Consider the following 55,721-nt stretch of genomic DNA (forward strand, 5'->3'; position numbering starts at 1 on the left):
GGCAGTAGGGCAGTAGGGCAGTAGGGCAGTAGGGCAGTAGGGCAGTAGGGCAGTAGGGCAGTAGGGCAGTAGGGCAGTAGGGCAGTAGGCTATCGCTTCGGGAGCGCGCTTCTCTACAATTCACCTACTGCCGTACTGCCTTACTCCCCTATTCCCCTAACTATCTGCTCCGCCGCCGCTCCGATGCCGGCTGGAACGCCACGCGGGCGTGGTACTTGCAGTAGGGGCCGGTTTCGGCGGCGTCGTTGCCGCAGAAATGGAAGTCTTCCGAAAGCGGATCGCCGTTCGGCCATTTGCAAGTGCGCTCGTTGAGTTCGACAAGTTGCAGATGCCGCGAGATCGGCACGACGACGTTCTCGACCGGGCGGATATAGTGGCGCGCCACCGGTTCGGCATCGAACTGCGCCTTGAGCGCGGTCGCACCGATCGACATCGAGGTGGTGGCATGGCGCGTGGCGCTTGCTGCCCGGGACACCGATTTCTGGATCGTCGATCCCTGCACCGTCTTCTTCTGGCGTGCCGGTGAGGCGGTCGTGCGTCCGCGACCGGACAGTTTCAGCCGGTGCACTTTGCCGATGACCGCATTGCGGCTGACCCCGCCAAGCTGTGCGGCGATCTGGCTGGCGCTGAGGCCCTCCGACCACAATTTTCTGAGAAGTTCGACTCGCTCGTCAGTCCAGTTCATGAGACCGCGCTCCTGCTGAAACGTGCGGCAATCGGAATCCATTCCCGACCCGGCTTCTGCCGGGCAGACACCACATATATCGGGTGATTAGGTCCGCCGCACGAAATCTAGTTATTTCTCTACTACAATTACCTTATGCGCTGACTCGGTGACAAGAGTCCCAAGGCCAACACGAATCGGTTTTTTCGGTTTTCCCCAACTTGCCCGGTCGCTTATGAGCCGGCGTTATGCTGGGGGCTTGCCGCGCGACCTTGCGCGACCTTTTCGTTGACTTCACGGCCGAAAAACACGATAAGCCACAAGGGCCGCCGCTTTGGCGGCTTTTTGATTTTTCCGGTTCCGGAGACGCATATAATGAGCGGTTCGGCGCTTTTCGAGACCTTTGTTCGCGCACCCCTGGCTTTCGACCACGGTGAAGGCACCTGGCTGGTCACCGACAAGGGCGAGCGATATCTCGATTTCGCCGGCGGCATCGCCGTGAATTCGTTGGGCTACAGCCATCCGCATCTGGTCGCGGCCCTCACCGAGCAGGCCGCCAAGCTCTGGCACGTCTCCAATCTGTACGAGATTCCGGGACAGAGCCGGCTCGGCGAGCGGCTGGCCGACGCAAGCTTCGCCGACAAGGTGTTCTTCACCAATTCCGGCGCAGAGGCGCTCGAATGCGCCATCAAGACGGCGCGGCGGTACCACTTCGTCAAGGGCCACCCCGAGCGCTACCGCACAATCACCTTCGAAGGCGCCTTCCACGGCCGCACCCTGGCGACCATCGCCGCCGGCGGCCAGTACAAGTATCTGGAAGGTTTCGGCCCCAAGGTCGACGGCTTCGACCAGGTCGGTTTCGACGATGTGGATGCCGCCGAGAAGGCGATCACGCCTGAAACCGCGGCGATCCTGATCGAGCCGGTGCAAGGCGAGGGCGGCATCAGGCAAGTGCCGACGCAATCGCTGAAGCGGCTCAGGCAGCTCTGCGATCAGCACGGACTGCTCCTGATTTTCGACGAGGTCCAATGCGGCGTCGGCCGCACCGGAAAGCTGTTCGCGCATGAATGGGCGGGTGTCACACCCGACCTCATGGCGGTGGCCAAAGGCATCGGCGGCGGCTTCCCGATGGGTGCCTGCCTCGCCACCGACGAGGCAGCGGTCGGCATGACCGCCGGCGTGCACGGCACCACCTTCGGTGGCAATCCGCTGGCAATGGCGGTCGGCAACGCCGTGCTCGACGTGGTGCTGGAAGACGGCTTTCTCGAAGACGTCCGGCGCAAGGCACTGCTGTTGAAGCAGGGGCTCGCTGGTGTCGCCGACGAATTTCCGGATGTTATCGAAAGCATCAGGGGCACCGGCCTGATGCTCGGGCTTAAATGCGCGATGCCCAACACCAAGGTCACGGTGGCACTGCGTGACCAGCATCTCTTGACGGTTCCGGCCGGCGACAACGTTATCCGCCTGCTGCCGCCTCTCACCGTCACCGACGCCGAGATCCACGAAGCGCTCGAGCGCATTCGTGCCGGCGCCAAGAGCCTGGCAGATGCCATCGTCGCTGCCGCTGCGAAGTAATCCTGGAATTCCTGATGTCCCTTCGCCATTTCACCGATCTTTCCGCCGTTTCCGAAGGCGATCTGCGCTTCATGCTCGACGACGCAGCGGTGCGAAAGGCAAGGCTCAAGGCCGGCGAACGCAGCAAGCCGCTCGAAGGCAAGGTGCTGGCGATGATCTTCGACAAGCCGTCGACGCGCACGCGCGTGTCGTTCGACGTCGGTATGCGGCAATTGGGTGGCGAGACGATCATGCTGACCGGCACCGAGATGCAGCTTGGCCGCTCGGAGACCATTGCCGACACGGCCAAGGTGCTGTCGCGCTACGTCGATGCCATCATGATCCGCACCACCTCGCATGACCGGCTGCTGGAACTGATGGAAAACGCTACGGTCCCCGTCATTAACGGGCTGACCGACGAGACCCATCCCTGCCAGCTGATGGCCGACATCATGACCTTCGAAGAGCACCGCGGTCCGGTGGCCGGTAAAACGATCGCTTGGACCGGCGACGGCAACAACGTGCTGCATTCGCTGCTGGAGGCATCCGCGCGGTTCCATTTCAAGCTGAATGTCGCCGTGCCCGAGGGCAGCGAACCGGCCCAGAAGCATGTCGACTGGTCGAAAGCCAATGGCGGCAAGCTGAAATTCACCCGTTCGCCCGAGGAGGCCGTTCACGAGGCCGACTGCATCGTCACCGACTGCTGGGTGTCGATGGGCCAGGAGCACCGTGCCCGCGGCCACAATGTCTTCCTGCCCTATCAGGTCAATGCGGCACTGATGGCGAAAGCCAAGCCGGACGCGCTGTTCATGCACTGTCTGCCGGCGCATCGCGGTGAGGAGGTTACCGACGAGGTCATCGACGGACCGCATTCGGTGGTGTTCGATGAGGCCGAGAACCGGCTCCATGCCCAGAAGGCGGTCTTGGCCTGGTGCCTGGGCGCTTGATACGAGCCGCGGTGATCCGGGCCGTCCTGATCTGCGCCGCCTTGATCTGGGCCGCCTTGATCCGGGAGTTGGTGGTGCCTATCTCAGGCGCATCACGCAAATCGAGCGCGTCTCGTCGCATGCGCCCCGGAGGGCGGCATCGCCGCGCCCCGGAGCTTTGTCATGTTGGAAACTCATCAATTGGCTGAACATAAACCCAAGCTCGGCGAATTCGGCTACGCCGGCGACGACCATGTCGTGCCGTTCGAGGTCGGCCCGCTCGACGTGCGCGGTCGCACCGTCCAGCTCGGGCCGATGCTCGATGCTATTCTCAGCCGTCACGACTATCCCGAGCCGGTCGCCCGGCTCCTGGCTGAAGCCTGTGTGTTGACGGTATTGCTCGGAACTTCGCTGAAGTTCGAGGGCAAGTTCATTCTGCAGACCCGCACCGACGGGCCGGTCGACATGCTGGTCGCGGATTTCTCCACGCCGCACGCGCTGCGCGCTTATGCCCGCTTCGATGCCGACCGGCTGCAGGCTTTGACTTCTGCCGGCGAGACGTCACCGCAGACGCTGCTCGGCAGCGGCGTCCTGGCGCTGACCATCGACCAGGGCGCCCACACACAACGCTACCAGGGCATCGTCCAGCTCGACGGCGTCACACTGGAAGATGCCGCACGCACTTATTTCCGCCAGTCTGAGCAGATTCCGACCGACCTCCGGCTTTCGGTTGCCAAGCTTCTGACGCCCGGCGTCGGCGGTGCCCGCGAGCAATGGCGGGCCGGTGGCCTGCTGGCACAATTCCTGCCGCAGTCGGCGGAGCGCATGCGCGTACCCGACCTTCCCGGTGGCGATGGCGATCCGCGTGAGGAAATCCACGACCCGACCGACAATTCCTGGCAGGAGCTGCTGGCGCTGCTTGGTACTATTGAACCGACCGAGCTGATCGATCCGACGATCGGCGCCGAACGGCTGCTTTACCGGCTTTTCCACGAGCATGGCGTCCGCGTGTTCGGCGGGGTGCCGGTCGCCGACCAGTGCTCATGCTCGAGGGAGAAGATCCACGGCATCCTCGAAGGCTTTTCCGCCGAGGAGATCAGGGACAGCACCGAGGATGGCAGCATTCACGTCGCCTGCGAATTCTGCTCGAAGCAATATGACTTCGACCCGGCGGAGTTTGCAGCGGCCGGATGACGGCCGTCAATTGACGGTGCGCCGCATTCCCGGCAAGTCGAGCGAGAAGGCGGGGATGGCGACGTCGAACGTCTCGCCCCGTTTGTTGCGCATGGTGTAGTGCCCGACCATGATGCCGGACGGCGTCGAGAGCGGGCATCCAGACGTATACTGATAGCTGTCGCCGGGGTTGAGTCCGGGTTGCTCGCCGACGACCCCGGGGCCGCGCACTTCCTCGACCTTGCCGGTGCCGTCGGTAATGTGCCAGTAGCGCGACAGAAGCTGCACGAACTCATCCGACTGATTGTCGATGGTCACCTGATATCCCCAGACATAGCGGTTTTGCGGCGGGTCGGAGTGATCCTCCAGATAGAACGGCCTGACCTGCACTTCGATGTTGCGGGTGACGGCGCTGTACATAAACTGCTCCAAAGCAATGTAGATGGAACTTTCGACGCTCAGCGCAGTTTGATCAACGATGCGCGTCATCTCCTTGCCCGACTCGAGCGCAGGTGCCGAAAAACAATGTCATTTAAGTGACACATGACGATGATGGTGTGCAGGCTTGTGCCGGGCGACTCAGCGTTCTGTCGAATTGTTGAAAACGGCCGTCATGCGGCCGGCACTTCTGGAGTGACCAGATCTCGATGGAACCGACATTCGCAGCCGCCCTCCTTTCCATAGCCCTCCTTCTTTCAAATCTCGCCAGCATCCTGTTAGCTTCGCTGAAGCTGAAGCGACCAGCCAGGATCGCACCGCCCGCCAACGCGCCGCCGGTATCGATCGTCATCCCGGCACGCGGCATCGAGCCGTTTGCCGAAGAGACGCTGGAGCGCGCCTTCTCACTCGACTGGCCGCGCTACGAACTCATCTTCTGCGTTGCCCATGCCGACGACCCGGTGGTCAAGCCGATCACCGCCGCAATGGCGCGCTTTCCAGCTATTCGCGCCCGCCTTCTAGTCGGTGACGACCGCATCAGCGGCAATCCAAAACTCAACAATTGCGTGAAGGGTTGGGAAGCGGCGCATTATCGCTGGGTCATCCTTGCCGATTCCAATGTGCTTATGCCGAGCGACTACGTCCAGCAGCTGATGGCGGCATGGCGGCATGGCACTGGCCTCGTCTGCTCGACGCCGATCGGCTCACGGCCGGACAGTTTCTGGGGGGAGGTCGAATGCGCCTTTCTCAACACGCTGCAGGCACGCTGGCAGTACGCTGGAGAGGCGCTCGGCCTCGGCTTCGCGCAGGGCAAGAGCATGTTGTGGAACAAGCCGATGCTCGACGCCAATGGCGGCATCCGCGCGCTTGCCGCCGAGATCGCCGAGGACGCCGCCGCGACCAAGCTGGTCAACGGGCTCGGACTGCGGGTCAATCTTGTCGCCTCGCCCTTCGAACAGCCGCTCGGCCGGCGCACGCTTGGCGAGATCTGGTCGCGGCAGGCGCGCTGGGCGCGGCTGCGCCGCGTCACCTTCGCGCTGTTCTTCGCCCCCGAGATCCTGATCGGCGCGGCGCCGCCGCTGGTGCTTGCGCTGATCGCGGCGGCTGACGCCGGCGTCAGCCTGCCGGCAACCGCCATCGCCGTGCTGGTTGCGGCCTACCTGCCGGAATGCGCCTTGGCCTCGGCCAAGGGATGGCAGCTGTCGCTGCGCACCATCCCGGCGATGATGGCGCGAGACCTGATGCTTCCCGCCATTTGGGCGCGCGGATGGCTGAGCGGCGCCGTCGACTGGCGCGGCAATGTGATGACTATCCAGACCAAGGCCGTCGCGGAGCTGGAAGAGACCCCGTCCGGCGCCTGATCGGCGCGTCCCCGCTCGCCTCTGTTCGGCCAGCCCTTATCCGGCAACTCTCAGTGCCTGCTCGATGTCTTCGAGCAGGTCGTCGGCGTCCTCAAGGCCAACTGACAGCCTGAGTGTTCCCGGTCCGATGCCGAGCTCGGCGCGGGCCTCATCGGTCAAGTTCTTGTGCGTCGTCGTCGCCGGATGGGTGATCAGGCTCTTGGCGTCGCCGAGATTGTTGGAAATGAGCACGACGTCGAGTGCGTTCTGGAAGGCAAAGGCCGCCTGCTTGCCGCCCTTCACATCGAGGCAGATCAGCGTCGAGCCACCCGACATCTGCTTCTTGACCACGGCCGCTTGCGGGTGGTCGGCACGGCCAGGATAGATGACACGGGCGATTTGCGGGCGCTCGGCCAGGAAATCCGCGATGCGGCCGGCACTTTCCGTCTGCTGGCGTACGCGTAGCGGCAGCGTCTCCAGGCCTTTCAGCAGCGTCCAGGCATTGAAGGGCGAGAGGCTTGGGCCGGTGTGGCGGAAATAGTCATGCAGGTTCTCGTCGATCCATTTCTTGTCCGACAGAACGATGCCGCCAAGACAGCGCCCCTGGCCGTCAATATGCTTCGTGGCCGAATAGACGACGATGTGGGCGCCGAGCTGCAGGGGTTTCTGCTGCAAGGGCGTGGCGAACACATTATCGACGATCAGCCTGGCGCCGATCGAATTGGCAAGTGCCGCGACGGCGGCAATGTCGATCACTTCCAGCGTAGGATTGGTCGGGCTTTCCAGGAAGAACAGTTTGGTGTTCGGCTTGACCGCCTTTTCCCAATTGGCGATGTCGGTGCCGTCGACCAGCGTTGCCTCAATGCCGTATTTCGGCGCCAGCGTCTCGACCACCCAGCGGCAGGAGCCGAACAGCGCGCGCGCCGCCACGATATGGTCGCCCGCCTTGGCGCTGCACAGCAGTGCTGCCGTCACCGCCGCCATGCCGGATGCCGTGGCGCGCGCGTCTTCGGCTCCTTCCAGCGCGCACATGCGTTTTTCAAACATGTCGACCGTCGGATTGGCATAGCGCGAATAGATGAAGCCCGGCTCCTCGCCCTTGAAGCGGGCCTCCGCCGCTTGCGCCGTCTCGTAGACATAGCCTTGGGTGAGATACATCGCCTCGGAGGTCTCGCCGAAGCGGGAACGCAGCGTTCCGGCATGCACGAGTGCGGTCTGAGGCTTCCAGTCGCGCTTCTTGGTCATCATTCCATCCAAACACCAAAATTGGTCCAAACAACAAAAAACCGGTCGCGAAAGTCGCAACCGGTCCATATGGCCTTGCGGCCCGACGGTCCTTTAGCGACTTGTTTAACGTGGCTGCAAGCCGACCGGCCAAATCACCACGGGATAACGAGCTTTAGACCCGCGCCACGCTTGCGTCAATTGCCGGCATGATTAAGAGGGTTGTACCAAGCAGGTGCCAAAGGCGTCTACGGTCGGACCTGCGACAGAACAAGACCTCGCCCGGCGTTCGAACGGAGCCAGACCCTTGCGGCAGACAGGCATTCTTCCCGATCAGGATATTTCCGCGCTGTTCCAGACGGGCGCGCTGAAATCGCCGCGCACGCTCGATGCCGATCAGATCCAGCCGGCCAGCCTTGACCTCAGGCTCGGCGACAAGGCCTGGCGGGTGCGTGCTTCCTTCTTGCCCGGCCCGGACCACAGGGTTGCCGACAAGCTCGACCGGCTGAAGCTGCACGAGATCAACCTCGCCGAAGGTGCTGTGCTGGAAACCGGCTGCGTCTACATCGTGCCGCTGCTCGAAAGCCTGGCGCTGCCCGCCCATATTTCCGCCTCCGCCAACCCGAAAAGCTCGACCGGACGGCTCGATATCTTCACTCGGGTAATGACCGACCGCGGCCACGAGTTCGACAAGATCGCCGCCGGCTATGAAGGCCCGCTCTACCTGGAGGTCAGCCCGCGCACTTTCCCGATCGTCGTGCGGACCGGCTCGCGGCTGTCGCAGATCAGGTTCCGCACCGGCAATGCGCTCTTGTCGGAAAACGAGTTGCACGAGTTGCACCGCGCCGAAATGTTGGTCGCCACCGAACCACCCAACATCTCAGGCGGGGGCATCGCGCTATCGATCGACCTCGACGGCGACAAGGACGGGCTGGTCGGCTATCGCGGCAAGCACCACACCGGCCTCGTCGACGTCGACAAGCGCGCCGCGCAGGATGTCGTCGATTTCTGGGAGCCGCTCTACAAGAGCGGTGCCGGCGAGCTGGTGCTCGATCCGGACGAATTCTATATTCTGGTGTCGCGCGAGGCGGTGCATGTGCCGCCGCTCTACGCCGCCGAAATGACGCCCTTCGATCCGCTGGTCGGCGAGTTCCGCGTCCATTATGCCGGTTTCTTCGACCCGGGTTTCGGCCATTCGGCGTCGGGCGGCACCGGCAGCCGGGCGGTGCTCGAGGTACGCAGCCACGAAGTGCCGTTCATCCTCGACCACGGCCAGATCGTCGGACGGTTGGTCTATGAGCACATGCTGAAACGGCCGCGGGCGCTCTACGGCACTGATCTCGGCTCGAACTATCAGGCACAGGGCCTGAAACTGTCCAAGCATTTCCGCGCCGCGCGCTGACCTTCCTCTCACTTCCGGGCTACGCCCGGCTCAAAGTGCCTTCACGGCGACCTTCACCGGCTGCTCGATTTCAAGCGGGTTGCGCAGTGGCAGGCCGAAATCCTGCGCCTCGATTTCGAATACGTCACCGGCCTCGGTCCTGACGCCGTCGGCAAAGGACAGCGTCGCCGTGCCGAACATGTGCACATGCACGTCGCCCGGCTGGCGGAAGGCTGAGTATTTGAAGTGGTGATGCTCGAGATTGCCAATGGTGTGCGACATGTTCGCCTCGCCCGACAGGAACGGCTTTTCCCAAAGCAGCTTGCCGTCGCGCAGGATGCGCGAAGTGCCGCGGATATCGGACGGCAGATCGCCGATCAGGATCTCCGGCCCGAACGAAGCATTGCGCAGCTTGGAATGGGCAAGGAAGAGATAGTTCACACGCTCGGTGACATGGTCGGAAAACTCGTTAGACAGCGTGAAGCCGACGCGGAACGGGGCGCCGTCGTCGCCGATCACATAGATACCGGCGATTTCCGGCTCCTCGCCGGCATCCTGGGCGAAGGCGGGCGACATAAGCGCCGCACCGGGCGCCACCGCCATGGTGCCGTTGCCCTTGTAGAACCATTCCGGCTGCACGCCGATCTGGCCCTTCGCCGGCTTGCCGCCCTCAAGCCCCATGCGGAACATCTTCATGGAATCGGTCAGCTGTTCCTCGCCGTCCGTGCTGAGCTTCTTGTGCATGGAATCGCGGGTCGCGGCGGAGCCGAGATGCGTCAGCCCAGTGCCGGTGAGATGGAGATGCGCCGGATCGGGATGGTTGATCGGCGACAGCAGCCGGCCCTTCTTATAGGCTGCGTCGAGATCGACGGTTTCGCCGAAGCCCTTGCGCTCGATCAGGGCGACAAGCCCGCTGCCGGTACGCGCGGCTTCCATCGCCAGCGAATAGACGCTGCGGGCGCCGTTGATGACGCGGGTCTTGCCGCCGTTGCGGGCAACGACGCGGATCGTCTCGGCGTCGTCGAGGATTTGTGAGATCAGCATGGTAACCCTCTCTGAATTGTGGGCTGGCCTGCCCTTTCTCGGCAAACCCTACCCTGCGCGGCCCGGACCCTGTCCGCGCCTCGGTTGAAATTCTTCGTCCGGATTGCGCTCGCGGATCAGGTCCCTCGGGGGGACTTCTTTGCGCCGCCCGGCAGCGTCGCGATGTGACCCGTATGCCTCCTGGTTGCCTCTCAAGCCTTGTTCTTGTTGTAGACGTCGAAGACGACGGCGCCGAGCAGCACCAGGCCTTTGACCACCTGCTGCCAATCGACATTGACGCCCATGATCGACATGCCGTTGTTCATGACGCCCATGATGAAGCCGCCGACCACCGCGCCGATCACCTGGCCGACGCCGCCCATCGCCGAAGCGCCACCGATGAACACCGCGGCGATGACGTCGAGCTCGCTGCCGAGGCCGGCCGCCGGCACAGCCTGCCCCAGGCGCGCTGCGATAATCAGGCCGCCGAGTGCCGACAGCACGCCCATATTGATGAACACCATCAACGTCAGCCGTTCGGTCTTGATGCCCGATAGCTGGGCTGCCTTGGCATTGCCGCCCATCGCATAGATGCGACGGCCGATCGTCATGCGTTTGGTAACGAAGACGAACAACGCGATCAGCACGCCCATCACCATGAGAACGATGGGGAGGCCCCTATAGGTGGCGAATTGGTAGACGAGAAACAGCGCCAGCGCGCTGATCACCAGGGTCTTGACGACGAACAGCGAGAAGGGCTCGGCTTCGTAGCCATGCTTCTCGCGGGTGCGCCGTGCCCTGAGGCCGAAATAGGCATAGGCGAGCACGGCGACGAGGCCGATCACGATCGTCGTCAGGTGCAGCGTCAGGCCGCTGCCGACAATGGTTTTGCCGGCGGCGTTCACGGTTGGCGGTATCAGCGTCAACGGGCCGATCAGGTCCGGAATGAAGCCGGAACTGAGCGCCTTGAAGCCGACGGGAAGCGGCCCTACGGAAGACCCGCCACCCAGCAGCGCCTGGCAGATGCCGCGGAAGATCAGCATGCCCGCCAGCGTGACGATAAAGCTCGGTATTCGGTGATAGGCAATCCAGTAGCCTTGTGCCGCGCCGATCGCACCACCGACGATCAGGCAGATGATCGACACCACCAGCGGATTGCTCAATGGGCCAAGCGGCCAGATGACCATCATCATCGCCGCCAGTGCGCCGATGAAGCCGGCGACGGAGCCGACGCTGAGATCGATGTGACCCGAAACGATCACCAGAAGCATGCCCAGCGCCATCACGATGATGAAGCTGTTCTGCTGTACGAGATTGCTGAGGTTCACCGGCTTGAACAGCGTTCCGGACGTGGTGAACTGGAAGAACACCATGATTGCGATCAACGCCAGCACCAACCCGTATTCGCGCAGGTTGGTGACCAGCGCCGAGACGGCAATGCGAGGTCCCTGTTGTAGATCCTGGGCAACGCCGGTCTGCGGCCCGGGAGCGCTTTCGGTGCTCATGATGCTTTTCCTTCTCCGCGGACGATGGCGCGCATTATCTTTTCCTGGCTGGCGTCGCTTGCCGCCATTTCGCCGACGATGCGTCCTTCGTTCATGACGTAGATGCGGTCGGTGATGCCGAGCAGTTCGGGCATTTCCGACGAGATGACGATGATTGCCTTACCCTCGGAGGCGAGACGCGCGATGATCGTATAGATTTCATACTTGGCGCCGACGTCGATACCGCGTGTCGGCTCGTCGAGGATCAGCACTTCCGGATTGGCGAACAGCCATTTCGAGAGCACCACCTTCTGCTGATTGCCGCCAGAAAGGTTGCCGGTCATCTGGTAGACGCTCGAGGCGCGGATATTGGTCCTGCCGCGATAATCGTTGGCGACCGAAAGCTCGCGCAAATCGTCGATCACGCCGTGGCGCGACACGCCGGGCAGGTTGGCCAGCGTGATGTTGTGTTTGATGTGGTCGATCAGGTTGAGACCGTAGGTCTTGCGGTCCTCGGTAACGTAGGCGATGCCGTGTTCCACCGCCTTGCTCACCGAAGAGACGTCGATCGGCTTGCCGTTGAGGAACACCTCGCCGGTGATGCGACGGCCATAGGACCGGCCGAACAGGCTCATGGCAAACTCGGTCCGGCCGGCACCCATGAGCCCGGCAATGCCGACCACTTCGCCCTTGCGGGCGTTGAGGTTGATACCCTTGATGACCTGCCGCTCGGCATGGATGGGGTGGTAGACCGACCAGTTTTTCACTTCGAGAACGGTCTCGCCGATCTTCGGCTCGCGCGGCGGATAGCGGTCGTCGAGCGAACGGCCGACCATCGAGGTAATGATGCGGTCCTCCGAGATGTCCTTCTTGGCCAGCGTCTCGATAGTCCGCCCGTCACGGATGATGGTGACCTTGTCGGCGACCCGGTTCACCTCGTTGAGCTTGTGCGAGATCAGGATCGAAGTGATGCCTTGCCGCTTGAATTCGAGCAGCAGATCGAGCAGCGCCTGGCTGTCCTTTTCGGACAGGCTCGCGGTCGGCTCATCGAGAATGAGCAACTTCACTTCCTTGCTGAGCGCCTTGGCGATCTCGACCAGCTGCTGCTTGCCGACGCCGATATTGGTGATCAGCGTGTTGGGGTCTTCCTTGAGGCCGACCTTCTTGAGCAGGGCGCTGGTGCGCGCCTCATTGGCATTCCAGTCGATGACGCCGTATCTGGCGTGCTCGTTGCCGAGAAAGATGTTTTCGGCGATCGACAGCATCGGCACCAGCGCAAGCTCCTGGTGGATGATGACGATGCCCTTGCGCTCGCTGTCATGGATGCCTTTGAAATGGCACTCATCGCCGCGATAGATGATCTGGCCGTCATAGGTGCCGGACGGATACACACCCGACAGCACCTTCATCAGCGTCGACTTGCCAGCGCCGTTCTCGCCGACCACGGCATGGATCTCGCCTTCCTCGACCATGAGCTTGACGTTCGACAGCGCCTTGACGCCGGGAAACGTCTTGGTGATGTCGCACATCTCCAAAATCGTCGATGCCATTGAGAATACCACTCCTGCGAGGTCCGCAAACAATACCGGGCTGGCTCGCCAACGAAAAGGGGCCCTGCCTGCGCAGGACCCCAGGCTTTGTAACCGCGATTACTTCAGCTCTTCGGCCTTGATGTAGCCGGAATCGACCACCAGGGCCTGATAGTTCGACTTGTCGACGTCGTGCGGTGTCAACAGGATCGAGGGAACGACCTTGACGTCGTTGTTGTAGGTCGTGGTGTCGAGGCCTTCCGGCTTGCCGCCCGAGAGCACCTTGTCGACGAGTTCGACCGTCGCCTTGGCGAGTTCGCGGGTGTCCTTGAACACGGTCGAATACTGTTCGCCGGCGATGATCGCCTTGACCGAAGCGGTCTCGGCGTCCTGTCCGGTGACGATCGGCCATGGCTGATCGGCGGTGCCGTAGCCTACGGCGCGCAGCGAAGCGATGATGCCGCGCGACAGGCCGTCATAGGGCGAGAGCACGCCATCGACGCGGCTGCCGTCCGAGTAGTTGGCGGAGAGCAGATTGTCCATGCGGGCCTGGGCGGTTGCCGCCAGCCAGCGCAGCGTGCCGACCTTGTCCATGCCCATCTGGCCGGACTTCACGACGAGGGTCTTGTCGTCGATCAGCGGCTGAAGAACCGACATGGCGCCGTTATAGAAGAAGAACGCATTGTTGTCGTCCGGCGAACCGCCGAACAGCTCGATGTTGAACGGGCCCTTCTTCTCGGGATAACCGAGACCCTTGAGCAGCGATTTGGCCTGGATGACGCCGACGCCGAAATTGTCGAAGGTGGTGTAGTAGTCGACATTTGGCGTCTTCTTGATCAGGCGGTCGTAAGCGACGACGACAACGCCGGCGTCATTCGCCTTCTGCAACGCATCGCCCATCGTGGTGCCGTCGATCGAAGCGATGATCAGCGCCTTCGGGCCCTTGGTGATTTCGTTTTCCAGCTGGCTGAGCTGGTTCGGAATGTCGTCCTGCGCGTACTGCAGGTCGACAGTGTAGCCCAGAGCCTCGAGCTGGGACTTGACGGCGTCGCCGTCGTTGATCCAGCGCTGCGAGGTCTTGGTGGGCATCAGCACGCCGATCAGGCCTTCGCCCGCCTGCGCCGGCAGCGTCATGGCCGCGATGCCTAGGGCCGCGACGGCGGCCAGTGTCTTGATAATCTTCACATTAACTCTCCCTGGTTGATGGACGCGTACCCTTGGGTTTCGTGGGCCGCGCAATCGTGCAGGAGCGCCAAACGCGCCGCTGCCGTCAATCGATCTCCGGTATCCTCCCAATCGGCCCCGAGACTCTGGTTTCAATCGATACGAGTTTTCCCTCGTCACCGACCGTCAAGCCTCAGGACGCGCGAAGGGTGTGTCGCTTTGCCATAACTGTCAAATGCGATCTTTGATGGTTGCTATATCGAGACTGATATGGCTTAGGCTAGTGACGACGCTGCCGGATCCTGCCAGGGCGCCGGGCGTAAGAGTAGGGAAGAATCATGGCAGCGCTGCGAAATCCTGGCGGAATATCAGCCAGTTACGATGAAATCCCGGGTGATGGCGGAACCTTGCTGCGCAGCGGCTTGAGCCTGCGTCACATGCGTATGATCGCAGCCCTCGACGAGCACAGCCGAGTGAGCGCCGCGGCCCAGGTCATGAACATCTCGCAGCCGGCGGCCTCGCGCATGATCGCCGAGATGGAGGCCGTGCTCGACGTCAAGCTCTGCGAAAGGCTGCCGCGCGGCATCACGCTGACACCCTATGGCAAGGCGTTGGCACGGCGCGCGCGATCGATCCTGCTCGAGATGCGTGAGGTCGACCGCGAGATTTTCGAGCTCAAGGCGGGCAAGGGCGGCTCGGTATTCCTGGGCGCGGTGACAGCACCGGCGATCGAGCTGGCGGTGCCGGCGATCCGCGAGATCCGGCGCCTTTATCCGCGCATCGAAATCACCATGCAGGTCGAGACCTCGAACGTCCTGGCACGCGAGCTGATCGCCTCGCGCCACGATTTCATCATCGCCCGCATCCCCGACGACCTCAATCCGCGGCTGTTCGAAGCGCGCGTCATCGGCGTCGAGAAAGCCTGCCTGATCGTGCGCCGCGGCCACCCGCTGACCAAGGGCAAGGCGGTGCGGCTGGAAGACACCGCCGCCTATGACTGGGTTTTCCAGTCGGGCGGCTCGCCGCTGCGCCAGGCGATGGAAAGCAACTTTTTGAACCGCAACATCGCGCTGCCGGACCGCATCCTCAACACCAGCTCGCTGCTATTGACTCTGGTCATGGTCGCGCAATCCGACGCCATTGCGCCGGTTTCGATCCAGGTCGCGAAGTTCATCCAGAACCCCGAAGGCCTGGCCGGCGCCATCGATGTTGTCCAGACTGAATTCGACATCGAGGTCAGGCCCTACAGCCTGATCACGGTGAAGAACCGCGCGCTGTCACCGGCAGCCAAGATGCTGCACGACTTTATTCTGCGGGAGGTGGGATAAGGGCTGGAGCGGCAAGCGGAGCGCATCCCGTGGCCGGCCAGACGACCAGACAGGCCCGCCAGCAGCGGCGCCGATGCACGTCGGCCACTACTGCCTGATGCTCAAAAAAGGCCCGCCAGCAGAAGCCAGCGGACCAAGGGTAGACTTTCCGGTTGGGGTCATTCGAGGCCCCGCCGACCCTCAATGTGAGATATTCCACGAACTGGCACATCGGCCAAACAGATGAAAGACGGCCAGCCCGGGCTGTAAAACTGCCTATAAATCCGCTGGTTTTCAGCTTGGCCAGAACAAGTGCAATGCACCGGGGGGCAAGAGCTGGAGCGGGTAGCGGGAATCGAACCCGCGCGTTCAGCTTGGGAAGCTGACAAGCTACCATTACATCATACCCGCGCTGGTTCCTCCGATATCATGGCCCGGCGCCGATGCGCAATCCGGTTTGAGGGCTCGGCTTGATGCAGGGCTATCAACTGCGTATTTCTAGGCATGTGCCCGAATCGCGGCACCCGACTGTGGAGACAGGCTTGTCCGCACTGAACCGCTTTCTCGGCGATACGCCGCTCCGGGTGATCCTGAAGCTGCTTGTGGTGTCGTTCCTCGTCGGGCTGGTCATGAATGCCTTCGGCTGGTCGCCGATGGATGTGCTTTATGGCATTCGCAAATTCTTCATCGACCTGTGGAATTTGGGCTTCCACGCCATCGACCGCTTTCTCGGCTACATCCTGCTCGGTGCCGCGATCGTCGTGCCGGCCTTCATCCTGCTCAGGATCGCTAACTACCGGAAGTGAATTTTCAGGCGTAGCCCGCCGCCACCTCGAACAGGATGGCATGCCGTGCAGCAAGTGCTGCGACATCCGTCGAATAGCCGCCGCCGATAACGCCGCATACCGGTATGCCAAGCGTGCGGAAATGGCGGATCACCATATCGTCGCGGGCGCGCAGCCCGTCATCCGTGAGCGACAACCTGCCGAGCCGGTCCTCGACATGGACATCGACGCCGGCATTGTAGAAGACGAGGTCCCAGCGCCTTCGCGCCGACAGCTCCGGCAGGATGGCGTCCAGCCGCTCCAGATAGGCTGCATCGCCGGCGTCGTCGGGCAGGGCGACATCGAGATCGGAGGCGATCTTGCGCGCGGGGTAGTTGCGGTCGCCATGCATGGAGAAGGTAAACACGCGCGGCTCGTCGTTCAGGATATCCGCCGTGCCGTCGCCCTGATGCACGTCGAGGTCGACGACCAGGATGTTTTGGACAGCAGCTTCGGCGAGGAGCACCAGCGCGGCAACGGCTACGTCGTTGAAGGTGCAGAAGCCGGCGCCTTGCGCGCGCCGTGCATGATGGCTGCCGCCGGCGGTGTTGCAGGCGATGCCGTTCAGCAACGCCAGCCGCGCCGCCAGCACCGTGCCGGCCGTTGCGAGCTGCGCCCTCAGCGAAACCCGCGGTCCGACGGGAAAGCCGATCTCGCGCTCGATCGCCACCGGCACTTTGCAGGCAAGCACCTGGTCGACATAGTCTGCCGCGTGGGCAAGCTTCAGCCATGATGGCCGCGCCGCCTCCGGCTTGTTGAGCGCTTCGGGACGTGCCAGGCCGCGTGCCCGCAACGCATCCATCAGCAGCGGATATTTGCTCATCGGGAAGCGGTGGTTGACGGCGAAGCCGGCGTCATAGTCGGGATGATGAACGATCTGCAAGGGCATGGGGCGGCCGGTGCGCCAGAGGCGGATTTCGGTTGACCATAACGGGGTGGATGGTTGCGCGAGGTCCGCAAACTGGGGCACATCGGCTGGCCGATCAAGCCGCAACAGGAAGCAACACGCGTTTGGAGCAGGCTTTACCCACCGAAGCCCACGCCACCGAAGCCGGGGCCTTCGTCGTCACCAACCGCTCGGTGCTCGCCATCGCCGTGCCGATGACGCTTGCCTATCTGACGACGCCGCTGCTCGGAATTGTCGACACGGCGGTGGTTGGGCAGTTCGGCGACGCCGCCCTTCTCGGCGGCCTGGCGGCCGGCGCCCTGATCTTCGATGTCGTCTTCACCACCTTCAATTTCCTGCGCTCCGGCACCACCGGCCTCGTCGCCCAGGCCTTCGGGCGCGGCGATGCGCTGGAGGAGCAGGCGGTGTTCTGGCGCGCCGTGCTGATCGCGGTCGTCGCCGGCGTCGTGCTTGCCGCGCTTGCGCCGCTGGTCTCCACCGCCGGGCAATGGTTCATAGGCGCCGAACCGCGCGTCAGCGCGGCGATGGACGTCTATATCCGCATCAGGATGCTCGCGGCACCGTTCTCGCTGATCAATTACGCCATCCTCGGTTACGTGCTTGGGCGCGGCGAGGGCGGGCTCGGGCTGATGCTGCAGTTGATGCTGAACGGCATCAACATCGTCCTCTGCTTCCTGCTTGGCCTGGAGCTCGGCTGGGGCGTTGCCGGCGTTGCCTGGGCAACGGTCACCGGCGAATTCGTCGCCATGCTGCTTGGTCTCGCCATTGTCGGCCGGCGCTTTTGGGCGGCGCCCAGGCTGCCGCGCCACCGCGTCCTCGATCTGCCGGCATTCCTGCGCATGATGTCGCTCAATCGCGATATCATGATCCGCTCCTTTTCGCTGCTCGCCGCCTTCGCGCTGTTCACGCGCCAGGGCGCACAATTCGGCACTCTGACGCTGGCCGCCAACGCCGTGCTGATGAACCTCTTCCTGGTTGCCGGCTATTTCCTCGATGGTTTCGCCACCGCTGCCGAACAGCTCGCCGGGCGCGCCATCGGCGCCCGTGCCGCCACGGCGTTTGATCAGGCGGTGCGTCTGACGCTGCTTTGGGGGCTCGGTCTGGCCGGCGCGGCGACGCTCTTCTTCCTGCTGGAGGGCACGGATCTGATCGCCCTGATCACGACCTCGACGGACGTCCGCGCCATTGCCGACATCTACCTGCCCTGGGCGGCGTTCACCGCGCTCAGCGGCGTGCTGGCTTTCCAGATGGACGGTGTCTTCATCGGCGCAACATGGTCGCGCGACATGCGCAACATGATGCTGTTGTCATTCCTGGCGTTCAGCGCCGCGCTGCTGATCCTGGCGCCGGCCTTCGGTAATCACGGCTTGTGGGCGGCGTTGCATGTCTTCCTGCTGGTACGCGGCTTCAGCCTGCTCGCCATATTGCGGCTGCGGGTGCGCACAGCCTTTAACTGATCGCTAAAGCGGTTTCGCCGCCCAGTGATCGAGGCGGCTGTCGCGAAGCTCGCACAGCGACTTCAGCCCTTGATTGTCCATGAAACGGGCCATGCCGGAAAGAATGCGCCCCGGCAGCGCGGGCCCGGCATAGATCATGCCGGTATAGAGCTGGACGAGATCGGCGCCGGCACGGATCTTTTCCAGCGCCGTCTCGGCGGAATCGACGCCGCCGACGCCGATGATAGTAGGATCCGGGCCAAGCAGTTTTCGCATCCTTGCCAGCACGATAGTCGAGCGCTCGAACAAGGGTTTCCCCGAAAGCCCGCCGGTCTCGCCGGCAAGGCCGGCGCTGCTCAGGCCGGCTCGCGCGATCGTTGTGTTGGAGACGATGACGCCGTCCATTTGCTTGTCGCTGATCTCGGCAGCGATGTCCTCAAGCTCGGCCTCGACCAGATCCGGCGCGATCTTGAGGAACACGGGCGGTTTTGCCGGTGCCGCCGCACGCGCGGCCATGACCCGCGACAGGAGCTCGCCAAGCTGTTCGCGCGCCTGCATATTGCGCAGGCCCGGCGTGTTCGGCGAGGAGATATTGATTGTCAGATAGCCGGCGTATCGCGCGAACCGGATCACGCCGCGCTCATAATCACTGACGCGGTCGGCGCTGTCCTTGTTGGCGCCGATGTTGATGCCGATGATGCCGGGGCGGCCTTTTCGGGCGGCAAGACGCTTCTCTGCGGCGGCGTGGCCTTCATTGTTGAAGCCCAGCCGGTTGATCACCGCCCCGTCCGAAGGCAGCCGGAAGATGCGCGGCTTCGGATTGCCCGTCTGCGGCAGCGGCGTGATCGTGCCGACCTCGGCGAAGCCGAAGCCGAGGCCGAGCAGCGCGTCCGGCACTTCAGCATTCTTGTCGTAACCCGCGGCCATGCCGAGCGGGTTCGGGAAATCCAGCCCGCAACGGCTGACCTTTAACCTGTTGTCCTGCGGCGGACGACCGGCGACCGGCAGCCCGCATCGCAGCGCGGCAATCGACAGCCCATGCGCGGTTTCCGGATCGAGCGTGAACAGCAGTTTCTGGCCGATCCGGTCGAACGCGCTCATTCGGCCTCCAGCGCCGGGAATTCATGCCGGCCGTCAGCGCCGAGCGGCAATGCCTGCACCGAAACGATCGCATCGAGGCCGAGCCCGCCATAGAGATGCGGGAACAGGGCGCCGCCGCGCGAGACCTCATATTTCAGCGCATCGCCGAGGCGCGCGCTGTCGACGGCAACCAGCAGCAACCCGGCCTGGCCGGCGAAATGTTTTACTGCCGTTTCCCGAACCTGCCCGGCGGTGGAAAAATGGATGAAGCCGTCGGCAACGTCGATAGGCGCGCCGGTGAAGCGGCCTTCTCTTTCAGCCTCGCGCCACAGCGCCTTGGGAACTATCTTGTAGATGATCTCGGACATGGTTGCGCTATAGTCCGAACCGACCACGCGGGGAAGGGCAGGCCCGTGTTCTTCCCCATTTCAGGTTCGTCCCCATTTCAGGCGCAAACTGTGATAGATTGCGCTGACTGGCTCATGGAGGAAAACATGCGTCTGAAACACGTCTTGATCCCCGCAGCAGTGGTGTCGCTTATCGCGGCGTCGGCCTTTTCCGAGGAAGCCGATCGCTACCGGTTGGAGAAATCGGCCAATGGCTATGTCCGCATGGATACGCAAACCGGCGCCATGTCGCTCTGCGAGGAACGCTCCGGCCAGCTCGTCTGCAAGACGGCGGCCGACGAACGTGCCGCCCTCCAGGATGAGGTCGACCGGCTGCAAAATTCGGTGAAGGCGCTCGACGAGCGCGTCGCCAAGCTCGAAAATTCGCTTGCCGCGCGTTTCGAATCGACTTTGCCCAGCGAGGAGGATTTCAACAAGACGATGGGCTACATGGAGCGCTTCCTGCGCAGCTTCATGGACATCGTCAAGGACATGGACAAGGACGAAGACGGCGCCAAGCCCAATTCGCAAAAGACCTAGGCAATTCGCAAAAAGACCTGGGGCGGGAATAGCAAGCCGGCCACGCCGAACAGCAGGCGTAGCGTTATGATCGTTCAGATCCTGCAAGGCGGAAAATCGCCAACGGGATTCGGGGAGGGATATCACCGTTGGGCTACACATTCGTCATTGCCGACGATCATCCGCTTTTTCGCGGTGCATTGAGGGAGGCACTCGCGGGCATCGGAGACGTTGCCGCCATTCACGAGGCCGGCGATTTCGAAAGCGCCAAGGCGCTGGTCCTGGCCAATGAGGACGTCGATCTGGTGCTGCTCGATCTCTCGATGCCGGGGGCAAGCGGCCTTTCCGGCCTGATTTCGTTGCGCGGCATCCATCCGGCGGTGCCGATGATGGTGGTCTCGGCGCATGACGATCCGGTGACGATCCGGCGCGCGCTCGATCTCGGCGCCTCCGGCTTCATCTCCAAATCGGCCAGCATGGAGGAGATCCGCAATGCGGTGCAGTCGGTGCTCGCAGGTGATATCGCGGCACCCGCCGGGGTCGATCTCGGCGTCGAGCGCGATCCCGAGATTTCCGACCTGATCAAGCGACTGCAGGCGCTGACCCCACAGCAGACGCGCGTGCTCGGCATGCTGGCTGAGGGACTGCTCAACAAGCAGATCGCCTATGAGCTCGGGGTCTCCGAAGCAACGATCAAAGCGCATGTCTCGGCTATCCTGCAGAAGCTCGGCGTCGACAGCCGCACCCAGGCGGTCATCCTTTTGTCCAAAATCGGCAGCGACCCGGTTCAGGCGGCCGGCTGATTCCTATTCGGCCGCCGGCGCCAGCGGCCTGACCCTGGCCATCATCGAGCGCAGCATCGCCGGTTTCAGTGGTTTGCTGATCACCGGCACGTCGAGCCTGTCGGCAGCGGCGCGAACCTCGCTGGAGCGGTCGGCGGTGACCAGCACGGCCGGCAGGTCCTCGCCATGGATCGCACGCAACTGGGCGATCAATTCGAGGCCGGTCCTGTTGTCGAGATGATAGTCGGCAAGCACGATGTCCGGCCGATGCACGCCGGACCTCTCGAGATCCTCCGCGCCGGAAAGCGTGTCGACGCTGCAGCCCCAGCCCTCGAGCAGCAGCCGCATGCCGTCGAGGATGCGGGCGTCGTTGTCGATGCAGAGCACATGGAGCCCGGCAAGCGAGGCCGCGGCACGGGCAGGCGGCTTCGCCTCGGCCTCGCGCCGCGGTGCCTGCACGGCCACCACCGGCAGCAACACGGAAAAGCGTGTGCCCTTGCCTGGGTTGGAGAAGATCCGGATTTCGAGGCGCAGGACGCGGGCGATGCGGTCGACAATGGAGAGCCCAAGGCCGAGGCCTTCCGCCTCGCGTGCGCCCTCGTCGAGCCGGGTGAATTCGCGAAACACGGTGTTCAGCTGGTCGCCGGCAATGCCGATGCCGGTGTCGATAACCTGGATCTCGGCCAGTTCGCCGCGCCGCCGCGCGCCGACCAGGATGCGGCCACGGCGCGTATACTTGATGGCGTTGGAAACCAGGTTCTGGATCAGGCGGCGCAGCAGATTGCGGTCCGTCATGACGCTGAGCGACGACGGCATGATCGAGAGTTCGAGCTTCTTTTCGGCGGCAAGCGGCCGGAAGTCGTTGCCGATCTGGCGCAGCAGTCCGTCGAGGCCGAAGCTCGTATCGTCCGGCTTCATCGCGCCGGCATCGAGGCGCGAAATGTCGAGCACCGCGCCGAGGATGGTCTCGACCGATTCCAGCGACGATTCGATGTTCATCGCCGCCTTGCCGGCAGGTCCCTTGCCGGTCTTCTCGATCAGCGACGAGCAATAGAGGCGGGCGGCGTTCAGCGGCTGCAGGATGTCGTGGCCGGCGGCAGCGAGGAAGCGGGTCTTGCCGAGATTGGCCTCCTCGGCCAGCATCTGCGCCTGCGCCAGCTCCTCGTTGACGCGGGTGAGCTCGGCGGTGCGGCTCTTCACCCGCTGTTCCAAGGATTCGTTGGCGCGCTTAAGCGCCAGATCCTGCTCGACACGTCCAGAAATGTCGGCGTAGGTGGCGACGATGCCGCCGTCCGGCATCGGATTGGAGCGCAATTCCAGGATGCGCCCGCTTGTCTTCAGCTCCATCTGCCATGGGCTGACGAAGCTGGTCAGGCGGTTGAGCATGGTGACGCGCTGGTCTGCCGGTATGTCACCGCGCTCGGCAAGGTGGCGCAGGATACGATCGAGTGAGACGCCGACCTGGCCCATCTCGTCGGGCAGGTCGAACAGCGCCCGGTACTGGCGGTTCCAGCAAATCAACCGGAAATCGCGGTCGAAGACAGTGATGCCCTGTTCCATCTGGTCGAGTGCGATCTGCAGCAGATCGCGATTGTGCTGCAGCGCCTCGGTGGCGTCGTCGAGCAGGCGGAAGGCGTCCTTGGATTCGCGGTCGTTGCGGCGCAGCAGCAGCGACAGGATCAGCCGCGCCGAGGATGAGCCGACGGCACTGGCCAGAAGCTGCTCGGAGAAGCGGATGACATCCATGCTGGCCTGTTCGTTGCCGAGCAGTGAAGTGCCGCTGCTCTTTTCGAACGACTGAAAGGACCGCTCGGTCCGTTCGACACCGAGATAGCGCGCGATCGTGTCCTTGAGGTCGTTGACGGTAATGGTGGTGCGGAAGCGGCGCAGGCTGGGCAGCGGACCCGCTTCGCGCGGCACGAAGATCGACGCCTGGATGCGTTCCAGCGGCACCGACGCCCGCGACAGCGAGCCGAACACAAAAAACAGCGTGTTGATCGAGAGGCTCCACAGCACGCCATGGTTCAGCGGCTCGGCGACGGTGCCGAAAAGCGCTTGCGGCCGCAACGCATCTAAGCCGAACAGGCCGTGGACGAGGATGCCGGTATCGGGCGCGACGAGCGAGGGAAGCAGCAGCGTGTAGCTCCAGACGACGATGCCGGCGACCATGCCAAGCGCCGCACCCCTTCCGTTGGCGCCGCGCCAGACCAGGCCGCCGATCAACGCCGGCGCGAACTGCGCGATCGCGGCGAACGACATCAGGCCGATCGAGGACAGCCGCGCGCTGTTGGTGCTCTCGCGGTAGTAGAGGAAGGCGATAAACAGCATGATGAAGATCGCCGCCCGCCGTACATTGAGGATGAGCGTCGACCAGTCCTCGTTCTCGGAGGTCGTGGTCCGCAGCAATCGCCTCACGAACAGCGGAATGACCAGGTCGTTGGAGATCATGATCGACAGCGCGACGCTTTCGACGATCACCATTGCGGTCGCCGCCGACAGCCCGCCGATGAAGGCGGCCATGGCCAGCACGTCGTGGCCGCTGAACAGCGGCAGCGACAGCACGTAAAGGTCGCTGCTGGTCTTGGGGCCGACCAGTTCCAGGCCGGCCAATGCGATCGGCAGCACGAACAGGTTGATTGCCACCAGATAGAGCGGAAACACCCATGTCGCGGTGCGCAGCTCGGCCTCGCTGCGGTTTTCGACGATGGTGACGTAGAACTGGCGCGGCAGCATGAGGATGGCAAAGCCGCTCAGGCATGTCAGCACCAGCCAGGTAGCGAGCGAGGTGTTGTAGCCCATCGCCTGGCGCACCTTCGTGTTTTCGGCGAGCTGGTCGAACATATCGCCTGGCCCGCCGAAGATCAGGAACGTGACCATCAGGCCGATCGCCAGGAAGGCGGCGAGCTTGACCACGGTCTCGACCGCCACAGCCAGCACCAGCCCGTCCTGGTGCTCGGTGGCATCGGCGTGGCGCGTGCCGAACAGCACCGCAAACAGCGCCAGCAGCATGGCAACGACCAGCGAGATGTCGCTGACGAACGGATCGAACGACGGCGGCGAGCCGGTATAGTGCTCGACCATCAGGCTGACCGAGCCCGAGATCGCCTTCAATTGCAGCGCCATATAGGGCACCGCGCCGATGGTCGCGATCAGTGTGGCGATCGCCGCGACAGCAAAACTCTTGCCGTAGCGGGCGCCGAGAAAGTCGGCGATCGAGGTGATCTTCTCGGTCTTGGCCAGCCTGACGATGCGCTGCAGCAGCGGAAAGCCGAACACGAACACCAGCACCGGTCCGATATAGATGCCGAGGAACTCCAGGCCGCGCTCGGAGGACAGCCCGACCGAGCCGAAGAAGGTCCAGGAGGTGCAGTAGATGGCGAGGCTGAGCGCATAGATGAAGGGCCGGGCGCGGCCAGGCCCCGATGACGTCGAGCGCCGGTCGCCCAGGCTGGCGATAGCAAACAGCAACGTCACATAGGCGATCGCGATGATGACGATGAACCAGCCCTGCACGCCTCGAACTTCCTCCCTGCGCCGGTTTTTTCATCCGGCCTTGCAGACGCAATCACAGCTTGGCGATCAAGTCCATCGCGGCTTTCGGCGTATTATATCGGCTGCGTCGGGCAATCGTGACCGGCTGAAACCAGCTTTTGATCCTGTTGCAACCGCAGGTTTTTGCTATTCTGCCCGCCGGTCGATGCCGGAGGAGCGGCAGAACGGCCGGTCAGGACAAGGAGGGTCGAATGCTGAAAGAATTTCAGGAATTCATTTCCAGGGGCAATGTGATGGACCTGGCCGTCGCCGTCATCATTGGCGCTGCCTTCGGCAAGATCGTCACCTCGCTGGTCGACGACATCATCATGCCTATTGTTGGCGCGATCTTCGGAGGACTGGACTTCAACAACTACTTCATACCCCTGTCTTCTGCGGTGAATGCAACTTCGCTGGCGGATGCGAAGAAACAGGGGGCGGTCTTCGCCTATGGCAGCTTCATCACCGTGGCGCTGAATTTTCTTATTCTCGCCTTCATCATCTTCCTGATGGTCAAGGCGGTGAACAATCTGCGCAAACGGCTGGAGCGCGAGAAACCGGCCGCCCCGGTTGCCCCGCCGCCGGCCGATGTCGCGCTGCTCACCGAAATTCGCGATCTCCTCGCCAGAAAGTAGCGCCTGCGGTAACTTTCTGGACCAAAACCCCGGTCGCCTGCGGCCGGGGTTTTCTGTTTTCGTCCGCCCTGAAACACGCTAGCAGTCGAGCAAACGAAAACGGACCCATCCATGACCCTGATCGATACTCTGCGCGCCGAAGCGCGGGCGGCGCCTGAAAGCGGCATTGTCGCCGTCATGAACCGTGGCCGCGGCCGCGACGGCATGATCCCGCTCTGGGCCGGCGAGGGCGACCTGCCGACGCCTGCCTTCATCACTGATGCCGCCGCCAAGGCACTCGCCGGCGGTGAAACCTTCTACACCTGGCAGAGGGGCATTCCCGAACTCAGGCAGGCACTCGCCCGCTACTACACCAGGCATTTCGGCAAGACTTTCGCCAACGAGGAATTCATCGTCACCGGCTCCGGCATGCATGCCATCCAGATGGCCATCGACGCGGTGGCCGGCAAGGGCGACGAACTCGTCTACCTGTCGCCGGCATGGCCGAACTTCGCCGCCGCCGCCGGCGTCGCCGGCGCCGTGCCGGTCGCGGTCACGCTCGACCAGTCTGGAAATGGCTGGTCTTGCGATGTCGACAAGATCGCAGCCGCGATCACGCCGCGGACCAAGGCGCTGTTCGTCAACACGCCGTCCAACCCGACCGGCTGGACCGCCGACAAGGAGACGCTGCAGGCGATCCTCGATCTTGCCCGCGAAAGGGGCCTGTGGATCATCGCCGACGAGATCTATTCGCTGTTTCATTACGGCCACGGCCGGGCGGCGTCCTTCATCGACATCATGGCCGATGAGGACCGCATCCTGTTCGTCAATTCCTTCTCCAAGAATTGGGCGATGACCGGCTGGCGCATCGGCTGGATCAAGATTCATCCCGCCTTGCAGCAGGTGTTCGAGAACCTGGTCCAGTATTCGACCTCCGGCGTTGCGCAGTTCATGCAGCGCGGCGCCGTCGTTGCCCTCGATGAGGGCGACGCCTTCATCGTCGAGCAGGTGGAGCGGGCGAGGGCGGCGCGCGACCTGGTCTGCGGCATTCTCGCCGAAACCGGAAGGGCGCGGTTCACCGTGCCGCAGGGCGCATTCTATCTGTTCTTCGCGGTCGACGGCATCACCGATTCCCGCGCCGCCGCCTTCGACATGGTCGACCGCGCCAATGTCGGCCTGGCTCCCGGCACCGCCTTCGGCCCCGGCGGCGAAGCCTTCCTCAGGCTATGCTTCCACCGCCGTCTCGACCAGCTCGAGGAAGCCGCGCACCGGCTGGCGAAATGGATGAAGAGTATGTGAGCTGCCTCGAAGCCCGAGTTGAAACTCGCTCCGGCGAGTCAGCTGGCGTGGGTTTCGAGAACCGGAGCGCAGCGGACATTTGGGTCCGTGAGCACCGGAAGCGCAGAAAGCCGCGTCAGATGGCCGCCGGAGTAGAGTTTCAAACGGGCTTCAGGTCCGTGAGCACCGGAAGCGCAGAAAGCCGCGTCAGATGGCCGCCGGAGTAGAGTTTCAAACGGGCTTCAGCCGCCCGACTTCGGCACCAGCAGTGGAATGACGCGATCGCTCTTGGCGACCGACGGTCGGCCCGCCGAACCGTAGGGAATCCCCAACGCATCCCATGTCTCGACCAGCGCGTCCTGCAGGGACGCAATCAACGCGTCCGAATGGAACGGTGTAGGCGTGATGCGCAGCCGCTCGGTGCCGCGCGGCACCGTCGGATAGTTGATCGGCTGGATGTAGATGCCGTGCACACCGAGCAGGCGGTCGCTGGCCATCTTGCAGAGCTCGGGATCGCCGACCAGAAGGGGCACGATGTGGGTAGGCGACTCCATCACCGGCAGGCCGGCCGCGGCCAGCACTTGCTTGGTCCGTGTCGCCTGACGCAGCTGCGCATCGCGCTCGGCCTGCGAGCGCTTGAGATGGCGGATCGAGGTGGTTGCCGCGGCGGCGATCGCCGGCGGCAACGCCGTGGTGAAGATGAAGCCCGGCGCATAGGAGCGCACCGCGTCGATCACCGCAGTGTTGCCGGCGATGTAGCCGCCAAGCGTACCGAACGCCTTGGCCAGCGTGCCCTCGATGATGTCGATGCGGTCGGCCAGCCCTTCGCGCTCGGTGATGCCGCCGCCGCGCGGCCCGTACATGCCGACGGCGTGGACCTCGTCGATGTAGGTCATGGCGTTGTAGCGCTCGGCGAGATCGACGATCTGCTTGATCGGCGCGATGTCGCCGTCCATCGAATAGACGCTCTCGAAGACAATCAGCTTGGCGCGCTCGCGGCCGGCCGTCTGCAGCAGGCTTTCGAGATGCGCGACGTCGTTATGGCGGAAGATCTTCTTCTCGGCGCCTGAGCGCCGCACGCCCTCGATCATCGAAGCGTGGTTGAGCTCGTCCGAGATGATCAGGCAATTGGGAAGCAGCTTTGCAATGGTCGAGATCGACGCCTCGTTGGAAACGAAGCCGGAGGTGAAAACCAGTGCGGCTTCCTTGTCGTGCAGGTCGGCCAGCTCCAGTTCGAGCTCGACCAGCGGGTTGCTGGTGCCGGAAATGTTGCGGGTGCCGCCGGCCCCCGACCCCATCTTGCCTGCCGCCTTCTGGAACGCGGCAATGACGTCGGGATGCTGGCCCATGCCGAGATAGTCGTTGGAGCACCAGACGGTGATTTCCTCGGCGCGGCCATTGGCGCGCCAGATGGCGCGCGGGAATTTCCCGACGATACGCTCAAGGTCGGCGAAGACGCGGTAGCGACGCTCCGCATGGAGCTGGTCGATCGCTTCCTCGAAAAACCGCTGGTAATTCATGTCGCCTTCCCAGTTTTGCGCGGGATCATAGTCATTGGCCCATTCATCGTCCACCTGGCCTTTTTGGTCAAAATGCCACGCCCCGAGCCTGTTCCTAACGACCACGGAACGTGGCCTATTCCCTTGATGTGGATCAATCTTGTTTCAGGACAATGCCACGCGCCGATGAGACTGGTTACCGCAGGTTTTAATGGCCTGGCGGCAGATTTTCCAGTACGGCGACGATTGAGACAGTTCCGACAAATCATGAATAGCGAGGATGCGGATGACGGTTTTGGTGACAGGCGGTGCCGGCTATATCGGTAGCCATATGGTCTGGGAATTGCTGGACACGGGCGACAGCGTCGTCGTCCTCGACCGGCTTTCCACCGGCTTTGAATGGGCGGTCGCCCCGGAAGCAAAGCTCGTCGTCGGCGACGTCGCCGACAGGGAACTGGTCGCTTCGATCATTCGCGACAATAAGGTCGACGCCATCATCCATTTCGCCGGCTCGATCGTGGTCCCCGAATCGGTCGCCGACCCGCTTGCCTATTACGAGAACAACACCTGCAAGACGCGCTCCCTGATCGAGACCGCGGTGCGCGAAGGCGTACCCAATTTCATCTTTTCCTCGACCGCCGCCGTCTATGGCGGCGCCGGCCTGGAGCCGGTGCGCGAGGATGCCCGGCTTGCGCCGGAATCGCCCTATGGCCTGTCCAAGCTGATGAGCGAATGGATGCTGCGCGACGCGGCAATTGCCCATGGGTTGCGCTATACGGCGCTGCGCTATTTCAACGTCGCCGGCGCCGATCCGAAGGGCCGCACCGGCCAGTCGACGCCCGGTGCCACGCATCTGATCAAGGTCGCTTGCGAGACGGCGCTCGGCAAGCGCCCCTTCATGCAGGTGTTCGGCACCGACTATCCGACGCCGGACGGCACCTGCATGCGCGACTATATCCACGTCAGCGACCTGGCGGCGGCGCATCGGCTGGCGCTTCAGCGGCTGCGTGCCGGCGGATCGAGCCTGGTCGCCAATTGTGGTTACAGCCACGGGTATTCGGTGCTCGAGGTCATCGACAGCGTCCGCCGCGTCTTCGGCCATGATTTCGACGTGCGGATGGGCGATCGCCGCGCCGGCGACGCCGCCGCGGTCGTCGCCAATTCGGAGCTGGCGCGCGGCGAGCTCGGCTGGACCCCGCAGCGCGACAACCTCGACCAGATCGTTGCCGATGCGCTTGCCTGGGAGCGCATCCTGACCAGCAAGAATTCGGCTCTGGGGTGAAGTGGGCTCTCCGCAAAGGTTGGTTCAGCGCGCTGGGGGCGGAATGAAAATCCTGGTGCTTGGGGCCGGCGTCGTCGGTACGGCGGCGGCCTATTATCTGGCCAGCGCCGGCCATGAGGTGATAGTGATCGAGCGCCATCCGGCGGCAGCACGCGGCACCAGCCGGTCGAACGCCGGCCTGGTGTCACCCGGAGACGCCACCGCCTGGGCCTCGCCAGCCGCGCTGAAGACGTTCCTGCGCGGCCTCTACAACCACGATCTAGGCATCAAGGTGCGGCTGCGCTTCGATCCGTATTTTTTCGCCTGGAGCCTGCGCTTCCTGCGCCAGTGCACGCATAAGCGCATGCGCGCCAACACCGACGTCAAGCTGCGTCTGGCGCTCTATTCGCGCGACTGCATCAACGCCGTCTCCGCCGAGACCGGCATCCACTATGACGAGCGCAAGAAAGGCATTCTCTATTTCTTCCGCTCGCAGCAGAGCTTTGATACCGGCACCGACAATTATCGTTATCTCGGCGAACACGGCCTGCCGATCGAGATCGTCGGCCGCGACCGGCTGGTCGAGCTCGAGCCCGGCCTTGCCGGCGCCAAGGACAAGATAGCCGGCGGCGTCTATTCGCCGATCGACCAGACCGGCGACTCCAGCCAATTCACGCAGAACCTCGCTGCCTATGCCGCCGAGAAACTCGGCGTCCAATTCCTCTACGGCACCACGGTCGAAGGCCTCGACATCGACGGCGACCGGGTGCGCGCCGTGATGACCTCGGCCGGCCCGGTGGCGGGTGACGCAGTGGTCATTTCCATGGGGCCGGAGAGCGGTCTGCTCGGCCGCCGCTACGGCATCGATCTGCCCGTCTATCCCGTGAAGGGCTATACCGTGACTGTTCCGCTGGAAGATGAAAGCAAGGGGCCGATCATGGGTGGCGCCGACGAGGACCGGCTGATCGGCTATTCCAGGCTGGGAAATCGGCTGCGGATGTCCTCGACGGCGGAGTTCACCGGGTTCGACCGCACGTTCAAGCCACGCGATTTCAACTCGATCCTGAACACCGCCAAGGACCTGTTCCCCGGCGCTTTCGACGAGAGCAAGGCCGAGCTCTGGGCTGGACTTCGCCCGATGATGCCGAACTCTGTGCCGGTCATCGGCCGGGCGCGGTACGACAATCTCTACCTCGACACCGGCCACGGTCATCTCGGCTGGACCATGGCCTGCGGTTCGGGAAAGTTCCTTGCCGACATAGTTGCCGGCCGCAAGCCGGAGATCGATCCGCAAGGATTGCTCTATGCGGGCTAGGCATCTCCGGACATCAGGGCGCCATGAGCTCGGCGGTCAGGCTCGTTCGTCGACCGCCGAACGCCAGGAGCGCACGTAACTTGTCCAGAATGGATCGGCCGACGGTTCGGTCCTTTCGCCTCTGCCTTGCGGTGTCCCCTGGTCCGATGCCAGCAAGGCGGCGCCGATGCTGGTACCAGTCGCAGCCTCGGAGGCAATGACGGCGCGCGCCGCCGCCACAGCCAGCATGCGGGTGAACAGCCGGTTGCGGGCGAAGGGTCCTTCGACGATGGTTGGACCGTCCGCGCCGATCAGGTCGAGGCAGGTCGCGGTCATCAGCGCCAGGTAGAACGAGATGGTGACAAAGCGCTGGCCGACGCTCATACCGTCCGCGTTAAGCCATGATGCGGTATGATGCGGAAACGGGCCCGAACCCTGTTGGGTCGAGGGCAACAGGGACGTCTTGCGCGCCAGCACCGTGGCAACATCGTCTTCCGTCCAGTTCTCCGATTGGCCCTCGGTCAGCACGGAAAACTCGCGGCCACCCATGAAGCGCGCCGACGGCACGGGATCGCCGAGCGCGTTGACATTGACCAGCGTATCGCAGGCCGGGTCGAGCGCGATCTTGTTGCCGCCAACCGCCATCGACACCACCCAGGTGCCGGTCGAGACCACGGAGAAAGGCGGTCGGTCGGACAGGAGATGTGGCAGCAGCGAGGCGTTGGAATCGTGCAGGCCGCAAAACACCGGCGTTTGCGGGTCGAGCCCGGTCCGTGTCGCAAGCGCGGGCAGGATCGGCCCGAGGCGGTCCCTGGCCTGCCGCACCGGCGCCATTAGCCGGCGCCATTGCAGCCGGTCGACCAGCGACGAAAAATCCGCTTTCCACGGGTTCCACAGATCGGTGTGGCAGCCGAGCGAAGTCACCTCGCTGGCGGCGACGCCGGTCAGGCGCAAGGCCCAGTATTGCGGATACATCAGGATCGCGGCGGTTCTGGCGAAATCCGCCGGAAAGCGCTTCTGCTGCCAGAACAGCTGCGCGCCGAGATTGAGGCCGGCCGGCAGGCGCGGCGTGCCGGTCTCGGAGAACGCCGGACGGATCGTGTCATAGTCCCCGGCAAAGGCATCCGGACCATCGAATTCGTAGTCGAGCACCGGCAGCGCCAGTTCGCCTGATGCGTCGACCAGCACGGACGTTGCGCCATGGGTGGTGATCGATATCGCATCGATGCGCTGCTCGCGGTCGATCTCGGCCAGGCTGCCAAGGATAAACGCCCATAACCGCTCGACGTCATGGTGCGGGTATGGGCCTTGCCGAACCGGCTCGTTCACCATCCTGCGCAGCGCGACTTCGCTTGCTGCGGCAAGATCGACCAGCGCCACCTTGGCGTTGGTCTTGCCGATATCGATGACGGCGACGTGGCGGGTCATTCCATATGGAACATTGTTTCCAGCGGCACCGCCACCGGCTCGTTGTTCGGCTTGGTCTCCATGATGTCCGCCATCTCGGCCCACCAACGCTGCATCACCGGATGCTTCGGCAATTCGTCCATGCCGTGGTCGTCACGGCGCCACAGCACGCCGAACAAGGTGTTGGTCTCTTCGTCGAGATGGATCGAGTAATCGGAGATGCCGGCCTGCTTGAGCAGCGCGACCAGCGACGGCCAGATGTCGTCGTGGCGCTTCTTGTATTCGGCCTTCATGCCCGGATTGAGCTTCATCTTGAACGCGTATTTCTCCGGCATCAGGCAAAGCGCTCCCGCCGTACTCGCCGCCACAGGATCGGCAGCGCGATGACGATGATCAGCAGCAGGCCGATGAAGATCGACATAACGATCCCTGGCACATTGAGCAGGCCGAGGCCGAAGGTCACCAGCCCCATGATGAAGGCCGCGAGCACCACGCCCACTATGCTGCCGGCCCCGCCCAGGATGCTGACGCCACCAAGCACCACCATGGTGATGACTTCCAGCTCGTAGCCCTGCGCGATCGACGGCCGGGTCGAGCCGAGCCGCGATGTGATCAGCACTGAGGCGATGCCCGCCATCAGGCCGGTCAGGCAAAACAGGATGAATTTGATACGGCCGACGCGTACGCCGGAAAACTGCGCCGCGACCGGGTTGTTACCGATGGCAAAGACCCGGCGGCCGAAGCTCGTCCGGTGCAGAAGGAACCAGTAGACGACTGCCGCGACCAGGAAAAGCGTCAGTTCGAACGACACCACCCACCAGACATAGCCCTGGCCGAAGAAGGCGAAGCTCGCGGGATAGCCTTTGTAGGCCTGGTCGCCGAGGATGATGAAGGCAATGCCGCGAAACAGGCTCATCGTGCCGATGGTGACGACGATCGACGGCAAGCCGAGCCTGGTGACGAGCAGTCCGTTGAAGGCGCCGCAGCCGAGCCCGACGACGAGGCCGATTGCCACCAGTTCAGGCATGCCGGCGCCGGCCTGCACCGCCATGCCCATCATTGTTGAAGCCAGCGCGATGATGGCGGCCACCGACAGGTCGATTTCGCCGGAGATGATCAGCAGCGCCATGGCCAGCGCGATCAGCGCCTTTTCCGTGAAGTTGAAGGTCAGGTCCGACAACGACCACGCGTCGAGGAAGTAGGGCGAGGCAAAGCTGTTGACGGCAAAGATGGCAACCGCCACGACGACCAGCAGCGCCTCCCATGAGAAGATCGCCGACGTCAACGGCTTGTCGAGCCGGTCGGGAATGTGGCGTGGGGCAGGGGTGTCGGTCATGCCGCTTCCGCTTTCTTGAGGATGATGCGGCCTTGCCGGCGTTCGCCGCGCGCGTTGAGCACCACGGCCAGGATGATGGCGCTGCCTGAAATCGCCATCTGCCAGAAGGGTGAGATGTTGATCACCGGCAGCGCGTTGGAGATGATGCCGAGGAACAGCGCGCCGAGCACCGCGCCGCCGACCGAACCGATGCCGCCGGCAATCGAAATGCCGCCGATGACGCAGGCGGCGATGATATTGAGCTCATAGCCGTTGGCGACCTCGACCGAGGCGATGACGTAGCGCGAAATCCACAGATAGCCGCAGAGGCCGCCGATCATCCCCGAGATGCAGAAGACGATGAATTTCGTCCGGCCGACATCGATGCCGGCATAGACCGATGCGGTCGGGTTGACGCCGATGGCATAGATCGAGCGGCCGAGCCCGGTGCGCGTCATCACGAGGAAAAACAGCGCAATAACCAGCAGGGCGATCCACGACAGTACCGGAATGCCGAGGAAAGCCGCGCGCTGCAACCCGATGAAATCAGCGCTCATCTGGTCGGCGTTGACCCAGGCGCCGCCTGAAATGACGAACGTGGCGCCGCGGTAGATGGTGAGGGAGCCGAGCGTTACCACGATCGAGGGAATGTTCAGCCGCCATACCAGCAGGCCGTTGATGGCGCCGAGCACCAGGCCGACCAGAAGTGCGATGACGATCAGCAGCGGGATCGGGATCGCCGGATGCGCGGCGTTCAGCATTGCCACCACCATGCCGGTGAAGCAGAGATTTGAAGCCATCGACAGGTCGATCGAGCGGGTCAGGATGACGACCATCTGGCCGAGCGCCAGGATCATCAGGATCGACGTGTCGTTGAACACCTGGCGCAGGTTGGCCGGATCGGCAAAACCTGGAAACCGCGTGGAGATCAGCCCGATCAGCACGACGATTGCCGCCAGCAGCCAGACCTCGCGGTATTTGAGAAGAGCCTTCATGCCGCGATCCCCGCTGCCGTCCTGACCAAGGTTTCGGCGTCGAGCCCTTTATTGTCGTAGACCGCGGCAATGCGGCCCTCGCGCATAACGACGACGCGGTCCGACATGCCGAGGATTTCCGGCAATTCGGACGACACCATGATCACCGACAGGCCTTGCGCGACGAGCTCGGCCATGAAGCCGTGCACGGCGGCCTTCGAGCCGATGTCGATGCCCTTGGTCGGCTCGTCCAGGATGATCACCTTGGGCGCGGTCGCCAGCCATTTGGCGATGACGATCTTCTGCTGGTTGCCGCCCGACAGCGTGCCGACGTCCTGGCTGAGCGAGGAGGCGCGCAGATCGAGCCGCTCGGTGTAGGAGCGGGCCAGCGCGAACTCTTCGGCCAGCCGCAATATGCCGGATTTGGATGTGCGTTTGAGCGAGGGCAGCGAGACATTCTGGAAGATCGGCAGGCCGATCACCACGCCTTGCTTGCCGCGTTCCTCCGGCACATAGACGATGCCGGCGTCGATCGAATCCGCCGCCGATTTCGGCGCGATTGCCTTACCCTCCAGCGTGATCGTGCCGCCGCTGGTGCGGGTGATGCCTGATATCGCCTGCATCACCTCGCTGCGCCCGGCGCCGACAAGGCCGTAGAAGCCGAGGATTTCGCCCCTGTGCAGCTCGAAGCCTATGTCGTCGAACTCGGTCGGGTGCGACAGGCCGGAGACGGCCAGCACCGGCGCGCCGATCTCGGCCTTGCGCTGCGGAAAGATGTGATCGACCGAGCGGCCGACCATCATGCGCACGATCTGGCTCTGGCCGGCGTCCTTGATCAGGCCTTCGCCGACCATCTCGCCGTCGCGGAACACGGTATAGCGGTCGGCGATGTGGTAGATCTCATCGAATTTGTGGCTGATGAACAGGATCGCCTTGCCGTCGCTCTTGAGGAATTCGATCAGCAGGAAAAGCTCTTCGATCTCCTTCATCGAAAGCGCTGCCGTCGGCTCGTCCATGATGACGATCCGCGCGTCGATGGACATGGCGCGGGCAACCGCGACTAGGTGCTTGTTGGCAATGCCGAGATCCTTCAGCCTGGCGTCGGCGTCGATATGGCCGGCGCCCATCGTGTCGAGCACCTCGCGGGCATTCTTGCGCATGGTGCGCCAGTCGATGGTTTTGAAACGCGTGCGCGGCGCATGGCCGAGGAAGATGTTTTCGGCCACCGTCAGGTCGTCGAACAGCACGGTTTCCTGGTGGATGGCGGTGATGCCATGCCCGAACGCGGCGTGGGCGCTGGGCAGTGTGACCGGCTGGCCGTCGATGCTGATCGTGCCAGCATCCGGCTGGTAGATGCCGGTCATGATCTTGACCAGCGTCGACTTGCCGGCGCCGTTTTCGCCGATCAGCGCGGTTACCTGGCCGGGATAGAGCGACAGGCCGACATTGTGCAGCGCCCGCACGCCGGGAAAGCTTTTCGAGATGCCGGACAGCGTCAGGCGCGGTCCGGATGACAAAGGCGCTTCATGTGCCACTTCGTGCTGGGCTGTCGTGTCCATAATCGTATCAAGCCCTGTAGCAAGGTTCGTTTGAAAGCGCGGCGGAACCTGAGCCCCGCCGCACCGTTTCGAAGGTCCCAGGATCAATAGATCTTGGAGAACTTTTCGATGTTCGACTTGTCGAACTGGAAGGGCGGAGCCATCGCAGCCGAGTTGGTGTCGTCGAGCGTGACCTTGCCGACGCGGCCGATCGACAGCGTAGCACCGGGCTTGGCCTCTTCCTTCTTCACCGCCAGGTCGTGGGCGAGGTAGACGGCGGAGTAGCCGAGATCGATCGGGTTCCACAGCGCAACCGCCTGGCTGGCGCCATTGTCGATGAACTTTTTGAACTCCGACGGCAGCGCCAGGCCGGTGACGTTGACCTTGCCGATCAGGCCTTCATCGGTCACCACCTGCGCGGCGGCAACGACGCCGACCGTGGTCGGTGCGATGATCGCCTTGAGGTTCGGATAGGACTTCAGCAGGCCCTTGGCTTCGTCCGTGCTCTTGGCCGAGTCGTCGTCGCCATAGACGGTGGCGACGAGCTTGATCTTGGGGAACTTCTCCGGCAGCACCTTCTTGGCCGCGTCGATCCAGGCATTCTGGTTGGTCGCGGTCGAAGAAGCCGACAGGATGGCGACATCGCCGCCTTCCGGCAGGTAGTCGGCGGCCAGCTTGATGATGGTCTCGCCGATCAGGTTGGTATCGGAGGGGTTGAGGTGAAGCTGGCGTCCTTCCGGCGCGACGCCTGAATCCCACGAGATGACGGTAATGCCGCGCTGCATCGCCTTCTTCAGCACTGGCACCAGCGCGTCGGCGTCGTTCGCCGAAATGGCGATGGCATTGACCTTCTGGGCGATCAGCGAATTGACCACTTCGATCTGCGCTTCGGCGGTCGCCTTGGTCGGGCCGGTGTAGATGATGTCGACATCGCCGAGCTCCTTGGCCGCCTCTTCGGCGCCCTTGTTGGCGGCGTCGAAGAAGCCGTTGCCGAGCGACTTCACCACCAGCGCGATCTTGACGTTTTCGGCGTAGGCGGCATTCACGAACATGGCGGCGGAGAACGCCGCCGTAACCATCAGTTTCTTCAGAAAGCTCATCGAATATCCTCCCTTGAGCGTTGCATTCCATCGCCGCTGCGGGCGCGAGTGGTTCTCAGGCCTGCAGCGAAGATTCTTCCTTGTTGGTTGCCGTTGTGCGGGCGATGATCAGCGTCACGCCGGCGGTCTCCAGCATCTTGGCTTCGCGATCCTCGATGGCGTCGTCGGTGATCACCGTGGCGATGCGCGACAGGCCGCACAGGATCAGGCTCGAGCGTTTGCGGAACTTCGAGGAATCGACCAGCACCACCAATTCGTCTGCCTGGTCGATCAGTTTCTGCTCGGCCTGGATCAGCAGCGGGTCGCCTTCCATAAGACCGAGCGGCCCCAGCCCTTGCGCGCCCATGAACATGCGGCGCGCGTAGAAATTGCGCGTCACGTCATTGTCGAACGGCGACAGGATGATGTTCTGCTCGCGGTAGATGGTGCCGCCCGACAGCATCACCGTGTTCTTGGAGTGCCTGAGCAAGTGCTCCGCGATCGGGAAGGAATTGGTGAAGATCGGCATGCGGCGGCCGGTCAGGAAATGCACCATCTGGAAGGTGGTGGTGCCGCCATTGATGATGATCGGCTCGCCGTCCTTGCACAGTTCGACGGCTTCCCGCGCGATTGCCCGCTTCTGCGAAGCGTTGATGGTCTCGTTGACGGAAAAGGGCCGGCCGGCCAGGCCGATGAACTGCGGCGGCGAAAGCGCCTCGGCGCCGCCGCGCACCCGGCGCAGCCGTTTTTGCACATGCAATGCCGCGATGTCGCGCCGGATCGTCGCCTCCGACGACTCCGTCAGGTCGACCATCTGCTGCACCGTCACCACAGGCTTTTCCTGGACGGCGGACAGAATGATCCTGTGGCGCTCTTTCTCGTGCATGGTTCCTCCCTGCCGGAGCATCTAGTCACCCAAAGCGCGCAGTGTCAATCATTTCCGATCAGATAATTTCATTGTGCAATGCAATATGACTGATATTGATCGTTTGTGATTGACAAGGCCGCCGCTTGCGTAGAAATTCGTACAAAAGGGACCCGCGCCGTTTGCGTGTCCCAAAGGGAGGATACCTATGCTCGACAAGCGCTCCGGCACGCGCCTCGCCAATCTTTGGGATGACGCAAAAGCGCAAGCAATGAGCGAGCCCGAACGTCTGGTCTATCGCTCGAATGTTCTTGGCTCCGACAAGCGCGTCACCAATTATGGCGGCGGCAACACCTCCTCCAAGATCTGGCAAAACGATCCGCTCACCGGCGAGAGCGTGGAAGTGCTGTGGGTCAAGGGCTCGGGCGGCGACAGCGCCTCGATCAAGCTCGACGGCTTCGCCACGCTCTACATGGACAAATTGCGGGCGCTGAAAGGTCTCTATCGCGGCCTCGAACATGAAGACGAGATGGTCGGCTATCTGCCCCATTGCACCTTCAACCTCAACCCGCGTGCGGCTTCCATCGACACGCCGCTGCATGCCTTCGTGCCGAAGCCTTTTGTCGACCATATGCATCCCGATGCCATCATCGCCATTGCCGCCGCCAAGGATTCGCAGGCGCTGACCAAGGAGATCTTCGGCGACACGATCGGCTGGCTGCCATGGAAACGTCCGGGCTTCGAGCTCGGCCTGTGGCTGGAGAAATTCTGCCGCGAAAACCCCGAAGCCAAGGGTGTCGTACTGGCCAGTCATGGCCTGTTCAGCTGGGGCGACACACCGAAGGAATGCTACGAGACGACGATCTCGGTGATCAACCAGGCGATCGACTGGTTCGAGCGCAAGAGCCAGGGCAAGCCGATTTTCGGCGGCGAAGTCGTCAAATCCCTCGATGCGCCTGCGCGTCGCGCCGCGGCCGCAAAACTGATGCCGAGGATCCGTGGCCTGATCTCGGAGAACAGCCACAAGCTCGGCCATTTCGACGATTCCCCTGCCGTGCTCGAATTCGTCAATTCCAGGGATTTGCGGCCGCTGGCGGCACTCGGCACGTCCTGCCCGGACCACTTCCTGCGAACCAAGATCCGGCCGCTGGTCATCGAGTTCGACCCCCAAAATCCCGACGTCGATGCCGTCATTGCCCGTCTTGCCGATGATGTGGCGGAGTATCGCGTCGGCTACCGGGCCTATTATGACCGCTGCAAGCACGCGGATTCGCCGCCGGTGCGCGATCCGAACGCCGTCGTCTATCTGATGCCCGGCGTTGGCATGTTCACCTTCGCCGGCGACAAGGCGACGGCGCGCATATCGGGCGAGTTCTACGTCAACGCCATCAACGTCATGCGCGGTGCCTCGACGGTCTCGACCTATGTCGGCCTGCCCGACCAGGAAGCCTTCGACATCGAATACTGGCTGCTCGAAGAGGCAAAGCTGCAGCGCCTGCCGAAACCAAAGGCTCTTGCCGGCCAGATTGCGCTGGTCACCGGCGGCGCCGGCGGCATTGGCCGGGCCACCGCCAGCCGGCTGCTGCGCGAGGGCGCGTGCGTCGTGCTGGCCGATATCGACGAAGCAGCCCTTGCCGGCGCCAATGACGAGCTTGCCAAGGCCTATGGCAAGGATTTGGTGCGGCCCGTAGTCATCAACGTCACGTCCGAGGATCAGGTGATCTCCGGCTTTGCCGAAACGGCGGTCGAATTCGGCGGCATCGATATTCTGGTCTCCAATGCCGGCCTGGCCTCCTCGGCGCCGATCGAGGACACCACGCTGACGCTGTGGAACAAGAACATGGACATCCTGTCGACCGGCTATTTCCTGGTTTCGCGGGAGGCGTTCCGGCTGTTTCGGGCGCAGAAGATCGGCGGCAACGTCGTCTTCGTCGCCTCCAAGAATGGGCTTGCCGCATCGCCAAACGCCGCCGCCTATTGCACTGCCAAGGCCGCCGAAATCCATCTGGCACGCTGCCTGGCGCTGGAAGGCGCGGAAGCGCAGATCAGGGTCAATGTCGTCAACCCCGACGCCGTACTGCGCGGCTCGAAGATCTGGAGCGGCGAATGGAAGGAACAGCGCGCCGCCGCCTACAAGATGTCGACCGACGATCTCGAGGAGCACTACCGCTCGCGTTCGATGCTGAAGCGGTCGGTGTTCCCCGAAGACATCGCCGAGGCGATCTATTTCTTCGCCTCCGATATGTCGGCCAAATCGACCGGCAACATCATCAACGTCGACGCCGGCAACGCACAGAGCTTTACGCGATAAGCAGTCGTTTGAGGGTTGGCGCCGACGCCGGAGCTTTACCCTTCTCCCCGTTACCATACGGGGAGAAGGTGCCGGCAGGCGGATGAGGGGCAGCGCCAACCGAACGCATTTGGGAGGAAACTTTAGTGTCCGAAACCATCATCTCCGCCGATGTTGTCGAGAAAGATAATGCCGCGCGCAACGCCAATCTCAAGCGCGACTACGAGTCCCTCGGCGAGCGCCTCGACCGCCGCGGCATCGCCATCGACGCCATCCGCGACAAGGTCGAGAAATTCGCCGTCGCCATCCCGTCCTGGGGCGTCGGCACCGGCGGCACCCGCTTTGCCCGCTTTCCCGGCGCCGGAGAGCCGCGTGACATTTTCGACAAGATCGAGGACTGCGCCGTCATCCGGCAATTGACGCAGGCGACGCCGACCGTCTCGCTGCATATTCCCTGGGACAAGGCCGATCCGAACCGGCTGAAGCAGGCGGCATCCCGCTTCGGCCTCGGCTTCGACGCCATCAACTCCAACACCTTCTCCGACGCCAGGGACCAAAAACTTTCCTATAAATTCGGCTCGCTGTCGCATGCCGATGCAGCGACACGCCGGCAGGCGGTCGAGCACAACCTCGAATGCATCGAGATCGGCAGGACGCTGGGCTCCAAAGCGCTGACGGTATGGATCGGTGACGGCTCGAACTTTCCCGGCCAGGTCAATTTCGCCAAGGCATTCGAGCGCTATCTCGACGCGATGAAGGAGATCTATGCCGGACTGCCGGACGGCTGGAAACTGTTCACCGAGCACAAGATGTACGAGCCGGCCTTCTATTCGACCGTCGTGCAGGATTGGGGCACCAACTACATCATCGCCAACGAGCTTGGCGACAAGGCATTCTGTCTGGTCGACCTTGGCCATCACGCCCCCAACGTCAACATCGAGATGATCGTGTCGCGACTGATCCAGTTCAAGAAACTTGGCGGCTTCCATTTCAACGATTCGAAATATGGCGACGACGATCTCGACGCCGGCTCGATCGATCCCTACCGGCTGTTCCTCGTCTTCAATGAACTGGTCGATGCCGAGCTTGCCGGTGCCGAAGGTTTCGATCCGGCCCACATGCTCGACCAGAGCCATAACGTCACCGATCCGATAGAAAGCCTGATGTTGTCGGCGGTCGAGGTGCAGCGCGCCTATGCCCAGGCGCTGCTGGTCGACCGCAAGGCGCTCGAAGGCTTCCAGGACGCCAATGACGCGCTGATGGCGACGCAGACGCTGAAGACAGCCTATCGCACCGACGTCGAGCCTATCCTTGCCATGGCGCGGCTGAAGACCGGCGGCGCCATCGATCCGGTCGCCGCCTACCGCGCCGCGGGCTACCGGGCGAAGGTCGCAGCCGAACGGCCGGCGGTGGCGAGCGTCGGCGGTGGGATTGTTTGATATTGGCTGAAAAACGAAAACCCCCCTAAGGCGGGTCGTCGGTGCGAATCAATTGCGATTGTTGCGTTTATAAGCCCAGGCTTGGGCGGATCGCATTCCAGTCTTCCCAAGCATTCTCAAGCCTGATGTCATCATAGCCGCGCTTCTCCGCCACCTGCGCGGCGACGTCGTATGGCATCGCCATGCATGCGGCGCTGTCCCTGATCGCCACGACTTCGTCCTCAGTCAAAGGCGAGCCCTTTTGCTGTTCGCGATTGAGCAGAACCGCCACAAGCGATGGGATCGCTACCAAAACCAACTGCTCGTCGGTCACGTCAAATTCTCTGTCGGCTTGTACTTCACCAGCTTCTTGAGCCGCTCGCCCAAGGGCTTCTCGTCGTCGCGTTCAGGCCCGCGGGCTACGTCCTTGAAGTTGTGGATCTGGGATTGCTTCGGATCAGCCATGCTTGCGCCTGTACCATGCTCAGTGGCTGCGGCCTATCCTTGCCATGGCGCGGCTGAAGACCGGCGGCGCCATCGATCCGGTCGCCGCCTACCGCGCCGCCGGCTACCGGGCGAAGGTCGCAGCCGAACGGCCGGCGGTGGCGAGCGTCGGCGGCGGGATTGTTTGATATTGGCTGAAAATGAAAACCCGCCACGAAGGGCGGGTCGTTGGAGCCAATTAGCACCATATTCAAATTAGTAGCATAGCTGCCGGCACAAAGCAAGAACAAAGTTGCTGTGTAACTGAAAAATTCTGAGAGCCGCGATGAAGCGTGGCCTTGCTACCAACGCTGCGGCGCTCAGCAGTTACGGCATGGATCCTAGGGCGGAGCAGGAGCGAAGCGACGTAGCGGAGACCCTAGGATCCATGCCGTTGCAGTCGCCGAAGATTGCAACGGCGGTTGCGAGGCGAACCGGCACAGGCGTGCGAACCCTCCCGATTCTTTCGATCTTCGCAGTAGACTCAACCGCTCCAAGCGCGTTTCCTAGACCTACCCCACGCCTCGGAGCACGGCCATGCACAACACCCGCCGAACGCTGATCGCCGTAAGCCTTTCCCTCACCCTGACCTTCGTACCCTTCCTCGCCTATGCCGCCTCGCCGCAGCCGGCGAAGGGCGAGCACGGCATGGTGGTGACCGCCCAGCATCTTGCGTCTGAGGTCGGCGTCGAGGTGCTGAAGAGGGGCGGCAACGCGGTCGATGCCGCGGTCGCCGTCGGCTATGCGCTGGCCGTGGTCTACCCGACCGCCGGCAATATCGGCGGTGGCGGCTTCATGACCATCCGCTTCAAGGGCGGCCGCTCGACCTTCCTCGATTTTCGCGAGCGCGCGCCGCTGGCCGCGACCAAAACCATGTATCTCGACAAGGACGGCAAGCCGGTAAAAGGCGCCAGTCTCGACGGCTATCTGGCGGTCGGCGTGCCGGGCTCGGTCGCTGGTTTCGAGATGGCGCGGGAGAAATACGGCACGCTGTCGCGGCAGGACTTGCTGGCGCCGGCCATCCGCTTTGCCAAGGAAGGCTTCGTGCTGGAGCAGGGCGATGCGGCCTCGCTCCAGGGCGGCGCGGAGCGGTTGGCAAGGGACCCAGCGGCGGCGGCCATTTTCCTCAAGCCGGACGGCAAGCCCTATGCTGTCGGCGAGCGTCTTGTTCAGCCCGATCTCGCGGCTTCGCTGGCCGCCATTTCCGAACGCGGGGCGGATGCCTTCTACAAAGGCGCGACCGCCGACGCCATCGTCAAGGCGAGTGGGGAGAAGGGCGGCATTCTGGCCAGGGCTGATTTCGAAAGCTATGCGGTGCGCGAGCTCAAGCCGGTGACCTGCAATTATCGCGGCTACGAGATCATTTCCTCGCCGCCGCCGAGCTCCGGCGGCGTCATCATCTGCGAGATCCTCAACGTGCTTGAGTTCTATCCGTTGTCCTATCTCGGCGCCGGTTCGGCCGAGACGGTTCACGTCATGGTCGAGGCGATGCGCCACGCCTATGTCGACCGCAATTCGGCGCTCGGCGATCCCGGCTTCATCGACAATCCGGTCGCAAAACTGCTCGACAAGAATTACGCCAGGGAAATTCGCGAAAAGATCGATCCGTTCCGGGCCGGCGTCTCGCAGGAATTGATGCCGAAGGGCTTTGGCGAGAGCAACGAGACGACGCATTTTTCGATCATCGACAATGATGGCAATGCCGTCGCGGTAACCTACACGCTGAACGGCTCTTTCGGCGCCGGCGTTGTCGCCGCCGGCACCGGCATCCTGCTCAACAACGAGATGGACGATTTCACCCAGAAACCCGGCGTGCCCAATCTCTATGGCCTGGTCCAGGGCGAGGCGAATGCGATCGCGCCGAAAAAGACGCCGCTGTCCTCGATGAGCCCGACCATCCTCGCCAAAGACGGCAAGCCGTTCATGGTCATCGGCAGCCCCGGCGGTTCACGCATCATCACCATCACGCTGGAGGCGATCGTCAACGTCGTCGACCACGGTATGAACATCCAGGAGGCCATCGACGCGCCGCGCATCCATCACCAATGGTTGCCCGACACGGTCTATATCGAACCTTTCGGCCTGTCGCCCGATACCGAAAAGCTGCTTACCGGCATGGGCTACCGCCTCGATCTTGCCGACACGACCTGGGGCCAGGCGGCCGGCATCCTGGTCGGTGGCAAGAGCCTGGCGGAAATCGAGAAGGGTGGCGGCGCCCGCTACAATGGCGCCATCGACAGCCGCGCCGCAGCCGGCAAGGCTATCGGGTATTAGACCCCAAAAGTGGGAATCGGTTTTTCGGATAAGATCATGGTCAACAATAAGATTTCGCTCTGAATCAGGTGACCAGCGCGATCGTGGACGCTATCAGCATCAGCGCCGCGATGCCGACGAACAGGGCGTAGATGCGTGGCCGGTCGAGCAGAAGCGCATTGCCGGATATCCATGCCGCGGTGGCGCCACCAAGCGCGAAAAAGAAGGTGCTGCGGCGCCCGAAGCTCAAGCCGGCAGCCATCAGGCCACCGATGATCAGGGCGCCGAACACGATGATCACGGCGACTGCGTATTTCTCGAAATCGTTGCTGCCGGCGCTCGGGCCGATTGCGTTCAACCTCGACAGATCGTCCGGATCGAACGGGCTGGTCGACCCATATTCGTCTTGACCGACAGGCTCATGCATTATTCGTTCTCCGCAAACCGACAGCAAATCATCAAGCCTCGCCGAGCGCAACCGCTCGCCGAATGTGATCGGCACGGTGTTCAACACTTTCTGGCGGCGGCTTGCCAGAAATTTTTGAATTCGCGCTTGGATCGCCGCCCCGCTGCGCGGCCTGGTCAAGCGCCTTGCCCGAGCTGAACCTTCATGCCGCCCTGGCCAAAGACTGCGTTGCCTGAACGGAAGCCCCAAGCACCGCCTGTGCGCTGTCTGCCTGCCTTTCATCGACATGCGCCAGCACCAGGATCACACCTTGTGCGGCATCTGGCTTGCCTGGCTGCTTGCCGATATCGGACAATGCGCCGAAAAGTCTGCCGGCAACGCAGCCCAAGGCTGCACCGACGAGGGCCGATGCCAGCCATCCCGCGCCGAGGGGATCGATGCCGGGGATATCGAAGGCGCCGAGGCCGGCCAACAAACCCGCCGCGCCAAGGGCGGCACCGGTGCCTGGACCGCGCAAGACGGCGCCGATTTCGTCGTCGTAGGGTCCGATGATACTGATCTGGTGGCGCGCAATTCCTGCCGCCTGAAGTGCTTCGACGGCTCGCGCCGCCTGGTCATGGGAATCAAAAAGTCTGCTGATTGTTCGCATTGAAACTGCCTGTGAGGCCCCCCGGCCCTCGACGGTGCGGCGGGTTCCTGCTGAGCGACGACTGCCCGAGCTTTCACGTCACTCGATGATCTTGACGATCTTGCGCGTGCCTGGGTCGACGACGACGGTGCGGTTGTCGACGACGACATAGCGGTATTTGACGTTGGGGACTTCATGAAGCTCGACGGTATCGGGGAGCGTCGAGCCGATATTGAGCTCCACCCCAGGGATTTTCACCGAGGCCAGCGGCTGCTTTTTCACATACTCCTTGATGATCGTTTCCTGCTGCGGTTCGATGACAACGTCTTGCGCCGCAGCGGCGCCGATGCCTGCCAGCAGCAAAAATCCCGCCACCGCGGTGGAAAGATGCATTCTCATGGTCGTCTCCTTTGCGAACTCGGTCCGCTCTTCACGCCAAGGCTCACTCGAACGGAAGGCAGCTGAAAACGTTCCGTCGACGGGGCTTCGGTCCCGCCCGGCAGGGACCAACCGACGTGTTGCCGCAGGACCTAAGTCTGATCCTTGCGCGCAAAGGGTGGGTTTGCCGCGTGACCCGGAACCGTGGCGGCACCTAGCCGTTGCTGGCTGCACGTTCCGGGAGGATTCCATGGAAAAGGTCGACGGTTGCTCGCACCGGTCCTGGCTGTTTCCATTCCGATCGAACCCGGCATCTGCGCAGCACTGTCCCTTCCTGCGCCGATAAGGGTTCGCGCGTCACTTTGTGGCGGGCGAACCCTCAAATTGCTGCGTGCACCAAAGTTGACCCCCTGAAGCGAAGAGAAGGGGCGAGGAGAGCGGAAATGGCCGATGACAAGAGCAAGCGAGACTTCAGCGACCGCAATCGCGTTTCGGCGGATGAATATTATGAGGTCGAATATTTCGCGCGGGAAAATGGTGTTTCGCCCAGCCAGGTGAGCAAGCTGATCAAAAGGACCGGCGGCGACCGGATGATCCTCTCGCAGGCGGTGAAGGCATTGCGCGAGCGCAAGTGAGCTGGCGGCGAAGCCAACGGTGGAAAGGCACTGATCGCGATCGGCCGAGATCCGGCCAGCTATCGACAACGTGCCCGGATGCCGCCGCTTCGGCCAAGCGCAATGCCCCGCTACTTCTTCGATTCCGATGAAGACGGAATTGTCTATTCCGACGATCAGGGAACGTTATATGACGATCTCCCGCTGGTCAGGAAAGAAGCCCTTCGCACATTGGCCGAGATGGCCAGGGATGGCCTTCCTCATCGCAGGATTGCAGTCAAGGTCCGGGACGACCGTGGCGGTCTGGTCCTTGAAGTGGCTTTGACCTTTGCCGTTGAAACGCGGCACTTCGACGAGCGGATTTTCCGGATCGACTTGCGCACGAACTGACGGCTCGATCATCATCGCGCCGACCATCAGATTTCTGATGCAGCGGCAACGTCCCCTGGCGCGGAACATTAGAAATCTCTAATTGTTATCTTAAGCAGCGGGAACCTCCCAGGTTTCTGCTGCAGATCGGGTGCAACCCGATCGGCCCGCGCCCTCCGCCAGAGGCGCGGGCTTCGTTTGTTTAGCCGATGCGCAACGCCGTTCGGGAGCAGCATATTGGAGGCCTGCGGGAGCATTAGTAACATCTGTCGCTACCGCGGCGCCCTGGCGCCCAGGCAACGGAGCCCGTCGTCCGACAGGGCGGCGGGCTTTTTTGACGCGGGTCGGTCATCACGCAATCGATGGAATTCTGGCCGGCGCCGCTTCGTGTGGCATGGGGTAAGGTGCCCTGACGCAGCGCCGGCCAAGCGGAAATCAGGTCCGCCGCAGCCAGATTGTAGCCGCGCCGGCGCAGCAGGTAATTGCGTGATCGCGGAAGCCGCACCATTGCAGAGCCCTCCCCAGCAGTTCGGCCTGCCCAGCGGCTGAACCGCGGCATTCATTCATTCTGACGATGCATCGGACGCCCCGACGGCGGAAATTGGACACCGCGCTCGCTCGCGACTATGGCGGCCGATGCTCCCTGCAGATTTCGGATGAAAGGCTATTCTACCCTTGTCGCGCCTGGATTCTTATCAGATCGTGGCAAGGGTTGCTTTTCCGGCCGCGTTTGCCGGCGTTCTGCTGTTCGCCCTTTTGCCGGAGCAACTCCTGCGGGGCCTTGGCCTGGCTTTCACGTCTGATCACGACAAGCTCAATCACGCCGCCGCCTTCGTCGTCCTGGCGGCTCTCGGAAGTTTCGGCTGGCCGGAACGCAAGGCGAAGCTGATCGTACTCCTCGTTCTCACGGGCGCAGCGATCGAGGGGCTTCAGGCCGTGCGACTGATAGGGCGCGACCCGGATCTATTCGACTGGGTCGCCGACTGCGCGGGAATCGCGTGCGGACTGATGGTTGCAAGCTGGACAAGGCGGCTCGCCGGCGGATTGCCATAGCTCGAAAGCGCATAACGGAATCGGCGCGCCCGTGCCCCAATAAGGGGAAATTGGCCGGCGCCACTGGGGGGCGCGTTGGGGTAAGTTGCCTGATGGGGCGCCGGCCAGGCGGAAAAATTACGTCCGCCGCAAAGTAACATAGCAGGAACGGCAAAGCGCGGCAGTAGCGTGATCGCGGAAGGTCCGCGTTGGCGCCTCCGGTGCGGTGACCCGTTTTGGATCAACAAATCTGGCACCTGAATTGCACTGCAGGCAATGCCGGGAAATCCCGGCAATCGTCCCCGAATATGGGGCCTCGCCGCTTCGCAAATGGAGCGGCGGGCCTTTTGCCGGACGTTGAAAAGTAGGCCGATCAGCGGCTTAGCCGATCACGGTGTGCTTAGCCCGATTTCCCCTGCCAAGTGCTTATTCTCACAAGAGAAATTCTAAAGCGCCCAAGCATCGGTGCTTGACACAGGTTTCGATAACTGGATAAGTGGATACACAGATACGCTCTGATCGGACCAGGGACATGGCAGCTGACGCAATCGAGCCGTTGGGCATCACGACCGCCGAGGAGGAGGCTTATCGCCACATTCAGCGGGCCCTGAGGATAGGGCGTTACCGGGCCGGGGACCGGCTGATCCCGGAAGAGATCGCGACGGAAATCGGCATGAGCCGCATGCCGGTTCGCGAAGCATTCCGCCAACTGGCCGCGGAAGGTCTTGTGGTCATTCGCCCGAACCGTGGCTGCATCGTCGCCGGGCTTACCCTCGATGAGATCTACGAAACCTTTGAAATACGCTCGGTGCTCGAAGGGCTGGCGGTGAGGCTTGCCATGCCGCACATCGATGCCGAAGTGCTTGAAGAACTGGAACGCCAGCTGGACCGCATGGAGCGCGCCAGCCAGACCGGCAGCAGCGACTGGGTCGTGCGCCATCAGGCCTTCCATTTGCAGATTTGCCAACTGAGCAACCGACCCAAACTCGTCCGGCAGATTGCCAGCCTGCACGTCGTGATCGAACCCTACCTGCGCATCTGGTTCGACTATGTCGACAAGCCCGCCAGCGCGCGTGCCGAGCACGAGATCCTGATCGACGTGCTGCGGTCAGGTGACGCCGGCAAGGCTGAGATCGTCATGCGGGATCATATCGTCGAGACAGCGCCGCTTCTGGCCAACTTCGCAAGTCCCGGCCGCCGCTAGGGAATACTCGTTGAAGCCGAAAGATAATCCGGCACGACGAAAGGGAACTGCCGTACCGGCAAAAAAGAGGAGAATGACATGAAAATTAGCCGCATCGCAGCCATTGCGTCGGTCCTGTTCGGCCTGGTCCAGGCCGCCGTTGCACAAGAAACACCAAAGGCAATTACCATTGCCACCGAAGGAGCCTACGCGCCCTGGAATTTCACAACAGCCGACGGCAAGCTGGACGGCTTCGAAGTCGATCTCGCCAATGATCTGTGCGGGCGAATGAAGATCGAGTGCAAGATCGTCGCACAGGACTGGGACGGCATGATCCCCGCGCTGACCGTCGGCAAGTTCGACGTGATCATGGCGAGCATGTTCATCACTGAAAAACGTCTGAAGGTCATTGATTTTACCCAGCCATATGCGGTTGACCCCTCAGGTTTCGCGGTCGCCAAGGATAGCGAACTGGGCAAGCTCGGCATTTCCAACGAGCGGTTCAAGCTGGACAATGAAGCCACTTCGCAGGCGGCAATCGACAAGCTCAAGCCATTGCTGAAGGGAAAGATCATTGGAGTTCAGGCTGCAACGGCGAACCTGGAATTCCTGAAAAAATACTTCTCGGACGTCGCCGAGATTCGCGAATACAAGACCACCGAGCAACACGATCTCGATCTTGCCGCGGGTCGCATCGACGCGCTCTTCGCGCAACAGACAGCGCTGGCCGCCACGCTGAGCAAGCCGGAGTTCAGCGACTATACGCTTGCAGGACCAGGATTTGTCGGGGGTCTCTTCGGTCTTGGCTCCGGGGCCGGCATCCGCAAAGAGGACACCAAGCTGAAAGACATGCTCAACGGCGCCATCGACGCCGCGACCGCCGACGGCACGATCAAAACCCTGTCGCTTAAATGGCTCAAGAGCGACGTTACTCCAGTCAAGTAAGCGCTTGCCGGCGAACGGCCATTCCTGACCACGTTCCGGAGCTGAGCCGTTCGTCCTGCCGGGGGCATCAATGCCGGGGGGTATCAATGCCGGGGGTATCAATGGTTGACGCATTCCGGCTGCTTGGTTTCCAGCACGGAGGTTGGGGGGCTGCTCTTCTCATGGCGGCCTCGGTCACAGTGCTCCTGTCTATGCTGGGCTTTGCGCTTGGCGCTGTATTTGGCGGGCTGGCAGCGGCCGGGCGTCTCCGCAACTCCAAAATATTGAGGTTCTTGGCCCTTGGCTATTGCACGGTTTTCAGGGGCGTGCCCGACCTTCTGACCATTTATCTGCTTTACTATGGAGGTAGCGTCGCCCTGACCTCGCTTGGTCATAGCCTGGGCGGGTCCGGATTCGTCGGCGTTCCGGCCTTTGCCACCGGAACCTTGGCTATCGCGATCATCTCGGGCGCCTATCAAGCCGAGGTCTATCGAGGGGCTTACGTCGCCATCGACCAGGGACAGCACGATGCCGCTTGCGCGCTTGGTCTCAACCGGCTGCAGCGGCTGCGACAGGTTATTTTTCCCCAGCTCCTGAGATACGCGCTGCCAGGTCTCGGCAATGTGTGGCAGTTGGTTCTGAAGGACTCGTCGCTGATATCGGCAATCGGCCTCGTTGAACTGATGCGCCAGGCGCAGATCGCTGCAGGTTCGACCCGTGAACCGTTCATCTTCTACATTGCTGCAGCCTTGCTCTATCTGGCTATCGCTTCCGTCACGGGCCACGCCTTTTACCGTCTGGAACGGAAGGCGCCGTGACGCGTCCGGTCGGCATGATAGATTTCAGTTTTTTCCTTGAGATCCTGCCGAAGCTACTCGCCGGCCTGCCGCTCACGATGGAACTGGCCCTGACTTCCATCGTTGCCGGCTTCATTCTTGCCGTCACATTGGCGCTTGCCCAGCAATCGGAATCGCCCTTCGTCGTCTTGCCGATCCGTGGCTTCGTTGCCGTGTTCAGGGGCACGCCTCTGCTGGTGCAGATTTTTCTGACCTATTATGGCCTTGGTCAGTTCCGGCACCAACTGTCGGCAATTGGATTATGGACCGTTTTCCGCGAACCCTACTGGTGCGCAATCATCGCGCTGACCCTCAACACCACCGCCTATGGCAGCGAAATCCTCCGCGGCGCGATTCAATCGGTGCCACGCGGCCTTGTCGAGGCGGCCCGGTCTGTCGGCCTGTCCACCTATTTGACCTATCGGCACGTTATCCTGCCGCTGGCCTTTCGCCAGGCGCTGCCGAGTTACGGCAATGAAATCATCCTGATGATCAAGGGCACGTCTCTGGCTTCCATCGTGACCTTGATGGAGGTGACTGGAATTGCCCAGGGATTGATCTCCCAGACCTACCGCGCCTTTGAAGTCTTCATCTGCGCGGGCGCCATTTATCTCACTTTGAACTTCGCGATCATTCGGGCCTTGGCGGCACTCGAATACTGGATGTCGCGGCATCTGCGGCACCGCCCCTCGACGATGAGCGACGCCGCCTCTTGAGCACGATCAGAAGGGCATAGCATGCGAAATTTTGAGAAACCAACGCGCTCGGTCGTCGTTTCACGCGAGGCCATGGCCGCCACCTCTCATCCGTCGGCGACCCTGACGGCGGTCGAGATCATGGCGGCCGGCGGCAACGCCATGGATGCCGCCATCGCAGCCTGCGCGGTGCAATGTGTCGTCGAGCCAGCCTCGACCGGCATTGGAGGCGACTGCTTCGCTCTTCTGTCGCGAAACGGATCCGGCGAGGTCATCGCCTACAACGGATCGGGCAGGACACCCGCCGCCCTGACAATTGACTGGTTCCTCGAACGTGGCATGGCCGAGGTGGCCCGCAATTCTCCCGGCTCCGTCACCATCCCGGGAGCCATCGATGCCTGGACCAGATTGCACGCTGATCATGGACATATGCCCTTCGATCAAATCCTGGCCCCCGCTATACGTTTCGCCGAGGAAGGCTACGCCATTTCACCGCGGGTCCATCGTGACTGGGCGTTGGAAGAAGAACTTCTGGCCTCCGATGTAGCCGCGAAACGGATTTTCCTGCCAAACGGCCGCGCGCCACGTGTTGGCGAAGTGCATCGCCAGCCTGAGTTGGCTGCAACGCTGCGGCTGATCGCCAAGAAGGGACGAGAGGCCTTCTATACTGGCCCTGTGGCCGACGACATGGTCGCCTATCTTCGTGGGCTCGGCGGATTGCACACACTTGAAGATTTCGCCTCGGCAACAGGCGAATACGTGACCCCGATCAGCACGGCGTTCCGAGGCTGCGATGTGTTCGAATGTCCGCCGAATGGCCAGGGTGTGATCGCGCTGCTCATTCTAAACATCCTGTCGCGCTTCGAAGCGCACGGCGACCCGCAATCCGCGGACCGGCTTCACCTGGAAATCGAAGCAACACGCCTCGCTTACGCCGCGCGTGACCTGCTCGTCGCCGATCCCGACACTTCCGAGGTCCCGGTGGCCGACATGTTGTCGAATGCCTGGGCCGATCGTCTGGCCGGCATGATTGACCTAAAGCGCGCCCGCGCGGACCTGCCGGCGTTTGATATGCCGCTGCACAGCGACACGGTCTATATTTCCGTTGTCGATAAGGACCGCAATGCGGTCAGTTTCATCAACTCGGTCTTCGACAGCTTTGGCTCGGGCCTGGTCTCGCCACGCTCCGGTGTCGTCTTGCACAATCGCGGGCAAAGCTTTTCGCTTGACCCCAGGCACCCCAATGCAGTGGCGCCGAACAAGCGACCTTTGCATACCATCATACCCGGGATGCTTGCGAGAGACGGCCGGGCCGAAATGCCTTTCGGCGTTATGGGCGGCTACTACCAGGCAATGGGCCACGCGCACCTGCTGACGAAGGTGCTCGATTTCGGGATGGATCTGCAGGAGGCGATTGATCTGCCGCGGGTCGCCCCCGTCAGCGGCACCATGAACGTCCAGGCCGAACACGGGCTCGCTGGCGAAACCGTAGCTGAACTTAGCCGACGCGGTTTCGAAATCATTCCCGCCACGGACCCGATCGGCGGTGCGCAGGCCATTCGCATCGATTGGGCAAACGGGACCCTGCTGGGCGGTTCTGAACCGCGCAAGGACGGCTGCGCCCTCGGTCTGTAGAGCGGTTATGGCCAGAGCGAGATGCAAGATGCCGAAGATGCTCTCCATCGACATTTGGCCGAGCAGGAGCCGCTGGCGCCATGGTCCCGATAATTCTTGCAGACCATCGAGAACCCGTTCGGCACGAGGTTGTCACCCATGTCTTAAGTACAATCTGTTACCCATGTCTCCGGGTTGGACAAGGGAGGGGATGGTGCCCAGAGGCGGATTCGAACCACCGACACGCGGATTTTCAGTCCGCTGCTCTACCAACTGAGCTATCTGGGCCTGCTCCGGCGGGCGGCAATCTGCACACCGGGTTCATGAAAGCGCCGTCGGCACCCCTTGAAAGCGCGTGGGTTATAGCACGGGAATCCGGCCTGTCCAGCGCTTAGAGCATGATCCCGAAAAGTGGAATCCGGTTTTCGGAAAAGATCATGCTCAGACAAAACGCCAGAACCTGTTCCGTCCGACAGTGTCCGGATGGAACAAGTTCTGGACATTGATTTCAGGCGGGAAACGACAGGCAGTCCGCAAGGCCGATCATCGGTCACGATCGCGGCTGCGAAACCGTCCCAAGCCTGTGGAAAACCGCAGGTGGACGGTGCTATTTCTGGTCGTCGTTCTGATCCTCGTCGTCGCGGCCCGGGATGACGTAGACCCCCTTCAGCCAGCGGTTGAGGTCGATGTCCTTGCAGCGCGTCGAGCAGAACGGGTAGGTTTCGCGCGCCGATGGCTTGCCGCATTCGGGGCAGGGCCGCTTGGGCCGCAACGGCGTGACCTTGTCGTCCGGGCTCATATCCGCGCACCCGACAGCCAGTTGGCGTGCACCTTAAACCCTTCGCCGCTCAAAAGCGCTACCGTCTCGTAGAGTGGCAGGCCGACGACGTTGGTGTAGGAGCCGACAAGCTTGACGACGAAGGCGCCGGCAAGCCCCTGGACGCCATAGCCGCCGGCCTTGCCGCGCCATTCTCCCGACGCGATGTAGGCCTCGATCTCCTCGCGCGGCAGCCGCTTGAAGCGCACCCTGGTCTCGACCAGCCGCAAGCGCTGCTTGCCGCCAGGTGTGATCAGGCAGATGCCGGAATAGACGCGGTGCGAACGGCCGGACAAAAGCCCAAGGCAGTTGGCGGCGTCGTCGAGCGTCTCGGCCTTGGGCAGGATGCGTCGCCCGACGGCCACCACCGTGTCGGCCGCCAGCACGAAGCTCGGCGCGTAGTCCGTCTCGGTTTTCAGCGAGGCCAGCGCTTTCTCGGCCTTCTGCGTCGCCAGGCGCTTGGCCAGCGAGCGCGGGTGCTCGGCGCGCAGCGGCGTCTCGTCGACATCAGCCGGCAGCACACGGTCCGGCTCGATGCCGGCCTGCTGCAGCAGCTCGATCCGGCGTGGCGAACCCGAGGCAAGCACGAGCTTCTGCAAAATGCCCATCGCGATCCCGGCCGGGTCCTTGAACTTACTTGAAGCGGTAGGTGATGCGGCCCTTGGTCAGGTCGTAGGGCGTCATCTCGACCAGGACCTTGTCGCCGGTCAAAACGCGGATGCGGTTCTTGCGCATGCGGCCGGCCGTATGGGCGATGATTTCATGTTCGTTTTCGAGCTTGACCCTGAACATCGCGTTGGGCAGCAGTTCCGTCACGACACCCGGAAACTCGAGGACTTCTTCCTTCGGCATTCGATACCTTTGCTTGGATGGGTACTTCCAGCGCCCCGGCCGGAAAGTTGCGCGGAACCTATATGATAAACGCCCGCTTGTGAACATGCTTAATCCGCGGCGTTTTCAGCCCCGTTGCCGAGGAAACGGCGGCCGATCCGCGCCTTCAGCCGCTCGCGCACGTCGCGGTAGGCGGCCATGATCTGCTCGCGCGTGCCGCTGACGCCGGTCGGGTCGGGCATCGGCCAATATTCGACCTCGACGGCCAGCGAGCGGGTGAGTTCGAGCGCGATGTGGTGGGCTTCCGGCGCCAGCGTGACGATCAGGTCGAAATAATCGTCCTCGAGGTCATCCATCGTTCTCGGGTGCCGTTCGCCGAGCGACAGCCCTTCTTCGGCCAGCACGGCATCGACGAACGGATCGCGTTCGCCGCCGCGCACTCCCGCCGAGGCGACGAAGGTGGTAGGCGGGAGCACCTTGCGCGCCAGCAATTCGGCCATCGGCGAGCGCACGGCGTTCATGCCGCAGACAAACAGGATCGAGCGGGGCAGGATCTGGCGGGGCAGCGGGGCGGCCAGTTTCAGCCTCGCCAGTGCAGCACGCAAACCAGCGTGAACAGCCGGCGCGCCGTGTCGAAGTCAATCTCGATCTTGCCGGCAAGCCGGTCCATCAGCCTCTGCGAGCCTTCATTGTGCAGGCCGCGCCGGCCCATGTCTATCGCCTCGATATGGCTTGGCGTCGCGGTGCGGATGGCATCGTAATAGCTTTCGCAGATCATGAAGTAGTCCTTGACGATGCGCCGAAGCGGCGTCAGCGACAGGATGTGGGTGACCACGGCTGCGCCGTCCTCGCGCGTCACCGCGAACACCAGCCGGGACTCGGCCAGCGACAGTTTCAGCCGGTATGGCCCGGCGCCGTCGTCATTGACCGGCTGGAAGCGGTTCTCCTCGATCAGGTCGAAGATCGCCACCGCCCGCTCATGCTCGACATCGGGCGTCGAGCGGCCGATCGTCTCGTCGAGCTCGACATCGATCAGCCTGGCGCGGGTTTGGTCGTAGTCGGACATTTCTACATGTTCAGCCGGATGGCGACGGAGCGTCCATGCGCATCGAGGCCTTCCGCCTTGGCGAGCGTGATCGCCGCCGGCGCCAGTG

55 protein-coding genes, 2 tRNA genes, 1 pseudogene and 1 riboswitch (1 of these 59 running past the window's edge) are annotated in these 55,721 nt (G+C 62.8%); of the genes and pseudogenes, 26 read left to right on the plus strand and 32 right to left on the minus strand.

Going from position 1 to position 55,721, the window contains the following annotated elements; genetic code table 11:
- Positions 1-160: 160 nt before the first annotated feature.
- Positions 161-685, minus strand: a complete 525-nt coding sequence (locus NKI41_RS22760; RefSeq protein WP_023677348.1) for a GcrA family cell cycle regulator — start codon at positions 683-685, stop codon at positions 161-163.
- A 354-nt stretch (positions 686-1,039) separates the two neighbouring features.
- On the opposite strand from NKI41_RS22760, the gene NKI41_RS22765 reads away from it, so the two are divergent.
- From NKI41_RS22765 to NKI41_RS22775, 3 genes are all read left to right on the plus strand, one after another.
- Complete coding sequence (locus NKI41_RS22765; RefSeq protein WP_023677349.1) at positions 1,040-2,239, plus strand: aspartate aminotransferase family protein; 1,200 nt, start codon at positions 1,040-1,042, stop codon at positions 2,237-2,239.
- A gap of 14 nt (positions 2,240-2,253) precedes the next feature.
- Complete coding sequence (gene argF / locus NKI41_RS22770; protein WP_352470112.1) at positions 2,254-3,165, plus strand: ornithine carbamoyltransferase; 912 nt, start codon at positions 2,254-2,256, stop codon at positions 3,163-3,165.
- A gap of 162 nt (positions 3,166-3,327) precedes the next feature.
- On the plus strand, positions 3,328-4,338 hold the full coding sequence (locus NKI41_RS22775; protein WP_352501705.1) for an Hsp33 family molecular chaperone: 1,011 nt from the start codon (positions 3,328-3,330) through the stop codon (positions 4,336-4,338).
- Between the two features lie 6 nt (positions 4,339-4,344).
- Here NKI41_RS22775 and apaG read toward each other — a convergent pair whose 3' ends face one another.
- Positions 4,345-4,737 (minus strand): Co2+/Mg2+ efflux facilitator ApaG/CorD, encoded by a 393-nt coding sequence (apaG, locus tag NKI41_RS22780; RefSeq protein WP_023677352.1) that lies wholly within the window; start codon positions 4,735-4,737, stop codon positions 4,345-4,347.
- A gap of 227 nt (positions 4,738-4,964) precedes the next feature.
- Between apaG and NKI41_RS22785 the strand changes: the two genes are divergently transcribed.
- Positions 4,965-6,116, plus strand: coding sequence for a ceramide glucosyltransferase (locus tag NKI41_RS22785; RefSeq protein ID WP_352685287.1), 1,152 nt, complete (start codon positions 4,965-4,967; stop codon positions 6,114-6,116).
- Positions 6,117-6,152: 36 nt separating this feature from the next.
- On the opposite strand, the gene NKI41_RS22790 is transcribed toward NKI41_RS22785, so the two are convergent.
- Positions 6,153-7,343 (minus strand): O-succinylhomoserine sulfhydrylase, encoded by a 1,191-nt coding sequence (locus NKI41_RS22790; RefSeq protein WP_352685288.1) that lies wholly within the window; start codon positions 7,341-7,343, stop codon positions 6,153-6,155.
- Positions 7,344-7,413: 70 nt separating this feature from the next.
- Positions 7,414-7,491: riboswitch (SAM riboswitch) on the minus strand.
- A 135-nt stretch (positions 7,492-7,626) separates the two neighbouring features.
- On the opposite strand from NKI41_RS22790, the gene NKI41_RS22795 reads away from it, so the two are divergent.
- Positions 7,627-8,721, plus strand: a complete 1,095-nt coding sequence (locus NKI41_RS22795; RefSeq protein WP_352470117.1) for a 2'-deoxycytidine 5'-triphosphate deaminase — start codon at positions 7,627-7,629, stop codon at positions 8,719-8,721.
- 30 nt (positions 8,722-8,751) lie between these two features.
- Here the strand turns inward: NKI41_RS22795 and araD1 are convergent, their stop codons facing one another.
- The 4 genes from araD1 to chvE form a co-directional block, all read right to left on the minus strand.
- The gene (gene araD1, locus NKI41_RS22800; RefSeq protein ID WP_352613920.1) at positions 8,752-9,744 is read right to left on the minus strand and encodes an AraD1 family protein; all 993 of its coding nucleotides are present in this window, start codon (positions 9,742-9,744) and stop codon (positions 8,752-8,754) included.
- A gap of 191 nt (positions 9,745-9,935) precedes the next feature.
- Positions 9,936-11,228, minus strand: coding sequence for a multiple monosaccharide ABC transporter permease (mmsB, locus tag NKI41_RS22805; protein ID WP_292659525.1), 1,293 nt, complete (start codon positions 11,226-11,228; stop codon positions 9,936-9,938).
- Positions 11,225-12,757, minus strand: a complete 1,533-nt coding sequence (gene mmsA, locus NKI41_RS22810) for a multiple monosaccharide ABC transporter ATP-binding protein (RefSeq protein WP_352470119.1) — start codon at positions 12,755-12,757, stop codon at positions 11,225-11,227. Before mmsA ends, mmsB begins: the two co-directional genes overlap by 4 nt.
- Positions 12,758-12,856: 99 nt before the next feature.
- Positions 12,857-13,921 (minus strand): multiple monosaccharide ABC transporter substrate-binding protein, encoded by a 1,065-nt coding sequence (gene chvE, locus NKI41_RS22815; RefSeq protein ID WP_254816339.1) that lies wholly within the window; start codon positions 13,919-13,921, stop codon positions 12,857-12,859.
- Between the two features lie 317 nt (positions 13,922-14,238).
- Between chvE and NKI41_RS22820 the strand changes: the two genes are divergently transcribed.
- Entirely contained in the window at positions 14,239-15,228 is a 990-nt protein-coding gene (locus tag NKI41_RS22820; protein WP_352685289.1) for a LysR family transcriptional regulator, read from the plus strand.
- A 316-nt stretch (positions 15,229-15,544) separates the two neighbouring features.
- On the opposite strand, the gene NKI41_RS22825 is transcribed toward NKI41_RS22820, so the two are convergent.
- Positions 15,545-15,618 (minus strand) — tRNA-Gly (locus tag NKI41_RS22825).
- Positions 15,619-15,749: 131 nt separating this feature from the next.
- Between NKI41_RS22825 and NKI41_RS22830 the strand changes: the two genes are divergently transcribed.
- A complete protein-coding gene (locus tag NKI41_RS22830; protein WP_023677362.1) occupies positions 15,750-16,013 on the plus strand; it encodes a DUF6460 domain-containing protein in 264 nt (87 codons plus the stop codon).
- A 4-nt stretch (positions 16,014-16,017) separates the two neighbouring features.
- On the opposite strand, the gene NKI41_RS22835 is transcribed toward NKI41_RS22830, so the two are convergent.
- Positions 16,018-16,920 (minus strand): histone deacetylase family protein, encoded by a 903-nt coding sequence (locus NKI41_RS22835; RefSeq protein WP_352685290.1) that lies wholly within the window; start codon positions 16,918-16,920, stop codon positions 16,018-16,020.
- A gap of 50 nt (positions 16,921-16,970) precedes the next feature.
- Between NKI41_RS22835 and NKI41_RS22840 the strand changes: the two genes are divergently transcribed.
- The gene (locus tag NKI41_RS22840) at positions 16,971-18,395 is read left to right on the plus strand and encodes an MATE family efflux transporter (RefSeq protein WP_352685317.1); all 1,425 of its coding nucleotides are present in this window, start codon (positions 16,971-16,973) and stop codon (positions 18,393-18,395) included.
- A gap of 3 nt (positions 18,396-18,398) precedes the next feature.
- Here the strand turns inward: NKI41_RS22840 and NKI41_RS22845 are convergent, their stop codons facing one another.
- Together NKI41_RS22845 and NKI41_RS22850 are read right to left on the minus strand one after the other, a co-directional pair.
- Positions 18,399-19,475 (minus strand): quinone-dependent dihydroorotate dehydrogenase, encoded by a 1,077-nt coding sequence (locus tag NKI41_RS22845; RefSeq protein WP_352685291.1) that lies wholly within the window; start codon positions 19,473-19,475, stop codon positions 18,399-18,401.
- Entirely contained in the window at positions 19,472-19,822 is a 351-nt protein-coding gene (locus tag NKI41_RS22850; RefSeq protein WP_352685292.1) for a DUF952 domain-containing protein, read from the minus strand. The genes NKI41_RS22845 and NKI41_RS22850 overlap by 4 nt, the downstream gene beginning before the upstream one ends.
- Before the next feature lie 126 nt (positions 19,823-19,948).
- On the opposite strand from NKI41_RS22850, the gene NKI41_RS22855 reads away from it, so the two are divergent.
- Together NKI41_RS22855 and NKI41_RS22860 are read left to right on the plus strand one after the other, a co-directional pair.
- Entirely contained in the window at positions 19,949-20,380 is a 432-nt protein-coding gene (locus NKI41_RS22855) for a hypothetical protein (RefSeq protein ID WP_352685293.1), read from the plus strand.
- A 119-nt stretch (positions 20,381-20,499) separates the two neighbouring features.
- On the plus strand, positions 20,500-21,162 hold the full coding sequence (locus NKI41_RS22860; RefSeq protein ID WP_502893818.1) for a response regulator: 663 nt from the start codon (positions 20,500-20,502) through the stop codon (positions 21,160-21,162).
- A 3-nt stretch (positions 21,163-21,165) separates the two neighbouring features.
- On the opposite strand, the gene NKI41_RS22865 is transcribed toward NKI41_RS22860, so the two are convergent.
- The gene (locus NKI41_RS22865; protein WP_352685294.1) at positions 21,166-24,654 is read right to left on the minus strand and encodes a PAS domain-containing hybrid sensor histidine kinase/response regulator; all 3,489 of its coding nucleotides are present in this window, start codon (positions 24,652-24,654) and stop codon (positions 21,166-21,168) included.
- Between the two features lie 230 nt (positions 24,655-24,884).
- Here NKI41_RS22865 and mscL point away from each other — a divergent pair, with 230 nt between their 5' ends.
- Both mscL and NKI41_RS22875 read left to right on the plus strand, forming a co-directional pair.
- Entirely contained in the window at positions 24,885-25,307 is a 423-nt protein-coding gene (mscL, locus tag NKI41_RS22870) for a large conductance mechanosensitive channel protein MscL (RefSeq protein WP_352685295.1), read from the plus strand.
- Between the two features lie 111 nt (positions 25,308-25,418).
- Positions 25,419-26,585, plus strand: coding sequence for a pyridoxal phosphate-dependent aminotransferase (locus tag NKI41_RS22875; protein WP_352685296.1), 1,167 nt, complete (start codon positions 25,419-25,421; stop codon positions 26,583-26,585).
- Positions 26,586-26,806: 221 nt separating this feature from the next.
- On the opposite strand, the gene hemA is transcribed toward NKI41_RS22875, so the two are convergent.
- Positions 26,807-28,084: a 5-aminolevulinate synthase gene (gene hemA, locus NKI41_RS22880; protein WP_352448656.1), complete on the minus strand. Its 1,278-nt coding sequence runs from the start codon at positions 28,082-28,084 to the stop codon at positions 26,807-26,809.
- A gap of 265 nt (positions 28,085-28,349) precedes the next feature.
- On the opposite strand from hemA, the gene galE reads away from it, so the two are divergent.
- Positions 28,350-29,345 carry a UDP-glucose 4-epimerase GalE gene (gene galE / locus NKI41_RS22885; RefSeq protein ID WP_352685297.1) on the plus strand — a complete coding sequence of 332 codons (996 nt, stop codon included), beginning with the start codon at positions 28,350-28,352 and terminating at the stop codon, positions 29,343-29,345.
- Positions 29,346-29,388: 43 nt separating this feature from the next.
- Positions 29,389-30,639, plus strand: a complete 1,251-nt coding sequence (locus tag NKI41_RS22890; RefSeq protein ID WP_352685298.1) for a D-amino acid dehydrogenase — start codon at positions 29,389-29,391, stop codon at positions 30,637-30,639.
- Between the two features lie 36 nt (positions 30,640-30,675).
- Here NKI41_RS22890 and NKI41_RS22895 read toward each other — a convergent pair whose 3' ends face one another.
- From NKI41_RS22895 to NKI41_RS22925, 7 genes are all read right to left on the minus strand, one after another.
- Entirely contained in the window at positions 30,676-32,046 is a 1,371-nt protein-coding gene (locus NKI41_RS22895; protein ID WP_352685299.1) for an FGGY-family carbohydrate kinase, read from the minus strand.
- A complete protein-coding gene (gene rhaM / locus NKI41_RS22900; RefSeq protein ID WP_352470130.1) occupies positions 32,043-32,360 on the minus strand; it encodes an L-rhamnose mutarotase in 318 nt (105 codons plus the stop codon). Before rhaM ends, NKI41_RS22895 begins: the two co-directional genes overlap by 4 nt.
- Positions 32,360-33,361: an ABC transporter permease gene (locus NKI41_RS22905; RefSeq protein WP_352541322.1), complete on the minus strand. Its 1,002-nt coding sequence runs from the start codon at positions 33,359-33,361 to the stop codon at positions 32,360-32,362. The genes rhaM and NKI41_RS22905 overlap by 1 nt, the downstream gene beginning before the upstream one ends.
- The gene (locus NKI41_RS22910; protein WP_352685300.1) at positions 33,358-34,335 is read right to left on the minus strand and encodes an ABC transporter permease; all 978 of its coding nucleotides are present in this window, start codon (positions 34,333-34,335) and stop codon (positions 33,358-33,360) included. Before NKI41_RS22910 ends, NKI41_RS22905 begins: the two co-directional genes overlap by 4 nt.
- Entirely contained in the window at positions 34,332-35,873 is a 1,542-nt protein-coding gene (locus NKI41_RS22915; protein WP_352685301.1) for a sugar ABC transporter ATP-binding protein, read from the minus strand. Before NKI41_RS22915 ends, NKI41_RS22910 begins: the two co-directional genes overlap by 4 nt.
- 83 nt (positions 35,874-35,956) lie before the next feature.
- Complete coding sequence (rhaS, locus tag NKI41_RS22920) at positions 35,957-36,952, minus strand: rhamnose ABC transporter substrate-binding protein (RefSeq protein WP_352448664.1); 996 nt, start codon at positions 36,950-36,952, stop codon at positions 35,957-35,959.
- A gap of 55 nt (positions 36,953-37,007) precedes the next feature.
- Complete coding sequence (locus tag NKI41_RS22925; protein ID WP_352685302.1) at positions 37,008-37,817, minus strand: DeoR/GlpR family DNA-binding transcription regulator; 810 nt, start codon at positions 37,815-37,817, stop codon at positions 37,008-37,010.
- A gap of 187 nt (positions 37,818-38,004) precedes the next feature.
- Here NKI41_RS22925 and NKI41_RS22930 point away from each other — a divergent pair, with 187 nt between their 5' ends.
- The gene (locus NKI41_RS22930) at positions 38,005-40,107 is read left to right on the plus strand and encodes a bifunctional rhamnulose-1-phosphate aldolase/short-chain dehydrogenase (protein ID WP_352685303.1); all 2,103 of its coding nucleotides are present in this window, start codon (positions 38,005-38,007) and stop codon (positions 40,105-40,107) included.
- Between the two features lie 125 nt (positions 40,108-40,232).
- A complete protein-coding gene (gene rhaI, locus NKI41_RS22935) occupies positions 40,233-41,525 on the plus strand; it encodes an L-rhamnose catabolism isomerase (RefSeq protein WP_352470137.1) in 1,293 nt (430 codons plus the stop codon).
- Between the two features lie 67 nt (positions 41,526-41,592).
- Here rhaI and NKI41_RS22940 read toward each other — a convergent pair whose 3' ends face one another.
- On the minus strand, positions 41,593-41,838 hold the full coding sequence (locus NKI41_RS22940; protein ID WP_352470138.1) for a hypothetical protein: 246 nt from the start codon (positions 41,836-41,838) through the stop codon (positions 41,593-41,595).
- Complete coding sequence (locus NKI41_RS22945) at positions 41,835-41,969, minus strand: hypothetical protein (protein WP_352470139.1); 135 nt, start codon at positions 41,967-41,969, stop codon at positions 41,835-41,837. The genes NKI41_RS22940 and NKI41_RS22945 overlap by 4 nt, the downstream gene beginning before the upstream one ends.
- Positions 41,970-41,995: 26 nt before the next feature.
- Here NKI41_RS22945 and NKI41_RS22950 point away from each other — a divergent pair.
- Both NKI41_RS22950 and ggt (NKI41_RS22955) read left to right on the plus strand, forming a co-directional pair.
- A pseudogene (locus tag NKI41_RS22950) lies at positions 41,996-42,136 on the plus strand (sugar isomerase); the annotation flags it as partial.
- A 388-nt stretch (positions 42,137-42,524) separates the two neighbouring features.
- Positions 42,525-44,261, plus strand: a complete 1,737-nt coding sequence (gene ggt, locus NKI41_RS22955) for a gamma-glutamyltransferase (protein WP_352685304.1) — start codon at positions 42,525-42,527, stop codon at positions 44,259-44,261.
- Positions 44,262-44,325: 64 nt separating this feature from the next.
- Here the strand turns inward: ggt (NKI41_RS22955) and NKI41_RS22960 are convergent, their stop codons facing one another.
- The 3 genes from NKI41_RS22960 to NKI41_RS22970 form a co-directional block, all read right to left on the minus strand.
- The gene (locus NKI41_RS22960; protein WP_292663955.1) at positions 44,326-44,667 is read right to left on the minus strand and encodes a hypothetical protein; all 342 of its coding nucleotides are present in this window, start codon (positions 44,665-44,667) and stop codon (positions 44,326-44,328) included.
- Between the two features lie 181 nt (positions 44,668-44,848).
- The gene (locus tag NKI41_RS22965; protein WP_352541327.1) at positions 44,849-45,295 is read right to left on the minus strand and encodes a hypothetical protein; all 447 of its coding nucleotides are present in this window, start codon (positions 45,293-45,295) and stop codon (positions 44,849-44,851) included.
- 78 nt (positions 45,296-45,373) lie between these two features.
- A complete protein-coding gene (locus NKI41_RS22970; RefSeq protein ID WP_352470142.1) occupies positions 45,374-45,673 on the minus strand; it encodes a DUF1236 domain-containing protein in 300 nt (99 codons plus the stop codon).
- A 422-nt stretch (positions 45,674-46,095) separates the two neighbouring features.
- On the opposite strand from NKI41_RS22970, the gene NKI41_RS22975 reads away from it, so the two are divergent.
- The 8 genes from NKI41_RS22975 (at position 46,096) to ggt (NKI41_RS23010) (ending at position 52,940) form a co-directional block, all read left to right on the plus strand.
- Positions 46,096-46,287: a DUF3606 domain-containing protein gene (locus NKI41_RS22975; protein ID WP_023719459.1), complete on the plus strand. Its 192-nt coding sequence runs from the start codon at positions 46,096-46,098 to the stop codon at positions 46,285-46,287.
- A 102-nt stretch (positions 46,288-46,389) separates the two neighbouring features.
- Positions 46,390-46,656 (plus strand): DUF6894 family protein, encoded by a 267-nt coding sequence (locus tag NKI41_RS22980; protein ID WP_352501726.1) that lies wholly within the window; start codon positions 46,390-46,392, stop codon positions 46,654-46,656.
- A 654-nt stretch (positions 46,657-47,310) separates the two neighbouring features.
- Positions 47,311-47,688, plus strand: coding sequence for a VanZ family protein (locus NKI41_RS22985; RefSeq protein WP_352541328.1), 378 nt, complete (start codon positions 47,311-47,313; stop codon positions 47,686-47,688).
- Between the two features lie 511 nt (positions 47,689-48,199).
- Positions 48,200-48,871, plus strand: a complete 672-nt coding sequence (locus NKI41_RS22990) for a GntR family transcriptional regulator (protein WP_352685305.1) — start codon at positions 48,200-48,202, stop codon at positions 48,869-48,871.
- A gap of 78 nt (positions 48,872-48,949) precedes the next feature.
- Positions 48,950-49,795 carry a transporter substrate-binding domain-containing protein gene (locus NKI41_RS22995; protein WP_352470146.1) on the plus strand — a complete coding sequence of 282 codons (846 nt, stop codon included), beginning with the start codon at positions 48,950-48,952 and terminating at the stop codon, positions 49,793-49,795.
- 101 nt (positions 49,796-49,896) lie between these two features.
- Positions 49,897-50,592, plus strand: a complete 696-nt coding sequence (locus tag NKI41_RS23000; RefSeq protein WP_502901233.1) for an ABC transporter permease — start codon at positions 49,897-49,899, stop codon at positions 50,590-50,592.
- A 14-nt stretch (positions 50,593-50,606) separates the two neighbouring features.
- Entirely contained in the window at positions 50,607-51,326 is a 720-nt protein-coding gene (locus NKI41_RS23005) for an ABC transporter permease (RefSeq protein WP_352613959.1), read from the plus strand.
- Between the two features lie 21 nt (positions 51,327-51,347).
- Positions 51,348-52,940, plus strand: a complete 1,593-nt coding sequence (gene ggt / locus NKI41_RS23010) for a gamma-glutamyltransferase (RefSeq protein ID WP_352501729.1) — start codon at positions 51,348-51,350, stop codon at positions 52,938-52,940.
- Between the two features lie 191 nt (positions 52,941-53,131).
- Here ggt (NKI41_RS23010) and NKI41_RS23015 read toward each other — a convergent pair.
- The 7 genes from NKI41_RS23015 to hisD all read right to left on the minus strand — a co-directional run.
- Positions 53,132-53,207, minus strand: a tRNA-Phe gene (locus NKI41_RS23015).
- Positions 53,208-53,526: 319 nt separating this feature from the next.
- Entirely contained in the window at positions 53,527-53,718 is a 192-nt protein-coding gene (yacG, locus tag NKI41_RS23020) for a DNA gyrase inhibitor YacG (protein ID WP_352470149.1), read from the minus strand.
- Complete coding sequence (locus tag NKI41_RS23025) at positions 53,715-54,344, minus strand: Maf-like protein (protein WP_352470150.1); 630 nt, start codon at positions 54,342-54,344, stop codon at positions 53,715-53,717. Before NKI41_RS23025 ends, yacG begins: the two co-directional genes overlap by 4 nt.
- 25 nt (positions 54,345-54,369) lie before the next feature.
- Complete coding sequence (infA, locus tag NKI41_RS23030) at positions 54,370-54,588, minus strand: translation initiation factor IF-1 (RefSeq protein WP_006200926.1); 219 nt, start codon at positions 54,586-54,588, stop codon at positions 54,370-54,372.
- 89 nt (positions 54,589-54,677) lie between these two features.
- Positions 54,678-55,160 carry an arsenate-mycothiol transferase ArsC gene (locus NKI41_RS23035; RefSeq protein ID WP_502893829.1) on the minus strand — a complete coding sequence of 161 codons (483 nt, stop codon included), beginning with the start codon at positions 55,158-55,160 and terminating at the stop codon, positions 54,678-54,680.
- Positions 55,148-55,633 (minus strand): UPF0262 family protein, encoded by a 486-nt coding sequence (locus NKI41_RS23040; RefSeq protein WP_352685306.1) that lies wholly within the window; start codon positions 55,631-55,633, stop codon positions 55,148-55,150. Before NKI41_RS23040 ends, NKI41_RS23035 begins: the two co-directional genes overlap by 13 nt.
- 2 nt (positions 55,634-55,635) lie before the next feature.
- Positions 55,636-55,721: the end of a histidinol dehydrogenase gene (gene hisD, locus NKI41_RS23045; RefSeq protein WP_352470152.1), read on the minus strand. The gene runs 1,207 nt beyond the window's last position; only the last 86 of its 1,293 coding nucleotides appear in the window; the start codon falls outside the window, past its right edge; it ends in the stop codon at positions 55,636-55,638.

The organism is Mesorhizobium sp. M0601, from assembly GCF_040320845.1.
GTDB lineage: Bacteria > Pseudomonadota > Alphaproteobacteria > Rhizobiales > Rhizobiaceae > Mesorhizobium.

What these genes read in the sequence shown, in the direction of transcription:
- NKI41_RS22760 (WP_023677348.1), bottom strand. Translation starts at nt 685, where the DNA reads ATGAACTGGACTGACGAGCGAGTCGAACTTCTCAGAAAATTGTGGTCG.
- NKI41_RS22765 (WP_023677349.1), top strand. Translation starts at nt 1,040, where the DNA reads ATGAGCGGTTCGGCGCTTTTCGAGACCTTTGTTCGCGCACCCCTGGCT.
- argF (WP_352470112.1), top strand. Translation starts at nt 2,254, where the DNA reads ATGTCCCTTCGCCATTTCACCGATCTTTCCGCCGTTTCCGAAGGCGAT.
- NKI41_RS22775 (WP_352501705.1), top strand. Translation starts at nt 3,328, where the DNA reads ATGTTGGAAACTCATCAATTGGCTGAACATAAACCCAAGCTCGGCGAA.
- apaG (WP_023677352.1), bottom strand. Translation starts at nt 4,737, where the DNA reads ATGTACAGCGCCGTCACCCGCAACATCGAAGTGCAGGTCAGGCCGTTC.
- NKI41_RS22785 (WP_352685287.1), top strand. Translation starts at nt 4,965, where the DNA reads ATGGAACCGACATTCGCAGCCGCCCTCCTTTCCATAGCCCTCCTTCTT.
- NKI41_RS22790 (WP_352685288.1), bottom strand. Translation starts at nt 7,343, where the DNA reads ATGATGACCAAGAAGCGCGACTGGAAGCCTCAGACCGCACTCGTGCAT.
- araD1 (WP_352613920.1), bottom strand. Translation starts at nt 9,744, where the DNA reads ATGCTGATCTCACAAATCCTCGACGACGCCGAGACGATCCGCGTCGTT.
- mmsB (WP_292659525.1), bottom strand. Translation starts at nt 11,228, where the DNA reads ATGAGCACCGAAAGCGCTCCCGGGCCGCAGACCGGCGTTGCCCAGGAT.
- mmsA (WP_352470119.1), bottom strand. Translation starts at nt 12,757, where the DNA reads ATGGCATCGACGATTTTGGAGATGTGCGACATCACCAAGACGTTTCCC.
- NKI41_RS22820 (WP_352685289.1), top strand. Translation starts at nt 14,239, where the DNA reads ATGGCAGCGCTGCGAAATCCTGGCGGAATATCAGCCAGTTACGATGAA.
- NKI41_RS22835 (WP_352685290.1), bottom strand. Translation starts at nt 16,920, where the DNA reads ATGCCCTTGCAGATCGTTCATCATCCCGACTATGACGCCGGCTTCGCC.
- NKI41_RS22840 (WP_352685317.1), top strand. Translation starts at nt 16,971, where the DNA reads ATGGTTGCGCGAGGTCCGCAAACTGGGGCACATCGGCTGGCCGATCAA.
- NKI41_RS22845 (WP_352685291.1), bottom strand. Translation starts at nt 19,475, where the DNA reads ATGAGCGCGTTCGACCGGATCGGCCAGAAACTGCTGTTCACGCTCGAT.
- NKI41_RS22850 (WP_352685292.1), bottom strand. Translation starts at nt 19,822, where the DNA reads ATGTCCGAGATCATCTACAAGATAGTTCCCAAGGCGCTGTGGCGCGAG.
- NKI41_RS22855 (WP_352685293.1), top strand. Translation starts at nt 19,949, where the DNA reads ATGCGTCTGAAACACGTCTTGATCCCCGCAGCAGTGGTGTCGCTTATC.
- mscL (WP_352685295.1), top strand. Translation starts at nt 24,885, where the DNA reads ATGCTGAAAGAATTTCAGGAATTCATTTCCAGGGGCAATGTGATGGAC.
- NKI41_RS22875 (WP_352685296.1), top strand. Translation starts at nt 25,419, where the DNA reads ATGACCCTGATCGATACTCTGCGCGCCGAAGCGCGGGCGGCGCCTGAA.
- hemA (WP_352448656.1), bottom strand. Translation starts at nt 28,084, where the DNA reads ATGAATTACCAGCGGTTTTTCGAGGAAGCGATCGACCAGCTCCATGCG.
- galE (WP_352685297.1), top strand. Translation starts at nt 28,350, where the DNA reads ATGACGGTTTTGGTGACAGGCGGTGCCGGCTATATCGGTAGCCATATG.
- NKI41_RS22890 (WP_352685298.1), top strand. Translation starts at nt 29,389, where the DNA reads ATGAAAATCCTGGTGCTTGGGGCCGGCGTCGTCGGTACGGCGGCGGCC.
- NKI41_RS22895 (WP_352685299.1), bottom strand. Translation starts at nt 32,046, where the DNA reads ATGACCCGCCACGTCGCCGTCATCGATATCGGCAAGACCAACGCCAAG.
- rhaM (WP_352470130.1), bottom strand. Translation starts at nt 32,360, where the DNA reads ATGCCGGAGAAATACGCGTTCAAGATGAAGCTCAATCCGGGCATGAAG.
- NKI41_RS22905 (WP_352541322.1), bottom strand. Translation starts at nt 33,361, where the DNA reads ATGACCGACACCCCTGCCCCACGCCACATTCCCGACCGGCTCGACAAG.
- NKI41_RS22910 (WP_352685300.1), bottom strand. Translation starts at nt 34,335, where the DNA reads ATGAAGGCTCTTCTCAAATACCGCGAGGTCTGGCTGCTGGCGGCAATC.
- NKI41_RS22915 (WP_352685301.1), bottom strand. Translation starts at nt 35,873, where the DNA reads ATGGACACGACAGCCCAGCACGAAGTGGCACATGAAGCGCCTTTGTCA.
- rhaS (WP_352448664.1), bottom strand. Translation starts at nt 36,952, where the DNA reads ATGAGCTTTCTGAAGAAACTGATGGTTACGGCGGCGTTCTCCGCCGCC.
- NKI41_RS22925 (WP_352685302.1), bottom strand. Translation starts at nt 37,817, where the DNA reads ATGCACGAGAAAGAGCGCCACAGGATCATTCTGTCCGCCGTCCAGGAA.
- NKI41_RS22930 (WP_352685303.1), top strand. Translation starts at nt 38,005, where the DNA reads ATGCTCGACAAGCGCTCCGGCACGCGCCTCGCCAATCTTTGGGATGAC.
- NKI41_RS22945 (WP_352470139.1), bottom strand. Translation starts at nt 41,969, where the DNA reads ATGGCTGATCCGAAGCAATCCCAGATCCACAACTTCAAGGACGTAGCC.
- ggt (WP_352685304.1), top strand. Translation starts at nt 42,525, where the DNA reads ATGCACAACACCCGCCGAACGCTGATCGCCGTAAGCCTTTCCCTCACC.
- NKI41_RS22960 (WP_292663955.1), bottom strand. Translation starts at nt 44,667, where the DNA reads ATGCATGAGCCTGTCGGTCAAGACGAATATGGGTCGACCAGCCCGTTC.
- NKI41_RS22965 (WP_352541327.1), bottom strand. Translation starts at nt 45,295, where the DNA reads ATGCGAACAATCAGCAGACTTTTTGATTCCCATGACCAGGCGGCGCGA.
- NKI41_RS22970 (WP_352470142.1), bottom strand. Translation starts at nt 45,673, where the DNA reads ATGAGAATGCATCTTTCCACCGCGGTGGCGGGATTTTTGCTGCTGGCA.
- NKI41_RS22975 (WP_023719459.1), top strand. Translation starts at nt 46,096, where the DNA reads ATGGCCGATGACAAGAGCAAGCGAGACTTCAGCGACCGCAATCGCGTT.
- NKI41_RS22980 (WP_352501726.1), top strand. Translation starts at nt 46,390, where the DNA reads ATGCCCCGCTACTTCTTCGATTCCGATGAAGACGGAATTGTCTATTCC.
- NKI41_RS22990 (WP_352685305.1), top strand. Translation starts at nt 48,200, where the DNA reads ATGGCAGCTGACGCAATCGAGCCGTTGGGCATCACGACCGCCGAGGAG.
- NKI41_RS22995 (WP_352470146.1), top strand. Translation starts at nt 48,950, where the DNA reads ATGAAAATTAGCCGCATCGCAGCCATTGCGTCGGTCCTGTTCGGCCTG.
- NKI41_RS23000 (WP_502901233.1), top strand. Translation starts at nt 49,897, where the DNA reads ATGGTTGACGCATTCCGGCTGCTTGGTTTCCAGCACGGAGGTTGGGGG.
- NKI41_RS23005 (WP_352613959.1), top strand. Translation starts at nt 50,607, where the DNA reads ATGATAGATTTCAGTTTTTTCCTTGAGATCCTGCCGAAGCTACTCGCC.
- ggt (WP_352501729.1), top strand. Translation starts at nt 51,348, where the DNA reads ATGCGAAATTTTGAGAAACCAACGCGCTCGGTCGTCGTTTCACGCGAG.
- yacG (WP_352470149.1), bottom strand. Translation starts at nt 53,718, where the DNA reads ATGAGCCCGGACGACAAGGTCACGCCGTTGCGGCCCAAGCGGCCCTGC.
- NKI41_RS23025 (WP_352470150.1), bottom strand. Translation starts at nt 54,344, where the DNA reads ATGGGCATTTTGCAGAAGCTCGTGCTTGCCTCGGGTTCGCCACGCCGG.
- infA (WP_006200926.1), bottom strand. Translation starts at nt 54,588, where the DNA reads ATGCCGAAGGAAGAAGTCCTCGAGTTTCCGGGTGTCGTGACGGAACTG.
- NKI41_RS23040 (WP_352685306.1), bottom strand. Translation starts at nt 55,633, where the DNA reads ATGTCCGACTACGACCAAACCCGCGCCAGGCTGATCGATGTCGAGCTC.